Source organism: Caldalkalibacillus salinus, assembly GCF_016745835.1.
Classification (GTDB): Bacteria; Bacillota; Bacilli; order Caldalkalibacillales; family JCM-10596; genus Caldalkalibacillus_A; species Caldalkalibacillus_A salinus.
Genome location: NZ_JAERVL010000024.1, coordinates 1 through 57,671, shown reverse-complemented (window position 1 = coordinate 57,671; position 57,671 = coordinate 1). Strand labels below are relative to the sequence as shown.

At 43.4% G+C, this 57,671-nt stretch carries 50 protein-coding genes and 1 riboswitch (1 of these 51 running past the window's edge); of the genes, 5 read left to right on the top strand and 45 right to left on the bottom strand.

The window, feature by feature from the left end:
- Window positions 1–260: the 5' portion of a bactofilin family protein gene (locus tag JKM87_RS13700; RefSeq protein WP_202080937.1), read on the bottom strand. It extends 163 nt beyond the left edge of the window; only the first 260 of its 423 coding nucleotides appear in the window; it begins with the start codon at window positions 258–260; its stop codon lies off the left edge, out of view.
- 260 nt (window positions 261–520) lie between these two features.
- Here JKM87_RS13700 and JKM87_RS13695 point away from each other — a divergent pair, with 260 nt between their 5' ends.
- Entirely contained in the window at window positions 521–979 is a 459-nt protein-coding gene (locus JKM87_RS13695; RefSeq protein WP_202080936.1) for a Dps family protein, read from the top strand.
- Window positions 980–1,117: 138 nt separating this feature from the next.
- Here the strand turns inward: JKM87_RS13695 and JKM87_RS13690 are convergent, their stop codons facing one another.
- The 16 genes from JKM87_RS13690 to JKM87_RS13615 all read right to left on the bottom strand — a co-directional run bounded on the left by JKM87_RS13690 (window position 1,118) and on the right by JKM87_RS13615 (window position 18,632).
- Complete coding sequence (locus JKM87_RS13690; RefSeq protein WP_202080997.1) at window positions 1,118–2,089, bottom strand: siderophore ABC transporter substrate-binding protein; 972 nt, start codon at window positions 2,087–2,089, stop codon at window positions 1,118–1,120.
- Between the two features lie 47 nt (window positions 2,090–2,136).
- Window positions 2,137–2,895, bottom strand: coding sequence for an iron ABC transporter ATP-binding protein (locus JKM87_RS13685; protein ID WP_202080935.1), 759 nt, complete (start codon window positions 2,893–2,895; stop codon window positions 2,137–2,139).
- A complete protein-coding gene (locus JKM87_RS13680) occupies window positions 2,886–3,839 on the bottom strand; it encodes an iron chelate uptake ABC transporter family permease subunit (RefSeq protein ID WP_202080934.1) in 954 nt (317 codons plus the stop codon). Before JKM87_RS13680 ends, JKM87_RS13685 begins: the two co-directional genes overlap by 10 nt.
- On the bottom strand, window positions 3,829–4,782 hold the full coding sequence (locus JKM87_RS13675; protein ID WP_202080933.1) for an ABC transporter permease: 954 nt from the start codon (window positions 4,780–4,782) through the stop codon (window positions 3,829–3,831). Before JKM87_RS13675 ends, JKM87_RS13680 begins: the two co-directional genes overlap by 11 nt.
- Before the next feature lie 502 nt (window positions 4,783–5,284).
- A complete protein-coding gene (locus JKM87_RS13670) occupies window positions 5,285–6,289 on the bottom strand; it encodes a DUF3231 family protein (RefSeq protein WP_202080932.1) in 1,005 nt (334 codons plus the stop codon).
- A 163-nt stretch (window positions 6,290–6,452) separates the two neighbouring features.
- The gene (gene rlmD / locus JKM87_RS13665; protein ID WP_202080931.1) at window positions 6,453–7,928 is read right to left on the bottom strand and encodes a 23S rRNA (uracil(1939)-C(5))-methyltransferase RlmD; all 1,476 of its coding nucleotides are present in this window, start codon (window positions 7,926–7,928) and stop codon (window positions 6,453–6,455) included.
- A 330-nt stretch (window positions 7,929–8,258) separates the two neighbouring features.
- Window positions 8,259–9,131: a hypothetical protein gene (locus JKM87_RS13660; RefSeq protein WP_202080930.1), complete on the bottom strand. Its 873-nt coding sequence runs from the start codon at window positions 9,129–9,131 to the stop codon at window positions 8,259–8,261.
- Window positions 9,131–9,667 carry a sigma-70 family RNA polymerase sigma factor gene (locus JKM87_RS13655; protein ID WP_202080929.1) on the bottom strand — a complete coding sequence of 179 codons (537 nt, stop codon included), beginning with the start codon at window positions 9,665–9,667 and terminating at the stop codon, window positions 9,131–9,133. Before JKM87_RS13655 ends, JKM87_RS13660 begins: the two co-directional genes overlap by 1 nt.
- Window positions 9,668–9,836: 169 nt before the next feature.
- Window positions 9,837–10,760 carry a DUF1002 domain-containing protein gene (locus tag JKM87_RS13650; protein WP_202080928.1) on the bottom strand — a complete coding sequence of 308 codons (924 nt, stop codon included), beginning with the start codon at window positions 10,758–10,760 and terminating at the stop codon, window positions 9,837–9,839.
- A 139-nt stretch (window positions 10,761–10,899) separates the two neighbouring features.
- Complete coding sequence (locus JKM87_RS13645; RefSeq protein WP_202080996.1) at window positions 10,900–11,817, bottom strand: diacylglycerol kinase; 918 nt, start codon at window positions 11,815–11,817, stop codon at window positions 10,900–10,902.
- 142 nt (window positions 11,818–11,959) lie between these two features.
- Window positions 11,960–13,477 (bottom strand): alpha-amylase, encoded by a 1,518-nt coding sequence (gene amyS, locus JKM87_RS13640; protein WP_202080927.1) that lies wholly within the window; start codon window positions 13,475–13,477, stop codon window positions 11,960–11,962.
- A 413-nt stretch (window positions 13,478–13,890) separates the two neighbouring features.
- Window positions 13,891–15,324 (bottom strand): Asp-tRNA(Asn)/Glu-tRNA(Gln) amidotransferase subunit GatB, encoded by a 1,434-nt coding sequence (gene gatB, locus JKM87_RS13635; RefSeq protein WP_202080926.1) that lies wholly within the window; start codon window positions 15,322–15,324, stop codon window positions 13,891–13,893.
- The gene (gatA, locus tag JKM87_RS13630; protein WP_202080925.1) at window positions 15,321–16,796 is read right to left on the bottom strand and encodes an Asp-tRNA(Asn)/Glu-tRNA(Gln) amidotransferase subunit GatA; all 1,476 of its coding nucleotides are present in this window, start codon (window positions 16,794–16,796) and stop codon (window positions 15,321–15,323) included. The genes gatB and gatA overlap by 4 nt, the downstream gene beginning before the upstream one ends.
- Window positions 16,797–16,808: 12 nt before the next feature.
- Entirely contained in the window at window positions 16,809–17,099 is a 291-nt protein-coding gene (gene gatC / locus JKM87_RS13625) for an Asp-tRNA(Asn)/Glu-tRNA(Gln) amidotransferase subunit GatC (RefSeq protein WP_236838832.1), read from the bottom strand.
- 212 nt (window positions 17,100–17,311) lie between these two features.
- Window positions 17,312–18,274 (bottom strand): MraY family glycosyltransferase, encoded by a 963-nt coding sequence (locus tag JKM87_RS13620; protein WP_202080924.1) that lies wholly within the window; start codon window positions 18,272–18,274, stop codon window positions 17,312–17,314.
- Between the two features lie 37 nt (window positions 18,275–18,311).
- A complete protein-coding gene (locus tag JKM87_RS13615) occupies window positions 18,312–18,632 on the bottom strand; it encodes a hypothetical protein (protein ID WP_202080923.1) in 321 nt (106 codons plus the stop codon).
- Between the two features lie 139 nt (window positions 18,633–18,771).
- On the opposite strand from JKM87_RS13615, the gene JKM87_RS13610 reads away from it, so the two are divergent.
- Window positions 18,772–19,599, top strand: a complete 828-nt coding sequence (locus JKM87_RS13610; RefSeq protein WP_202080922.1) for a hypothetical protein — start codon at window positions 18,772–18,774, stop codon at window positions 19,597–19,599.
- A gap of 160 nt (window positions 19,600–19,759) precedes the next feature.
- Here JKM87_RS13610 and JKM87_RS13605 read toward each other — a convergent pair whose 3' ends face one another.
- From JKM87_RS13605 to ilvB, 7 genes are all read right to left on the bottom strand, one after another.
- Window positions 19,760–20,899, bottom strand: coding sequence for a CamS family sex pheromone protein (locus JKM87_RS13605; RefSeq protein WP_202080921.1), 1,140 nt, complete (start codon window positions 20,897–20,899; stop codon window positions 19,760–19,762).
- Window positions 20,900–21,089: 190 nt separating this feature from the next.
- On the bottom strand, window positions 21,090–21,998 hold the full coding sequence (ilvE, locus tag JKM87_RS13600; RefSeq protein WP_202080920.1) for a branched-chain-amino-acid transaminase: 909 nt from the start codon (window positions 21,996–21,998) through the stop codon (window positions 21,090–21,092).
- Between the two features lie 12 nt (window positions 21,999–22,010).
- Window positions 22,011–23,129: a 3-isopropylmalate dehydrogenase gene (gene leuB, locus JKM87_RS13595; protein ID WP_202080919.1), complete on the bottom strand. Its 1,119-nt coding sequence runs from the start codon at window positions 23,127–23,129 to the stop codon at window positions 22,011–22,013.
- A 72-nt stretch (window positions 23,130–23,201) separates the two neighbouring features.
- A complete protein-coding gene (locus JKM87_RS13590; RefSeq protein ID WP_202080918.1) occupies window positions 23,202–24,779 on the bottom strand; it encodes a 2-isopropylmalate synthase in 1,578 nt (525 codons plus the stop codon).
- Between the two features lie 4 nt (window positions 24,780–24,783).
- Window positions 24,784–25,797 carry a ketol-acid reductoisomerase gene (gene ilvC / locus JKM87_RS13585; protein ID WP_202080917.1) on the bottom strand — a complete coding sequence of 338 codons (1,014 nt, stop codon included), beginning with the start codon at window positions 25,795–25,797 and terminating at the stop codon, window positions 24,784–24,786.
- A 58-nt stretch (window positions 25,798–25,855) separates the two neighbouring features.
- Window positions 25,856–26,365: an acetolactate synthase small subunit gene (gene ilvN, locus JKM87_RS13580; RefSeq protein WP_202080916.1), complete on the bottom strand. Its 510-nt coding sequence runs from the start codon at window positions 26,363–26,365 to the stop codon at window positions 25,856–25,858.
- Window positions 26,365–28,110, bottom strand: a complete 1,746-nt coding sequence (gene ilvB / locus JKM87_RS13575; protein ID WP_202080915.1) for a biosynthetic-type acetolactate synthase large subunit — start codon at window positions 28,108–28,110, stop codon at window positions 26,365–26,367. Before ilvB ends, ilvN begins: the two co-directional genes overlap by 1 nt.
- 677 nt (window positions 28,111–28,787) lie before the next feature.
- Between ilvB and leuC the strand changes: the two genes are divergently transcribed.
- Together leuC and leuD are read left to right on the top strand one after the other, a co-directional pair.
- Window positions 28,788–30,239, top strand: coding sequence for a 3-isopropylmalate dehydratase large subunit (leuC, locus tag JKM87_RS13570; protein WP_202080914.1), 1,452 nt, complete (start codon window positions 28,788–28,790; stop codon window positions 30,237–30,239).
- Between the two features lie 105 nt (window positions 30,240–30,344).
- Entirely contained in the window at window positions 30,345–30,938 is a 594-nt protein-coding gene (gene leuD, locus JKM87_RS13565; protein ID WP_202080913.1) for a 3-isopropylmalate dehydratase small subunit, read from the top strand.
- A gap of 64 nt (window positions 30,939–31,002) precedes the next feature.
- Here the strand turns inward: leuD and JKM87_RS13560 are convergent, their stop codons facing one another.
- The 5 genes from JKM87_RS13560 to pcrB all read right to left on the bottom strand — a co-directional run bounded on the left by JKM87_RS13560 (window position 31,003) and on the right by pcrB (window position 38,620).
- A complete protein-coding gene (locus tag JKM87_RS13560; protein WP_202080912.1) occupies window positions 31,003–32,406 on the bottom strand; it encodes a sodium-dependent transporter in 1,404 nt (467 codons plus the stop codon).
- A gap of 160 nt (window positions 32,407–32,566) precedes the next feature.
- Window positions 32,567–33,382 carry a cobalamin-binding protein gene (locus JKM87_RS13555; RefSeq protein WP_202080911.1) on the bottom strand — a complete coding sequence of 272 codons (816 nt, stop codon included), beginning with the start codon at window positions 33,380–33,382 and terminating at the stop codon, window positions 32,567–32,569.
- Window positions 33,383–33,534: 152 nt separating this feature from the next.
- On the bottom strand, window positions 33,535–35,550 hold the full coding sequence (ligA, locus tag JKM87_RS13550; RefSeq protein WP_202080910.1) for an NAD-dependent DNA ligase LigA: 2,016 nt from the start codon (window positions 35,548–35,550) through the stop codon (window positions 33,535–33,537).
- Window positions 35,551–35,684: 134 nt separating this feature from the next.
- Window positions 35,685–37,925 carry a DNA helicase PcrA gene (gene pcrA / locus JKM87_RS13545; RefSeq protein ID WP_202080909.1) on the bottom strand — a complete coding sequence of 747 codons (2,241 nt, stop codon included), beginning with the start codon at window positions 37,923–37,925 and terminating at the stop codon, window positions 35,685–35,687.
- Entirely contained in the window at window positions 37,922–38,620 is a 699-nt protein-coding gene (gene pcrB / locus JKM87_RS13540) for a heptaprenylglyceryl phosphate synthase (RefSeq protein ID WP_202080908.1), read from the bottom strand. Before pcrB ends, pcrA begins: the two co-directional genes overlap by 4 nt.
- A gap of 173 nt (window positions 38,621–38,793) precedes the next feature.
- Here pcrB and JKM87_RS13535 point away from each other — a divergent pair, with 173 nt between their 5' ends.
- Window positions 38,794–40,038, top strand: a complete 1,245-nt coding sequence (locus JKM87_RS13535; protein ID WP_202080907.1) for an aminopeptidase — start codon at window positions 38,794–38,796, stop codon at window positions 40,036–40,038.
- Window positions 40,039–40,141: 103 nt separating this feature from the next.
- On the opposite strand, the gene JKM87_RS13530 is transcribed toward JKM87_RS13535, so the two are convergent.
- From JKM87_RS13530 to purE, 16 genes are all read right to left on the bottom strand, one after another.
- The gene (locus JKM87_RS13530; RefSeq protein ID WP_202080906.1) at window positions 40,142–40,450 is read right to left on the bottom strand and encodes a YerC/YecD family TrpR-related protein; all 309 of its coding nucleotides are present in this window, start codon (window positions 40,448–40,450) and stop codon (window positions 40,142–40,144) included.
- Between the two features lie 32 nt (window positions 40,451–40,482).
- Window positions 40,483–41,574, bottom strand: coding sequence for a DUF3048 domain-containing protein (locus tag JKM87_RS13525; protein ID WP_202080905.1), 1,092 nt, complete (start codon window positions 41,572–41,574; stop codon window positions 40,483–40,485).
- A gap of 78 nt (window positions 41,575–41,652) precedes the next feature.
- A complete protein-coding gene (locus JKM87_RS13520) occupies window positions 41,653–43,389 on the bottom strand; it encodes an adenine deaminase C-terminal domain-containing protein (RefSeq protein WP_202080904.1) in 1,737 nt (578 codons plus the stop codon).
- A 5-nt stretch (window positions 43,390–43,394) separates the two neighbouring features.
- Window positions 43,395–43,673 carry a YokU family protein gene (locus JKM87_RS13515; RefSeq protein WP_202080903.1) on the bottom strand — a complete coding sequence of 93 codons (279 nt, stop codon included), beginning with the start codon at window positions 43,671–43,673 and terminating at the stop codon, window positions 43,395–43,397.
- Window positions 43,674–43,878: 205 nt separating this feature from the next.
- Window positions 43,879–45,153 (bottom strand): phosphoribosylamine--glycine ligase, encoded by a 1,275-nt coding sequence (purD, locus tag JKM87_RS13510; RefSeq protein WP_202080902.1) that lies wholly within the window; start codon window positions 45,151–45,153, stop codon window positions 43,879–43,881.
- 33 nt (window positions 45,154–45,186) lie between these two features.
- Window positions 45,187–46,731: a bifunctional phosphoribosylaminoimidazolecarboxamide formyltransferase/IMP cyclohydrolase gene (purH, locus tag JKM87_RS13505; RefSeq protein WP_202080901.1), complete on the bottom strand. Its 1,545-nt coding sequence runs from the start codon at window positions 46,729–46,731 to the stop codon at window positions 45,187–45,189.
- Entirely contained in the window at window positions 46,719–47,321 is a 603-nt protein-coding gene (purN, locus tag JKM87_RS13500; protein ID WP_202080900.1) for a phosphoribosylglycinamide formyltransferase, read from the bottom strand. Before purN ends, purH begins: the two co-directional genes overlap by 13 nt.
- A gap of 79 nt (window positions 47,322–47,400) precedes the next feature.
- Window positions 47,401–48,492 (bottom strand): phosphoribosylformylglycinamidine cyclo-ligase, encoded by a 1,092-nt coding sequence (gene purM / locus JKM87_RS13495; protein ID WP_202080899.1) that lies wholly within the window; start codon window positions 48,490–48,492, stop codon window positions 47,401–47,403.
- A gap of 15 nt (window positions 48,493–48,507) precedes the next feature.
- A complete protein-coding gene (gene purF / locus JKM87_RS13490) occupies window positions 48,508–49,911 on the bottom strand; it encodes an amidophosphoribosyltransferase (protein ID WP_419761866.1) in 1,404 nt (467 codons plus the stop codon).
- Window positions 49,912–50,060: 149 nt separating this feature from the next.
- Window positions 50,061–52,298, bottom strand: coding sequence for a phosphoribosylformylglycinamidine synthase subunit PurL (gene purL / locus JKM87_RS13485; protein WP_202080898.1), 2,238 nt, complete (start codon window positions 52,296–52,298; stop codon window positions 50,061–50,063).
- Window positions 52,282–52,965, bottom strand: coding sequence for a phosphoribosylformylglycinamidine synthase subunit PurQ (gene purQ / locus JKM87_RS13480; protein WP_202080897.1), 684 nt, complete (start codon window positions 52,963–52,965; stop codon window positions 52,282–52,284). Before purQ ends, purL begins: the two co-directional genes overlap by 17 nt.
- Before the next feature lie 4 nt (window positions 52,966–52,969).
- Window positions 52,970–53,239 (bottom strand): phosphoribosylformylglycinamidine synthase subunit PurS, encoded by a 270-nt coding sequence (gene purS, locus JKM87_RS13475; protein WP_202080896.1) that lies wholly within the window; start codon window positions 53,237–53,239, stop codon window positions 52,970–52,972.
- A complete protein-coding gene (purC, locus tag JKM87_RS13470) occupies window positions 53,232–53,951 on the bottom strand; it encodes a phosphoribosylaminoimidazolesuccinocarboxamide synthase (protein WP_202080993.1) in 720 nt (239 codons plus the stop codon). The genes purS and purC overlap by 8 nt, the downstream gene beginning before the upstream one ends.
- A 64-nt stretch (window positions 53,952–54,015) precedes the next feature.
- Window positions 54,016–55,311, bottom strand: coding sequence for an adenylosuccinate lyase (gene purB / locus JKM87_RS13465; RefSeq protein WP_202080895.1), 1,296 nt, complete (start codon window positions 55,309–55,311; stop codon window positions 54,016–54,018).
- A gap of 190 nt (window positions 55,312–55,501) precedes the next feature.
- Window positions 55,502–56,719 (bottom strand): 5-(carboxyamino)imidazole ribonucleotide synthase, encoded by a 1,218-nt coding sequence (purK, locus tag JKM87_RS13460; RefSeq protein WP_202080894.1) that lies wholly within the window; start codon window positions 56,717–56,719, stop codon window positions 55,502–55,504.
- A gap of 25 nt (window positions 56,720–56,744) precedes the next feature.
- Complete coding sequence (gene purE / locus JKM87_RS13455) at window positions 56,745–57,248, bottom strand: 5-(carboxyamino)imidazole ribonucleotide mutase (RefSeq protein WP_202080893.1); 504 nt, start codon at window positions 57,246–57,248, stop codon at window positions 56,745–56,747.
- Between the two features lie 179 nt (window positions 57,249–57,427).
- Window positions 57,428–57,529, bottom strand: a riboswitch (purine riboswitch).
- Window positions 57,530–57,671: the final 142 nt, after the last annotated feature.

The following is a 57,671-nucleotide window of genomic DNA, read 5'->3' as shown; positions in this document are numbered from 1 at the left end:
GAATGAATGGTTAATTTACCTTTCGTTTTCACATTTCCATCCACTTTCCCAGCGACAAAAGCGTCCTGTGCCATCACTTCAGAGTGAACGATACCTTTCTCTCCTACGTAAATCTGCCCTACGCCTTCAATAGTGCCTTCTGTTTCACCGTGCACATGCATACTCGCTTGTGAGACAATTTTCCCCTCAATATGGGTCCCTTCACCAATTACGGTATCCACCTTCATAGGGTCTATCCCCTTTTTTCTTTTAAAAAGCATGACTACCCCTCCATCCACAATAAACGTTTTATTACATTATTCGACATCTTCCACCCTTTTCCTTCATAGGGTTCTTAGCCTTTAGAAGATGCAGCTCATATTGGTTGATCTTATGTCTCAAACCAATCACTTCAAATTTGGGATTGACTTTTATTTATAATAATTATAATATAATAATAAGTTTAAATTAGGTGTGTTTAAAAACATGCTTCCAGGGGAAAATACCCTATAACAAAAATCAATGAGAGGTGTTTTGAATCATGGCACAAAATACAACGACCATTACCTTAACAGACGTCCTCAATAAGCAAATCGCTAACTTCAGTGTCCTCTTCGTGAAATTACACAATTACCACTGGTTTGTAAGTGGGGAGAATTTTTATGAGTTACACGTTAAATTTGAAGAATTCTATAATGAATCTCAAGGATACATTGATGACCTAGCTGAACGTTTACTCGCGATTAAAGGAAAGCCTGTCGCAACGATGCGCGACTTTTTACAGACGGCAACGGTGACAGAGGCAACTGGACAAGAGACATCAACTCAAATGGTTGAAACGATCGCCAAAGATTTTGAAACCATCGTATCTGAACTGAAAGAGGGCATCAAAGTGGCTGAAGAACACGAAGATGACCCCACAGCAGATATGTTGATTCATATCCGTACAAATCTAGAAAAGCACGTGTGGATGTTACACGCTTTTCTTAACAAATCTTAAAATAAGGCCTCGTTAAAAACATATAGACACTTCGTTACTCACACAACAATCCAGATTGGCAATCGTTATAGTCTTGCTTGTGAATAAACAAAGGCTTAGGGTGTTACAAGCCCTAAGCCTACTCTAAAGTAAAAAGTATTATTCTATAGCTGTATCGATTGCCTCAATCATTTTAGTCACGGAGACCAATCCGCCACCTGATAAGTACCAGTAATTCGGATCTAAGTATATGATGTTATTATTCTTATAAGCTTGTGTGGTTTGAACGAGTTCATTTTCGATCGCTTGCTCCGCACTTGCACTCTCAGTGACCACAGCGTTACGGTCAATAACAAATAAGTATTGTGGGTCACGCTCTAGAATATATTCATATGACACGTTCATCCCATGCGTGGATACATCAATATTTTCATCCACTGGCGATATCCCCAGTACGTCATGGATGAGCCCAAATCGTGAACCTGGGCCATATGCGTTGATGTTCCCTTCATTAGCTAATACAACTAACCCATTCGTCTTTTGCGTAGTGGCTTTTTCTTTGACTTGATCAACTAAGGTGTCGATGGCGTCCAGTTCTTCTGCCATTTCATCTTTTTTGTCAAAAATTTGTCCTAGTTTTTCCATATTATCTTTGAACGATGACATATAATCCTCAGTGTCTAATCCCATGTATATGGTAGGACTGATCTTGTTCAACTCATCTGCTAATTCTAACTGACGTCCGGAGATAATAATCAGGTCTGGGTCCATTGTCGCAATGGCTTCAAAGTCAGGTTCTTTTAGACTGCCGACGTTGACGTATTCATCACTCTCATACTGCTCCAAATAAGGTGGGATATTCGCTTGCGGGACACCAGCAACTGAGATTCCTAGTTTATCTAATGAATCGAGAATACCGAAGTCAAATACCACCACTTTTTCTGGTTTCACGGGTACGACCGTTTCACCTAATTGGTCTACAATCGTCACCTCTTGTACAACTTCAGTCCCCTGCGCATCAACTTGATTTTTTTCACTTAGGGTGTTGTCCCCTTCAACCGTTGTATCAGTACCACATGCCACTAACAAGACGACCATCGCCAATCCAATGAAAAAAAGTGCCTTCTTCATCTTTCTCATGTTCCTCCCTCTTTTACATTCCGTTATGTTTTTCATACTTACGTGAAATAAACACAGATGCGTTGTTTGTTAATCTTTTCAATGTGGATGTCCATATCGTAGATCTCTTTCAGCACGGTTGGATTAATGATTTCAGGTGTTGTGCCTTCCTTCACGATTTGGCCATTTTTTAATGCGACGATATGATCTGAGTAACAAGAAGCGAAGTTAATATCATGAAGGACAATGACAACCGTCTTGCCTAACTCATCGACTAAACGTCTAAGCACCTGCATAATCTGAACAGAATGTTTCATATCTAAGTTGTTTAACGGTTCATCTAATAAAACATAGTCCGTATCCTGGGCGATCACCATCGCTATAAATGCGCGTTGTCTTTGGCCTCCACTGAGTTGATTAAGGTATTGGTCTTGCATCTCTTCAAGCCCCATATACTGAATGGCCTCATCCACATGCTGCCAGTCTTCTTTCGTTAACCTACCTTGAGAGTATGGAAAGCGGCCAAATGAAACCAGATCTTTTACCGTCAACCTCATGTTTAAATGATTAGATTGCTTTAGAATGGACACCTTTTTAGCTAACTCACTGCTCTTACTTTCACTCACCTCCTCGTTCTCAATAAAAATTTGACCTTCATCCTTGGAGATGAGCCGGCTCACCATGGATAGTAAGGTACTCTTACCAGCCCCATTAGGTCCGATAAACGACGTGATGGTCCCTTTTTTAACTTGCAAAGACACATGATCCACCACTTGTTTCTCTCCATATCTTTTCGTTACATCCTGGACTAAGACCATGATTTGTTCCCCCTTAGTAAAAGGTAAATAAAGTACACACCACCGATGAAGTTAATGATCACATTGATGGTTGTCGAAAAAGTGAATACTCTTTCAACCAGAAACTGTCCGCCAATTAAACTAATCACGCTGATAAACATAGCGCCCCATAATAAGTAAGCATGCTTATATGTCCTAAGAAACTCATAGGTGACATTGGCCACGAGTAATCCTAAAAATGTTATCGGTCCAACGAGCGCTGTCGCTATGGAAATGAGGATGGCGATTAACACGAGAAGCCGCTTGACGATATACTCGTAGTCCACACCAAGGTTGACTGCTTCATCCCTACCCAACGCTAAAACATCGAGGTACTTTAAGAACTTCCAAAAATACGCCGCAACACCGATAAACATCATCATTGAGAACAGTAGAATGTCCGTGTTCACGTTGTTAAAGCTCGCGAACATGCGGTCTTGTACCACAAAAAACTCATTCGGGTCAATTAAGACCTGCATAAAGGTAGAGATACTCCCAAATAACGTGCCGAGTACAATCCCGACAAGCAGTAAAAAGTAGATATTTCGCCCCTCGTTGCCGAAAAGAAGCTTGTAGAAAAGCCCCGCAAAGAGAATCATGAGCGTCACAGATAGCGCAAAATTAATATTTTGATCGGAGACAACAACACTGGCGGAACCGAACACAAAGATAAAGAACGTTTGAATTAACACATATAAAGAATCGAGACCAATGATACTCGGCGTTAGGATTCGGTTATTGGTAATCGTTTGAAATACCACAGTCGAACAAGCGATAGCAGCCCCTGTAACGACGATGGCTAAAACTTTCATCCCTCGTCTAGGAAGAATGTAACCCCAATTGCCTCCTAGGTTATAAAAAACAAACAGCGCACTGAGCAACACTGCAAGGCTGGCTAAAATGATGAGTTTTGTTCTATTGTTCATACACTTTTCTCCCTAACAACAAGTATAGGAATACGCCACTACCGATCACGCCTACGCTCATGCCAATCGGGATCTCATACGGATAAATCACGAGACGCCCCACTATATCGCAGATTAAAAGAAACACAGCCCCCAGCAAAGCAGTGTGTGATAGATTTTTCTTTAGATGGTCACCGTTATAAATACTCACGATATTGGGGATAATCAGGCCTAAAAATGGAATCATCCCAACGGTTAACAGGACAATGGAGGCCACAGCGGCTACAATGATCAACCCTAAGCGGACGACAGCCCTGTAATTGAGCCCTAAATTCTGAGAAAAATCTTCGCCCATGCCTGCCACTGTAAACTTATTGGCAAAAATGTAAGCCACAATGACAAGAGGAATACTTATGTACAAAAGTTCATACCTTCCTTTAATCATTAAAGAAAAATTACCCTGCAACCAGGATGACATATTCTGAATGAGATCGTACTTCAATGCAAAGAAAGTGGTAATCGAACCGATTATTCCGCCAAACATTAAACCGACCAATGGAATAAAGACAGGATCCTTGTATTTCACCTGATCTAATATTTTCATAAAGATAATGGTCCCCGCTAGAGCAAAAAGAAAAGCAACGAACATTTTCACGAATGCACTAGCAGAAGCAAAAAGCAACAGTGACACCAATACACCTAACCTCGCTGCGTCCATTGTCCCTGCTGTTGTAGGAGATACAAATTTGTTTCGTGTCAGTTGTTGCATGATTAAGCCACAGATACTCAAGCTCACACCGGCAATGACAATGCTAGCTAGCCTAGGAATACGACTGACAAGCAAGATTTGCCATTGGTCATGACTTAGTTGAAAAACATCCAATGGAGAAATATCTGAAACCCCAACAAATAGTGATGTGATGGATAGTACGACTAATGCGATTAAGAGATATCTCTTTTTCAACTCCTCCTACCTACTCTCCTCTTTTCATTTTGATCCAGCATGGTACTAATGATAATCATTCTCACTAATAAGGTAAAAAACGAACGGGTTGAACCCGCTCTAGTGATAACGATTCTCATTAATCGTTATTATATTGCTAATGATAATCATTGTCAATTATATTTGTGGCTTTTATGGATTTTTTTGGTACATCTTTTCTTCATTTATATATATTTTGCGCCGTATTTCTAAAACATTTGCTTTTAGTCACGACTGACTCACATGTGTATCAATAACATTCATATCTATCCTATTCCAAAAAAAAGCTATGGGTATAACTGACTGTTATATCCATAGCTCAGATTGTAGAAAAACCTCTTCTGAACCAGCAGACTAATCTCTATTAAGATGACCGGGAGTCTAATGGACTAAATTCTTACCTGGTTGTATAGGAGTATCTACATAGAACATTATGGTGATTTATGGTCGAAAATATAATACCCTCGATGAAGGCATTTAGATATTACTTATCTTTGGCTATCTCTTTCCTATCAGGAGCCAACGGTGGTTCCTCTAACCACTTATTTTTGGTCATTAGGTTGAACCATTCTTTTGTAATCATTAAATTTTTTAATATGATTTTCTCATAGGTCGTGACAATGTCTATTCGCATGGCGGATGCAAGACCTGACCCATGATAAGCTTGTGCAGATTGTAATAAAAATCCGACATGATATAGCATTAACTTATCTGAAAAAGGAGCATCCTGAGAAGTTGAAACCTCTGATTCCCAAGACATTGGTACGGGTAAATTATCTCCTTTAAGGATTTTACTTAATGATTGTATTTGTTGGTCTGATGCGGTTGACGCACTCTCTAGAAATGTCCTTATTTCTTTTGATTCTGTTACTTGACTAAATCCAATAGAGAGTGACTTCTCCATAATCTTCTTTTTTAAATTAAGCGAAAGAGCTATAACTTCTGTTGACGCTAAAGGCCGTTTGTCCCCAAAAAAACCATTGATAAATTTCTGTCCTGAAACAAACGCTTGATTCTCTTCAGGGTAAAAATAAGGGTCCCTTTGAAAATGTCCCTTTTCCAACAATAAATCAGTTGTTCGATGGTACATACTCATGCCCTCTTGAGTACCTGATTCATAAAAGTGTCTTAAATCTTTCCTCACAGATGAACTGAGAGATGTGGAATGCCCTAATAAACCATGAAGGGTCATTATATGTAAATAATGTAGGCAGAAGATGTCAGAAAATAACCTTTTGGCATCCTTATTAAGGTCAGTTTCATTAAAACCAACAGGAACGGGGAACCCTTCGTTTACAATGAATCGTTTTATTTGATGTTTTTGTTTATCAAATATCTTTAATGCGTCCTCGAAAAGTAATTTTATTTTCTCATCTTCTATAATAGACAACATATATTTATTGACAATATCAACAGCGGTTCCATTTACATATTCTAACCACAATGTTCCTATTTCTGAAGATGTAAGTTTTAGTTGATCTTTATCCATAAAATCACCTCAACCCAATTTTTCCCTAACATCAACATTTTATTAAGTTTTTTTACTTAAGGTAGGTTTTTCAAAGCTAAAATATGATAAGAGCAACACATGATGACTTATATGGTACAAGATAAACTTCAACTATGAGGGTTTGAAAAAGAAAAGAGCCCCTTTAATCATCCTTTAAGACGATCTGCGAGACGCACTCCACATGGCTTGTGTGCGGGAACATATCCACAGGCTGAACCTCCTTGGTTTCAAATCCTCCCTCTTCAAGCACTTTGAGATCACGGGCGAGTGTAGCGGGATTACAGGATACATAGACAACTTTCTGAGGTTTCATGTCTGTGATCGTCTGAAGTAAGGCCTCGTCACACCCTTTGCGTGGGGGATCAACAACGATAACGTCTGCATGAACCCCTTGTGCTTGCCACCATGGTATCACTTTTTCCGCTTCCCCTACAGCAAAATCAGTATTCTCTAAATGATTGAGGCGAGCGTTCCTTTTTGCATCAGAGATAGCCTCTGGAACCACCTCAACGCCTAACACACGCTTAGCCTGCTGTGCTAGAAACAGAGAGATCGTTCCGATTCCACAATACGCATCTATGACCGTTTCGTTTCCCTGTAAATCGGCGTATTCCAACGCTTTGGCGTATAAAACTTCCGTTTGCTGCGGGTTGACCTGGTAAAATGAACGGGCAGAAATAGCGAATTTAATATCACCAATGTAATCATAGATGTACGTCTCTCCCCAAAGGACACGTGTGACATCACCAAATATCACGTTTGTACGTGTTGTGTTCACATTTTGAACGATACTTTTTAACTGAGGGAGCTTGGCTTTAAGCGCATTAATCAGTTCATCCTGGTGTGGAAGCTGGTCGCCATTGGTGATGAGGACAACCATGAGCTCGTCCGTTTTGAAGCCATACTTAGTGACCACATGGCGAAGTAACCCTTGATGCGTGTTTTCGTTGTAGGCTGTTATGCCTAGCTTTTCCGCTGTATCTTTAACTTGCTGGACCAAGCTATCATTCTGCTCATGTTGGATTAAACATTCATTCATATCTATGATATCGTGTGTGCCCTGACGATAGAATCCCCCGATCAGGCCGCCTTCATGTTCACCGATCGGCACTTGGGCTTTATTGCGGTATCGCCATGGGTCCTCCATGCCTAATGTGGGATGGACACTCACTTTGTCTAGGTCTAAATGTGCCATCCTCTGGAGTTGACTTTGTACTTGTCGTTGTTTCTGCCTCAATTGTTCTTCGTACTGCAGGTGCTGCAACTGACAGCCCCCACACTGATCAAAAATAGGACATAGTGGTGTCACACGTGCTGTACTGGATTCGTATCTTTCAAGTAGCTTTGCGTAGCCGAAGCGTTTTTTCGTTTTTAACACTTTCGCTTTGATGCTTTCTCCAGGCAAGGCATGCTTTACAAATAATGTATACCCCTGATACTTTCCAACACCCATTCCTTCATGATTCAGATCATCTATCGTCAAATCGATGATATCGTTTTTTTCTACGACCGGTGTAAAGCCAGGGCTTGCTGCTTGTTTTTTGGCTTGCTTACGCTTTTTTTGAGTTGTTTGCTTGGTTTCAGTTGTTTGCTTCGTTTGCTTTTTTCGCTTGGCCATGATCGTCACTCTTTCTGTTCTATATATGCCTAACAGCCCATTGAACTGCGATTGGCATTGTTAACTTCATTTGAGTCCTTTTGATTTTATTTGGTTGATTCCTTTTGATTTTATTTGGTTGAGTCCTTCTGAAATTTATTCGGGTGAGTGCTTTTGAATATATCTGATGGCATTGTACCACACTGCTTACCCTTTTCCAAAAAAGAGACCGCCCCACATCAGCCTGCAGGGCGATCTTTTAAAAGCTTGTTGTTTGCATTGTGGTATTGTCAATTTTTTATATTGGCTTCTTGGCAAAATGCCATTTTAGGTGGTTGGCACCCTATCGTTCTATTCTTGCGGCTCCCCTCGAACCACTTGAAATTCTCGAAGCATGTGGAACATTCGTGCCCCATGACCTTCTGCTGCTTCTAAAAAGTATTGTTGTTTGATAATGAAACTACCTTCCAACTCATTACTGACCACGTAATATACAACAACTTCACTATCCCATTCTTGACCTCCTAGAGCCCTTACACTGTAACCACTCACGGGGTCCTCCACTTGTTCAATGTCTCTTACAACGGGATACGTGTCTAACAACGTGTCGTGTATCTCATTAATGGCATCTTGAGGGTCGATCGATGTGTTTTGGGTGATCTCCATATAAACGTCAGGATAATCAGCCGGTATATCCGCCTCAATACGAAAAACGTCATCGTTCTCTATCACTTCATACCGCTCTTCATCAACATAGATGATAAAGTCTGCTTCTTCTTCGCTCTTGGACTCGCCCTCATGCAGATTAACATCCGTCTCTTCTGGCATACCTTCTAGCTCCTGTTCAATTTCTTTTTCTGGTTCAAACCACTGCCTGATTTGAGAGATGAACGCCTGCCCCTGCTCCGTTGCAGTGGCAAACATCGTTGCTAATAACAGACCTGCAGCTGTGGCTGTGATTATAACCCACTTTTTACTTTTAGCCGTACGTGTCTTCTTCATGTTGTTTTTTCCCCTCTCTAACTGTTGTTTCCCCATATCATGGACGTGTGGAGCCGCTTCGTGAGTTGATGGTAACTTGTGAACGTTGCTGTCTTTGGCTTCACTATCGAGCTGATCAAGACGGTTCTCGATGGCAGACCAAATCTTCTCTTTTTGTTCCACGGAAGGATCTGTCCCTTTTTCCAGACTTTCCTTGATTAATTTGTCTTTATGATTGCCCATCAAGATCCCTCCTTTGCCTCTTCTTGTTCTAAGGCCTTTCTCAAAAGTTGCCTTGCTTTAAATAGCCTAGATTTGACGGTGTTATGCTTTATATTTAACGCTTCGGCAATATCGAGTTCTGACAAATCATGCAAGTACTTTAATATGAGAGGTATACGATATAAGCCCTTTAGATTGGTAATGGCTTGGTATAAGTCACCGTACTGTTCGAAGGTGTATTCATCCTGTTTGGCTAGTGACTGATCATTATCCCACTCTTGATCTAAGGGCACTAGTTTGCCTGAGCGTTCGAGAATACGTCTACACTCATTGAGTAAAATACGATAAAACCATGGTTTGAAAGGCTTATTTTCGTCATACTGGTCCAGATGTTGGTAGACGCGTATGAATGTTTCTTGTACGGCGTCTGCTGCTAGACTCTCATCTTTCGTGACAGCCGTGGCCACTCTTATGGCATAATGAGCATATTTGTCGTATAAGACTCGGAATGCAGCGCGATCGCCTTCTTTTATCTGTTTGATTGTGTCATTGTCCACACGCCAAACCTCCTTTCATATTAACTACCTGCTATACGAACAAAAAGTTCTTTTTTATATCAATTTTTATATATTAAATTTGCATTCTTTTTTTACAAGTAAAAAGGCATGACTGTATTAAGCCACGCCTTCGTATAGTATATATGCTTTTTTATCCATTCATACGGGGTCACCCCTCTTCATTACTTTGTCCCTGACCGAACATGTCTTTTATCTGTTCCACTAATTCGATGAGGAAGTTTAGTATGCTTTGAATCAAGTTCTCTGTTTCCTCTCGTTGTAATATATCTCCCAGATTATCTCTAATATGTCTCAGCTGCTGCCCAACTTGGTCCCAGTTGATGTTGAGGTCTTTAATCCTTTTCAGAAGGTGAACCAATGACTCAACATCTTTTTCTGTAAGTTCTATATTTAATTCAGCTGCTACTCTATTGATTAACTCACGGTAGTCTTCATCCGTGTTTAACTCTTGCTCACCTAAAGCCTCTTTCAAGCGCATCACGAGCTCAGCGGCTTCTTCGGCTCCAATTCTTTCGGCTAGTTCTCGCGTACGCACCATTTCCTCATTAGCCACTTCTTTTTGTTCTTCACTAATATCTGTATCTGCTGCCACTTCAAACGCTTTTAACACACCTGTCAAGGCCGCCGTTCCTGAGACACCTGTTGGTGCGGTGACATACACTTCTGCGTCCTGAATCCCTGCTGTGACGAGTGCATTGGTGTACATTTCGGGGGTGATAGAGGTAATGTTATTCGTTTTGACCTCAATCCCAGACCCTTCCTCCGTCAGTGTAATACGCACGGATGAGATCGCATTAGAACCAATCTCGGAAGCACTATAGTAATCTCCGAGATAATGATACTCTTCTTCATTTGTAACATAAAGGATATCAACATCCTCTTCAACAACATCCATTTCTTCTAAGAGCTGTTGTTGCTGGTCATCAGACAAATCATTGCCAAGTGAGACCACCGTTTTCCCTACTTCACCTTGTGCCTCGTCTGCTAAAACTTGAAATGGAAAGATGAGGCACACCATAGCAGCAATCGAAAGAATGAGCCATACTTTTGAACGACGATGAAAGGGTGACATTGACAAATCCTCCTTTTTACCATGAATTTGGTAATGTATTGTGAATATAGACCCATGACTTTTGCATCACTTTATAAACATTCGAAAATGCCCTGTCATTTCTGTCCTTCACTCAGCCATTTGGACTATACAATGGGACTTATTTCGTTTCCGTTATTTGTTTATTTTTTGGTCTCAAAGGAACAAAAACATGTAAATGCTCGTGCAGCACTTTAAAATGGGCAGGAAGGTGTCCACCAAACTCCCCGTCTAGATTCATTTGTACGTTATTTTTCGAGGTCACTTTCAGCTCACGCGTTCGAAAATAGATGACTCTAGGGTCCTTAAAGTGTTCACCTCTTAAGGCTAACGTCACAATCTTAATAAATTCTGGTATGCTTGTCTTTTTTACAACAAGCACATCAAAGAGACCGTCTTGTAAATTTGCCTCCGGTGCAATTTTGTTTAGTCCCCCTATCGATTGGCTGTTAGCGACAAGAAACATCATGATTTCTTCATCTATAAACGTATCTTTTGTCTTTAAGTGCACCCTTGTAGGCTTTAATAAGGCGAGCTTTTCGACCCCTTTAGCGTAATAGGCTAGTTGTCCTAACATTGTTTTCCACTTACTAGGCACTTCATACGTCAGTTCGGTTAACGTGCCGCCTCCAGCGACGTTTATAAAATATTGGTCGTTTATTTTACCTATGTCTGTCGGTTGCGTGTGACCTGCCACAATAATGTTACACGCCTCATCCAAATCTCTCGGTATACCTAGAGCACGGGCAAAATCATTCGTTGTCCCTGCGGGGAGAATGCCTAACTGGGGGCGATGCTCCTGTTCAGCTAAACCATTAATCACTTCATAAACTGTGCCGTCACCACCGGCCGCCACAACAAGATCGACACCTCTACGAATAGTATCTTGTGCTGCACGGGTGGCATCACCCTCTCCAGTGGTGGCATGAGCCGACGTTTCATACCCCGCTTGTTCTAATGTGACCAAGATATCGGGTAATTTTTTCTTTACAAGTTCCCTACCAGATGTGGGATTATAAATAATTCTCGCTTTTTGCATATTATCACCTATTCTCATCATACATCTTCTTCCAATGCTTGTCATCTTCATTCTATGCTAGTCGTTTGAGGATTATATCTCCAAAGAAAAAAGACCCTGTTACGGGTCCCTAAAATGAAGCTGATACACAATTATATTCGCTTTATTGATTAACCCAAATTGAAACGGAGCCTCCATTCACATGAAACTGCCCCCATCCGTCTCCATTAATCGTCACTGAATCGGATCGGTTACCTGTTAGATCGTGCCACACCTGCCCCGCTTTATCCTGACCGACATACATCCACTTAGACCCGCCATCACTATCTGACATGATCGTGGCTAAGCCAGAATTAGGGTGGTCAACGTCACCCTCTCTCGTCCAACCTATCACATTCTCGTGATTAAGATAGTCATGTTGCTTCCCGTAGGCGTAGTCTTTTCTCGCTTCTAATATTGGATCGATCTGATCTTTCATCGGTGATATACCATGGCTCGGTATACCATAGTAATCCCCGTAGAAGACACTAGGATAACCATCCTGGCGTGTCAAAGTAAGAGCATAGGCCAAGGGCTTAAACCATTCTTGGACATAAGATTCTAATGATTCGCCCGGTTGTGTATCGTGATTATCAACGAACGTCACGGCATGTTGCGGGTGCTTTTGTACTAAGGTGTGATCAAAAATGGTCCTCATATCATATTGACCATGACTATTGGAGGCTTGATATAAATTAAAATGAAGGGGCACATCAAACAGACTGTGATTCCAATCAGTTTTTTGTAGATAATTTTCTAGCTTGGCGATATCATTAGCCCAAAACTCAGCTACTGCAAACAGGTCTTTCCCTGTATTTTGTCTGATGTGATTGAGCCAGTCTCTTGTAAAATCGAACTTCATATGCTTGACTGCATCTAAGCGAAAACCGTTCAAATCTAAAGCGTTCGTATACCATGCTCCCCAATGTCTAAGCTCGTTAACAACGTCAGGGTGTTCCATATCTAAATCCGCGTACATAAGGTAATCGTAATTTCCATTTTCGTTATCAACCTCCCAGTCCCAGCCTTTATAATCACCTCTAAATTTGTATACCTTTCCTTCCTGCTGACTGTTCTCATCCCAGTCTGTCCCGTCAAAATGATACCAACGCCATTTAAAGTCTGAGTATGTCTCTCCTCTACCAGGGAAGTCAAATCCTGTCCAAGCTTCGATCTGGTATGTGCTTGAAATTTCTTCATTACGGTTATACGGATTGACTTCTACAGCGTCGACCCTTTCTGTAAAATCTGCCCCGCCTTTGTGGTTCATGACCACGTCACCATAAACATCAACACCGTTCTGTTTAAGTGCATCAATCGCCGCGAGCAGTTGTTGCTTCGTCCCATACTTTGTACGCACCGTTCCTTGTTGATTAAATTCACCTAGGTCATAAAGATCATACACACCGTAGCCCACATCATCTTGACTCGTTCCCTTATAAGCAGGTGGCAACCACACAGCCGTGATACCTACATCACTCAATTCTGAGGCATAATTTTGTAAGCGGTTCCAATGTTCTCCATCGTTAGGTACATACCATTCAAAGAACTGCATTATTGTTCCGTTGGTCCCCGTGTGCTGAGCTCGTGCTTCCTGTGCCTGAAAGCCCTGTAGTAAAAAGCCAAACAATAAGACAAACATGGTAGCTAAAAGAGTGAACACCCTCAAAGTCAATCTTACCTTCAAATCAATCTCTCCCCTCAAGCTGATTATCGGAATGATTCAGCGGATGCCCCTTCCGATTTTGGGAAAACGGTTGCATATAGTGACAAAAAAAATGAATTGACCTACATCAATTTTTCCTCTAAAAAAGGTGCAATCGGTTGCATTAAAAAGGCTGAATTTCCCGTACTTTTACTTTAACGGGGTACACTTCAGTCTGTCAATGACGGTACGAGTATTTAGGTATTTTTTACCATGCACTTCTTTTGTTATTTTAACTCTAGAATGACAGAATGACTTCGAATATAAAAAAGAAGAGGGACATATTATCCCCCCTTCAATTATTTCAATGTCCGTATTATTAACCCTCTACTGAAGTACCCAGTCAAAGGTTATCTTTTTTCAATCTCTTGAATAATAAGCTTATTAGCCATTTGAGGGTTCGCTTTTCCTTTAGTCTTCTTCATAATTTGACCTACTAGGAAACCGACGGCCTGCTTCTTGCCGGCTTTGTAATCATCGATTGACTGTTGATTCTGATCAAGAACTTCTTGTACATACTGTGTCAACTCGCTTTCATCACTGATCTGGACAAGGCCTTTGTCCTGTACAATCTGTTCTGGGTCTCCCCCTTCTTCCATTAGTTCTTTAAAGACGGTTTTAGCTATCTTCCCACTGATCGTCCCTTTTTCAATCAAGCCAATTAAACTGCCGAGTGCCTTCGGTGAGAGAGAGACATCCTCTATCTCCTTATCATTCGCATTGAGATAGCCTAGCACTTCCCCCATCATCCAGTTTGCTACCTGCTTAGGATCTTCACAGTATTGGTTAGCTTCATCAAAGAAGTCAGCTAGATTCTTAGATGCTGTAATGACCCCGGCGTCATAGCTAGATAAGCCATAATCTTGCATATACCGCGTTTTACGGGCATCAGGTAGCTCCGGGATTGTCTCTCTAATCTGATCGAGCATGGCGTCACTTATTTTCATCTTTACGAGGTCTGGGTCCGGGAAGTAGCGATAATCATGGGCTTCTTCTTTGCCACGCATAAGGACTGTTTCCTGTTTGGCATCGTCCCAACGCCGCGTTTCTTGCTCGACTTCTCCACCAGAAGTGAGTACCTTTTCTTGACGTTTTTCCTCGTACTCTAAACCTTTTTGTACCCCTTTAAAGGAGTTCATATTCTTCAGTTCGGTCCGTGTTCCGAAAGCCTCCTGTCCTTTTGGGCGAATGGAAATATTAGCGTCACAGCGGAGGGAGCCTTCCTCCATTTTACAATCAGAGACCTCAGTATACTGAAGGATGGCTTTCAATTTTTCCAGATAAGCGTAACCTTCTTCTGGTGATCGAATGTCCGGCTCGGACACAATCTCAACTAAAGGTGTGCCTACTCTGTTAAAGTCGACGAGAGAGTGGTTGGCACCATCGACATGCGTCAGTTTACCCGCATCTTCCTCTAGGTGCAGACGCGTAATCCCTATTTTCTTTTTCTCTCCACCGACCTCAATCTCAATCCAGCCGTTCTTTCCTATAGGCTGGTCGTATTGTGAGATCTGATACGCCTTAGGCGAATCGGGATAAAAATAATTTTTACGATCAAACTTACTATCCTTAGAAATCTCACAATTCAAGGCCAGCGCCGCCTTGATGGCGTATTCTAACGCTTTTTGGTTAAGGACAGGCAACACACCAGGATGTCCAAGACAAACGGGACACGTGTGTGAGTTCGGAGGCGCTCCAAATGTTGTTGAACAGTGACAGAAGATTTTTGTTTCTGTTGATAGTTCTGCGTGTACTTCTAAACCTATGACCGTTTCATAACTCATGACTGCTTGCCCCCTAGCGCTGGAACTGCGCGATGATGATCTGTGTGCTGCTCGTAAGCGTGTGCCACCCTTAATACAGTGGACTCATCAAATGCTTTGCCTATAATCTGTAGTCCGACCGGTAATCCCTCTTGGGAGAAGCCGCACGGAACACTCATCGCTGGCACCCCAGCCAAATTAACAGGTATGGTTAAAATATCTTCTACGTACATGGTTAATGGATCGTCGACCTTTTCCCCTACCTTAAACGCTGTTGTCGGTGTAGTCGGCCCTACGATGACATCATAGCGTTCAAGTATATTCTCAAAGTCTTGCTTGATCAAAGTACGTACTTTCTGTGCTTTTTTATAGTAAGCGTCGTAATAGCCCGAACTAAGCGCGTAGGTCCCTAGCATAACCCTTCTTTTAACCTCGTCCCCAAAGCCTTCGCTTCTCGTTTTCTTGTATAAATCTAGTAGGTTTTCCGCTCCTTGTGCGCGTTTACCGTAACGCACACCATCAAATCGCGCGAGGTTAGAGGAAGCTTCGGATGAAGCGATAATATAGTAACTCGGTACAGCGTATTCAGAATGAGGTAAGGATACCTCTTCCCATGTTGCACCCATCGATACTAATGTTTTCAAAGCGGCTAAGACTTTTTCTCTCACTTCAGGGTCAATGCCTTCTCCGATATATTCCTTAGGAACGGCAATACGTAATCCTTTCACGTCGCCCGTTAAAGCTGACATATAATCTGGTACGTCTACATCGGCAGACGTTGAATCCTTGGCATCATGGCCAGCAATAGATTGCAACACGTATGCGGCGTCTTCAACCGTTTTGGTTAATGGGCCTATCTGATCTAGTGATGAAGCGAAAGCGACTAGTCCAAATCTAGACACGAGACCGTACGTCGGTTTTAAACCGACAATACCGCAGAAAGCAGCAGGCTGTCTGATAGAACCCCCTGTATCTGAACCTAAAGCAAAGTATACTTCTCTCGCAGCTACAGCTGCCGCTGCACCCCCACTAGAGCCTCCTGGTACATAATCCGTATGCCATGGGTTCCGGCTCGCTGTATATCCTGAGTTTTCGTTAGAAGATCCCATGGCAAATTCATCCATATTCAGCTTTCCAAGCATCACGGATTGTGCCTCTTCTAGCTTTTGGACCACTGTTGCGTTATAGACAGGGACAAAGTTGTCTAACAGTTTACTCGCGCATGTGGTACGTACATCCTTCGTTGAAATATTATCCTTGATACCCGCTGGCAATCCAAACAATAAGCCCCGATTTCCTTCGGTATCCGCCTGCTTGTCCAGTTCAGTCGCTTTTTGTTTGGCCCCTTGTTCATCTACTGTTATAAACGCTTGTATCTCCCCATCGACGTCTTCGATACGCTGAAGCGCTTCTTCGACAAGTTGCTTGACGGTCAGCTCTTTGTTATGCAGTTGCGTATGTATGTCTTTCAGTGATTGATTTAAATATGACATGTTTTCCCCTCCTTATCCGCCTAGTACACTCGGCACTTTGACTTGCTGATTTTCTTTTTCCTCGGTGTTTCTCAAGGCATCCTCGGCTGACAAAGAAGGTTTAACCTCGTCTTCACGCGTCACATTTTTCAAATCGAGCACATGGCTAGTGGGTTCCACATTCGCTGTATCTAATTCATCCATCTTGGCCACGAATGTTAAGATATCATCTAAGTGCTTCGTGAACATGTTTGCTTCTTCATCGCTTAACTCTAAACGAGCCAAGTGCGCCACATGCTCAACGTCTTTTTTTGAAATAGTCATGATCTTCCCTCCACTCTCAATATAATTTAAAAACTTATATGAAATGCTCAAAAGCAATTATGCACATATACCATTTGTTGCCTCGTGAACTCTTTCACACAGGGTCCTACCCTAAGATAAAGCAAATATTTTTCTACATTAAATTGATAATATCAAAGTTAAAAAGGCGATTCAATACTTCACTAGCCAGTCGGACTGCTATCGTTTCTCAATTATCCAAAAATGAAAAACAATAACACAGACGTGATAGACAACCCTATACCGATTAAATACAATATGACGATGACTTGTCTCTGATTCAACCCCAAAGACAACAAACGATGGTGAAGATGAGAGCGGTCCGCGACGTATATCGGCCTTCCCTCCTTTAGCCGCGTTAAAATCACCTGTAAAGTGTCAAAAACAGGGACGCCCATAGCTAATATAAGGACGACAAAGGTAATTAAAGTAGCCCCTTTCATCGCTCCTTCTACTGATAAGAAGGCAACAGAAAACCCTAAGAAGAGGGCTCCTGCATCCCCTAAGAAAATACTAGCCGGATGAAAATTATGCCTTAAGAAAGCTAAAATACCTCCTGTTAGAATCATAGCGCATAATGCGATGGTGAGTTCTCCCTTCAGAAAAGAAATAAAAAAAAGGGTTAGGGTCACAAAGATACTGACACCCGCTGCCAAACCATCCATACCATCTATAAAGTTAAACATGTTCATAATGCCAACGATCCACAAACAGGTTGCTAGAAAAGCCAACCAATGAGGGAATAGCCAAAAATTCTCCTCCCCACCCGATCCAAACCAATGAGTCACACCAACAATCCTGGTGCCTCCCCAATATACCAACGTTGCTGTTAAAAACTGTACGAGGAGCTTAGGCCAAGGGGATAGCTCTTTTTGCCGCCCTTTGTACCAATCATCAAGCACCCCTACACCCACAACGAGTAAACTTCCAATAAAAAATAGCCATGTCATACGGTGAAAACCTAAGAATATAAATAACAAAAAATTCACACCTAAAAAGATGGCTATCCCCCCAGTCAAGGGTATCGTATCTTTATGCTGTTTTCTCTTTGTGGGCTCATCGACAATATGGTATTGATTGGCCCAACGCTTTACGATAGGAATTAATACGTATACACACAAATAAGATATGACTAAAGGTAATACATAGCGAAACATTTTGGTCACCTCAATACGTCTATATCAATAGTGTGACTTAAATGAATGATTTTAAAAAAGCGATAGAATACTGTGGGTGTATACGTCTAAGGTTCTTCCCTACAACCTCAATATGTTGACCTTCAGGGATGTTGGAGTAGATAAAATGACGCCCATTGGTACTGATTGAATAGGGCTTACCTTTTAGGCACGTAGGTTTTTTAACTTGCATGAGTATCTTAACTCTAGCAACCCATAATCGATACGATTTTACTCCTTTTAACTGAACCAGATAAGTCCCTTGACTGACTGTATGAAATTCAAACGTCTCGTTAATCTGCCTTCTGGCCTCATGAATGGAAAGGTAAGATCGACCCATGACAAAACGCCCCCTTTACCCAAATATTGGACAGTTAAGGGGCGAATTATACTAAACTATTGTCAATTCTTGTCCATATTTTCTTGTTCCAAAAAAATACATATTTGTTTATAATAGATTTATAGAGAGGGGGGTGTTTATGGTTTCAAAACCATTATCCCATCTGTTCATTTATATGGTTTTAATCATTTTATTGTCTTCATGTGCTTTGTTTGATACGGGGCATACCACAACGCCTGTGGACCCGGAAAAGCAGACTGGGAGCGAAACAAACAACGATAACACTCAAACAAGCGCTGAGCCTCCCGTTAGTGAATATCCCACGCTCGAGCAATCCGTCTGGGAAGTATTGAGTGGTACTTATTTTTACAATCACGGCTTTGTTTTTGAGCAGGAAGATGGATACCAGCCTGTACATGCGATTGGGTTAGGTAAATATGAGATTGACGCTCACCCCGAGGATACAATTGATGTTCGCACGGTGGAGGGGGCTTTACAACTCACGATTCCTAAACCTGAAGACTATCTTCACTTAACACAAGCTTTTTTATCACCCGATAGAGAAATGATCGTCTTGTCCGTCACCACTGAGTCACAGTCTACCACGTACTATCTTAATCCAACTGAAGGCCTTGTTAGTGCGATTGGCGAGGGGGACCATATAGAACACCCCACCTGGGCACCAGATGGCCATTGTATCGCGTTCGCATACGGTACAGAACAGGGGGAAACGATTGCCATCTATGATCTTGAAAACAGTGTTATCACACCTTTAACTGAGGAGAGCTTTAACAATATTGTTGGGGTAAAGTGGAGCGAAGACGGATCTTTCATAGACTTTGTGATTAAGCAAGAAGACAATCATTATCCTTACTGTATGGTCAGATATGAGCTAGAAAATGAAGCTTTGGACATACAATATGCACTTTCTAATACTGAATTTGCGGATTGGATCTATATATATTGATAGGTGATACATATAAAAAAGGCGCTTGGACAAGGTCCAAGCGCTTACTTTTGTTTTATACAGTTAAGGGAGTTGGTTTTAACATCTGTTTCTAATCTTTATCGTTTCCCAATCTTCGTCGTTCCTTTCGTCTCTGTCGTTCTCTAATCTCTATTGCTCTCTATTCTCTGTAAATATGCATACTCGGTTCTCCTCCCGGAGGTCGTATAAAGATAGACTGTGGTTCATTAACAGACTCGGTGTAGATATTGAGGCGGACATGTTCAGGAAAAGTGTCAATCGCTGTTGCGCCCAAAAACTGCGTTAACTGAATGACTTCAGTTTTGGATTGATATTCTGTATTGGCATTAATCGTTAACTCCACTAGCTGCTCGTCGATGAATCTTCCTTTTCCAACGATACCGACGTAATTGGGATAAAATTCCTCCACATCCCGCCGATACTCTCTAAAGTCATCTGCGTAATTTGTTTCGCGTGCTTCATCAAAGTCATTTAGTGCTCCTGATGGGAAAAACAAGTACGTTTCATTGATCGTTTGCCAGTCAAGCTGAGTGTCTTGTGGACCTACCGTACCAACGGAAAGGAAATTTCCTGGTACCTGTGAGCTGCTATCTTCCAAACGATATAAGGCAATAATAATCGGTGTATCAGTATGTCGCTCATCTAAGCGATTAATCTTAGACCTCACTCTCGAAGCCACTTCATTAGCAATATCAAAGCCAATAGTACGTAATTCTTCTTCGGTCTCATAATCGGGCTGTGTCGTTATCGTGCCATCTTCATTTTCAACTTCCTTGGTATAGTATGGGGATAATGAAAGTCCAATAACCACCCCGTTCAAGGCGTCCCCTTTAAGGTTAAAATAATTGTGTTCGAGTATATGCACGAGAGTACGCTCATTACGGTCACTAGGATTAAGCCCCATGGGGTTATCTTCACTCTCTTTGCGTAGCCAACTGCTCAATTCTGATTGCGTAATCAGCTGGCCCTCTCTGAATAAATGCTCCTCAGTAGAGTAATAATCCTGAGCAATCTCTAATAGGCCCAACTCTAAGCGACCGGAATCTAAACGAAAGTTAGGCAAATAGGTCTCTAAAGATCCCCTCGTTTCGCTGGCCACAAATGGGTTTAACCCTCTATAATACTTCTCTTCGACTTGTACTGAAGGTGCCACAAATTGAGGGGCGTCATCCAAATCAAGGGTTTCTTCAGCCTCATCTCCTGGCAAGCATCCCGATAATGCTAGCGTTAAGCATGCTACCAGTACACCTACGTGCCATCTGGACTTTTTTATGTTCAAAGTATTCCTCTCCTCTATGTCTCGTCCCGTATTAATTTCCTTCATTATAGCACGATCAAAAGCCTATTCAAATGACCGTTTTGTGACTCACACGGACTTGAATAGGCTTTAAAAATTTCTTATATGATAACAAAACTAACACTTCTCTTACCAACTGTTTACTGCAATGTTGTATGTCGCTGTGATTATTTTAGGAAGCGGAAACATTGACTTTTTTCTCAGGGTAAACGTGTCTGCCTAGACGTGTCACCGCTTGACGGAAGGCTTGGATCATTTCTTTTGTAACTTCACCCGGTGTTCCATCGTTAATTTTACGGCTATCCACTGAAACAACTGGGATGACTTCAGCTGCTGTACCTGTGAGGAAGGCTTCATCCGCCACGTAGACGTCATGTCTCGTAAACGGTTCTTCCTTCACGACATAGCCTTTTTCTTCCGCAATATCGATGACGGTCTGTCTGGTAATCCCTTCTAAAGCTCCAAGGTATCCAGGAGGTGTGATGAGCTTTCCACGCTTCACGAGAAAAATATTGTCCCCGCTTCCCTCACATACATAACCGTCATGGTTCAACATAAGGGCCTCTAGTACGCCAGCACGTTTTGCTTCAATTTTAACGAGCACGTTATTTAAATAGTTAAGTGATTTAATCTTAGGATTCAACGCATCTGGTGTATTTCTTCTGGTGGGTACTGTCACGATATCTAAGCCTTCCTCATAAAGTTCATCCGGGAATAAACGAACTTGATCTGCGATGATGATGATCTCAGGTTCTGGACAGTTAAACGGGTCGATGCCCAGGTCTCCTTTCCCTCTAGAGACCACTAATCTGATATAGGCGTTCTCCAATTCATTTACACGTACCGTTTCCGCTACAAGGTCTTCTAGTTCATCAATGCTTAGTGGAATATCTAACATGATCGACTTCGCTGATTCATATAAACGTACGAGATGCTCACGGCACTTAAATATGTTACCTTCATAGACACGTAACCCTTCAAAAATGCCATCGCCATATAGAAAACCATGATCGAACACAGATACCTTTGCCTCGGAAAAAGGCACGTATTTACCTGACATATATATTAAACGTTCCCCCATTACTGTCCCCTCCTATTTAACTTTCTCCGTTTGTGTGATGGACTGATCTAAACGACTGATGACAGCGTCGGTCATGTCCGTTGTTCCTAATACCTGAGTCTCACCAACTGTCTCACCTTGGCCGATATCTAGTGTACGGTAACCATCTTTAATCACTTGTTTAACTGCCTTCTCAATGAGTTGTGCTTCCGGGTTTAAGTCGAATGAATGACGCAGTAACATCGCAACTGATAAAATCGTGGCCAATGGATTCGCTTTTTCCTGCCCTGCAATATCTGGTGCGCTCCCATGCACCGATTCGTATAAGCCTAGACCTGCTGAAGCAGATAAGCTAGCAGATGGCATTAATCCTATCGATCCTGCTAAAACGGACGCTTCATCACTGAGGATGTCTCCAAACATATTTTCTGTTACGACAACATCAAATTGTTTCGGTGAGCGAATGAGCTGCATGGCCGCGTTATCCACTAGCATGTGTTCTAGTTCAACATCGGGATATTCAGTATGCACACGCTCTACAGTGGCACGCCATAATCGGCTAGACTCTAAAACGTTAGCTTTATCAACGGATGTCACTTTATTTCTTCTCTTTCTTGCCGTCTGGAAAGCAACATGTGCAATTCTCTCTACTTCATGTTCACTATAAATAAGTTCGTCAACAGCCCAATTTTCACCACCTGGTGTCTGGCCCTGTTCTTTTTTACCGAAATACAAACCACCTGTCAGTTCCCTTACAACAAGGAGATCAACGTCAGCTACGATCTCTTTTTTTAACGGGGAGGCAGTCGCTAACGGGGCCAAAACTTCTACTGGACGTAGATTTGCGAATAGGCCTAGTTCTTTTCTTAACTTTAATAGGGCTTTCTCTGGCCTTAACTCCCCGGGATTTTGATCCCATTTTGGCCCCCCTACGGCCCCTAACAGGACGGCGTCTGCGTCCTTACACTGCTGTAGCACTTCATCTGTTAACGGTTCGCCATATGTGTCCAGTGAGTGGCCACCAATGAGACCTTCATTTATTTCAAATGAGTGACCAAAGTGCCGACCCACATGTTCTAATACCCTACGTCCTTCCTGTGCAACTTCTGGTCCGATCCCATCTCCGGGTAAAATCATGATCTTTTTTTTCATTTTCCGTTCCATTCTCCTCTCCACTCCTGTATATCTCAAAATGCAACTTTTGTATCTTTTTTAAAGCCATTCTTAATTAAATGAATCTAGAACACAGTGAGTGGTCTCCTCTTCCTCTTTATCTTCCATAAACTGTTTAGGTTTACTCATTTTTCTTAATCTATTGATACTATCGACAAAGGCTTTGGTACTAGCGCCAAGTACATCGTGGTCCACACCTTTTCCTGTTCCTGTCATTCCTTCATATGATACGGTCACTTGCACTTCCGCTAGTGCATCTCGCCCTTTAGAAAGAGAGCGTATCTTGTAATCTAACAAATGGATATTCATACTCACCATGCGCTCGATCGTGTTATATATTGCCTCAACACTTCCTGAGCCAATGGCCGCTTCCTCTACACTGACACCCTCAGGTGTTTGTAACTTAATCGTCGCTGTGGCAATCGAGTTCATGTATGAGACGTGAATATACTCTAGTGCGTACTGATCTTGATCCTGTGATCGAGTACTTTCACGGAGCAGGGCGATAATATCTTCATCCAATACTTGTTTCTTTTTATCTGCCAGCCCTTTGAATTTCTTAAACACTTCTTTTAGGTGTTCCTCACTCACCGAGTAGCCCAAGAATTCTAGGCGCTCCTTCAGAGCATGACGTCCGGAGTGCTTGCCAAGAACGAGCTGTGTCGCATCATATCCCACCATTTGAGGTGAAATGATTTCGTATGTTGTACGCTCTTTGAGCATGCCATCTTGATGGATACCCGCTTCATGAGCAAAGGCATTGGCTCCGACCACCGCTTTATTTCGAGGAACCTCGAAGTCCGTTAAGCTAGACACAACCTTGCTTGTTCTCGCTAGTTGTTCAAGCGTTAATGTCGTCTGTGCTTCGTAAAAATCTTTTCTAATTTGGAGCGCCACAGCAATTTCTTCAAGTGCGGCGTTACCCGCTCTTTCTCCAATGCCGTTGATCGTGCCTTCCACCTGGTCTGCCCCATTTTGGACAGCCGCTAAGCTGTTAGCCACTGCCATCCCAAGGTCATCATGACAGTGAGCACTTAGCACCGCTTGATCTATATTGGGTACATTCTCTTTCAAATAACGAAAGACGTTCCCATACTCTTCAGGTGTCATATACCCCACTGTATCAGGGACGTTGACAACTTTGGCCCCTGCTTCAATCACAGCTGTGAAAACATCTCGCAAGAAGGGCAGCTCAGTTCTCCCTGCATCTTCTGCACTGAACTCTATATCTTTGAAGTAACGTGAGGCGTATTTCACACAATCTACGGCTTTCTCTATGACTTGGTCCTGGCTCATTTGCAGCTTGTGCTCGCGGTGGATAGGAGAGGTCGCCAAGAACAGATGCAACCTCGGTTTCACGCCGTCTTTCAACGCTTCCCACGCCGCGTCTATGTCCTTGTGATTGGCGCGTGCTAGCCCTGCGACACTCGTATTTTTCAATGCGTGAGCAACTGCCTTTGTCGATTCTAGGTCTCCGGGGGAAGCTGCCGGAAACCCAGCTTCTATCACGTCCACCCCTAACCTTTCTAGTTGTTGGGCAATCTCTAGTTTCTCTTCCAAATTTAAGTTGACGCCTGGTGACTGCTCTCCGTCTCGGAGGGTCGTGTCAAAGACAGCAATTTGTCTCATGGTGTTATTTCACCTCCTGAGGGACTTTTTTATCCTTAATCCAACTCATCATGTCCCTTAGTTCTTTTCCGACCTTTTCAATGTCATGTTGTTCTTCCTTCGCTTGGATTGCTTTAAATACCGGGCGATTCGCTTGATTCTCTAGTATCCAACTCTTCGCAAATTGCCCGTCCTGAATCTCCTGTAGAACCTTTTTCATTTCTTGCTTCGTTTCTTCTGTCACGATACGGTCACCGACCATAAAATCTCCGTACTGCGCTGTATCTGAGATTGAGTATCTCATGTACGACAGACCACCTTCATAGAGTAAATCAACGATCAGTTTCATCTCGTGTAAACACTCAAAATAGGCAACTTCAGGCTGATATCCTGCTTCCGTTAACGTTTCAAAACCTGATTTAATAAGGGCCGTCACACCGCCACATAGCACGGCCTGCTCTCCAAACAAATCAGTTTCAGTCTCTTCCTTAAACGTCGTTTCAATGACGCCAGCCCTCGTACAGCCAATCCCTTTTGCATACGCCAATGCAAGTTCTTTAGCCTTTCCGCTCTCATCTTGATAAACACCCACTAATCCGGGAACACCACCACCCGCTTCGAAAACCCTACGGACCAAATGACCTGGGCTTTTCGGTGCAATTAAAGCGACGTCAACACCTTGTGGCGGGACGATTTGTGAGAAGTGAATGTTGAAGCCGTGGGAGAATAGTAGTGCTTTCCCCGGTACTAATTCACTTTGCAATTCTTGAGCGTATACTTTTGCCTGTACTTCATCCGGCAGTAAGACCATGATGACGTCAGCTTGTGCTGCTGCTTCCTTTGGTGACGCAACCACAAAGCCATCTTCAACCGCCTGGTCCCAAGACCGTCCTTCTCTGAGTCCGACTACGACCGAGATACCACTGTCGCGTAGGTTCTGTGCCTGAGCGTGCCCTTGACTCCCATAACCGACAACTGCTACCGTTTTTCCTTCTAGCACACTCAATGAAACTTGATCGTCATAATACATTTTTGCCATTGTGACTCTCTCCTTTTTATTTGATGTTGATGTTGAAGATCACTTTTATTTCAAAACATTAAGTCAATAGTTGCTGCACCGGATGAACTTTCTGCTGGCTTCTCGCCATTGCAGTCACACCCGTTCTTGCTAGTTCCTTAATTCCAAAGGGTCGAAGCAAATCTATTAACGCCTCGTTTTTTTCTATATCACCTGTGGTCTGAACAGTGATTGACTCCCTTCCAACGTCGACTACTGACGCTCGGAATGGTTCAATGAGATGGTTAATTTCTTGTCTCGTTTGATGATTAACGGTGACTTTAATTAACATTAATTCCCGCGCCATCATTTTCTCTTCTGTGAGGTCGGTTACTTTCAGTACGTCCACTAATTTATATAACTGCTTAATCACTTGTTCCGTTGTCGCAACGTCTCCGTGTACGACAAGGGTCACCCTCGAGAGTGTTGGATCCTCGGTCGTCCCTACCGTTAAGCTCTCGATGTTAAAACTTCGTCGAGCGAATAAGCCAGATAATCGCGCCAGTACGCCCGAAGAATTGTTAACAATGACAGATACGACTCTTCGCATTACATTCCCCCCTTCGAAATACCAACCATCTCATGTAAAGCAGTCCCAGGAGACACCATCGGGAATACATTTTCACCAGGTGTAATGGCGACATCAATCACCATGGGGCCATCATAGTTCAAACTGTGGGTAATGGCTTCTTCAAATTCTTTTATCGTTGTCACGCGCAAACCTTTGACGCCGAACGATTCAGACACTTTTGCAAAGTCAGGATTCTGGTTCAGCATTGATTCAGAGTAGCGTTTCTCGTAAAAAACCTCTTGCCATTGTCGGACCATCCCTAGGGACCCGTTATTTAAAACAATGGTTTTGACAGGTATGTTGTAATCCTTTACTGTTGCTAGCTCTTGAATGTTCATCTGGAACCCTCCATCACCTACGACAGCGTAAACGGGATGGTCAGGCTGTGACAATGCCGCTCCTATAGCAGAAGGGAAACCAAAACCCATGGTGCCAAGCCCGCCTGAACTGACCCAGCGATTAGGCTGCTTAAACTGATAGTATTGCGCGACCCACATCTGATGCTGTCCTACGTCTGTGGTGACAATCGCTTCTCCATCTGTCAGCTCACTGAATGTCTCTAAAACTTTCTGTGGTTTAAGTGTCGCTTCATCGTCTTCGTACCACAGAGGATAAGTTTCCTGCCACTTGTTTAACTGTTTCATCCATTCAGAAGACTGTGCCGATACCACGTCCTCCTCTAACAACATGGATAGCGTTTGCTTCGCATCCCCTACAATAGGTATTTCAGTAGGGACATTTTTACCGATCTCAGCTGGATCTACATCAATGTGAATGACCTTCGCGTGAGGAGCGAATTGATCAAGTCTCCCCGTTACTCTATCGTCAAACCTTGCCCCAATAGATATCAGCAGATCGGCCTCCTGTATAGCCATGTTGGCGGTATAAGTTCCATGCATGCCACACATGCCTAGAAACTGTGGATGACCTGCCGGCATCGCGCCCAATCCTAGTAACGTGTGAGTGACGGGTACCTGTGCTTGCTCAGCGTAGGTCACCAGTTCTTGGTGGCCCTTGGCGTGTAAAACGCCTGCCCCGGCTAAAATCAGAGGTTTTTTAGCTTGTGCCACGGCCTCTTTCATTCGACGAACTTGTAATATGTTTGGGACAGTGGTCGGTTTAAATCCTCTTAGAGAGACTTTTTCAGGATACTCGTATGACGCCTCACCACCGGATATATCCTTCGGTATATCAATGAGTACCGGTCCTTTTCGGCCGTTTGTGGCAATATAGAACGCTTCTTTTATCATACGAGGCAAATCGTTTAAATCTCTAACCTGCATGTTATGTTTGGTGATGGGCATGGTAATTCCTAGGACATCCGCCTCTTGAAAAGCATCCGTCCCAATGGCGCCACTCGCCACCTGACCCGTTAGGACCACAAGGGGGAGTGAGTCCATATAAGCGTCTGCTAAGCCTGTTACTAAGTTCGTTGCCCCTGGTCCGGACGTCGCAATGACGACACCGGGTTGACCTGTCACTCTGGCGTACCCCTCTGCCATATGGATAGCGCCCTGCTCATGACGAGCTAAAATATGTTTCATGTTCGTTTGGTAAAGGGCATCATAGATATGCAGTGCGGCTCCACCTGGATAGCCAAAGATAACCTCTACCTTCTCTCTTTCCAAACTCTCAAAAATCATTTCTGCTCCACGTATGGGTTTAGACTTGAGAGATCCATGTGTCTCCTCACTCATCGTTCTCGTTTTTACCTTGGTTGTCATTGTAGCCTCCCCCTGTACTTTGATCTGGTTGTTTTCCTTTTCGTGTAAGAAAATCGAACAAAAAAAGTACAAAAAAATACCCCTAGAAGATTTGAAAACCCATTCCTACCTCGGATTGAGTAAACGAAACCTTCCGCAGAGGCTTTTTTCCTCACGGTGTAGCCATCGCTTGGCTTGTTGACGCTTGGACCGAGCCTTCCAACGCAACGTATACAATGTGCTGTGTGCTTCACCTATCATAATGTCACCCAACACCGTGTAAACAGCTTTGAAAGTGGAACCCTAGTCAACCTTTCGTTTAACCGTTATAGACAAGTTGAAGGTTAAAGTTTGACTTAAATAACCTTCATTCATTTCAACGTGTTATCAGAAAATTCTAAACAGAAAATAATTTTATTGCTGATAATCATACACGAGCCTCAAAAGCTTTTCAACCCCCTTTATTAAGCCATTTTTACTGTAATCGCTTTCAGCAAAAATGATTGTTAAAATTTTTTAAGCGTTTACATATGCGTGATTCCGCCATTCTTATTGTTTGTTTTATTATAATTTTCTGACTATTAGGCTTCAAAAAAATTTTTTTTGTGCTAGAATAAATTATTAAAATTTAATTGTCTGAAAATTTGACACAAACAATTGATCCGGCATGTTAATGTGCAATGGGGAGGAGAAGTTCGATGAGCACCGATAAGAAAACACTATTTGAAAAGATATGGGATAGACATGTGGTTGTAGAGGAGCCAAACCAACCTAGTATTCTTTATATCGATTTACATCTCATTCATGAAGTCACTTCGCCACAGGCATTCGAAGGGCTCCGACTCAATAACAGGAAGGTGCGCCGTCCAGATCTCACTTATGCCACCATGGACCACAACGTACCGACTAAAGGTTTACCTACAGTCAAAGATCCGGTCTCTAAAAAACAAATGAGCACGTTAGAAAAGAACTGTCAGGAGTTTGACATTCCTTTGTTTGACCTCGATCACCCTGATCAAGGGATTGTTCACGTTATTGGACCTGAGCTAGGTTTAACCTGGCCTGGTAAGACAATCGTGTGTGGAGACAGCCATACATCTACACACGGTGCCTTTGGTGCACTCTCATTTGGTATAGGCACTAGCGAAGTTGAACATGTCTTAGCGACACAATGTTTACCTCAGTCTAAGCCTAAAACGATGGAGGTTCACTTTAAGGGAGACAGACCAAACGGGATCAGTGCAAAGGATATGATACTCGGCCTCATCGCCAAATATGGTACAGACTTTGCCACTGGTTGTGTCATTGAGTACACAGGCGCTGTCCTATCCGATTTATCAATGGAAGAACGCATGACCATCTGTAATATGTCTATCGAGGGGGGCGCTCGAGCAGGATTGATGGCCCCTGACGAAACGACCTATTCTTATCTCAAAGGAAGACGATACGCCCCAGCTGCAGATGTTTTTGAGAAAGCTGTTGAAAGTTGGGAAGCATTGAAGACGGACCCAGGTGCCCAATATGATGACCGGGTAGAGCTAGATCTATCAACACTAGCGCCACAAGTCACTTGGGGCACCAGTCCAGGACTCGGTACGGGAGTTAATGAAAACGTACCGTCCCCTACAGACTATGACAACCCTACAGAACAAAAAGCTGTCGAATTAGCCCTTGAGTATATGGATCTTAAACCAGGCACACCGATGTCAGAGATTAACATTGATCGTGTCTTTATTGGCTCATGTACAAATGGGCGTATAGAGGATCTTCGTGCAGCAGCCAAAATTGTCCAAGGGTATACCGTATCAGAACACGTTCAAGCAATGGTTGTCCCGGGTTCTAAAACAGTTAAAATGTTAGCGGAAGAAGAAGGGCTTGATAAAGTCTTTACAAAGGCTGGATTTGAGTGGAGAGATGCTGGATGTAGCATGTGCCTGGCTATGAATGATGACGTTTTGCAGCCGGGTGAGCGCTGTGCTTCAACGTCTAACCGTAACTTTGAAGGAAGACAAGGTAAGGGCGGTCGTACACACCTAGTCAGCCCTATGATGGCAGCAGCAGCTGCTATTAAGGGCCATTTCGTGGATGTGAGACAGTGGAACTTCAAAACCCAAACTGTTCAAGAGACCAATGGTGTGGAAACGCAGTAGCAAAACAGAGTCTTGGTTTTGGTATTAAGCTCTGTGTCGTTTTAACTCTTATCCTGCAAAATATCCTACACAAAATATCAACTTTTAACTTTTAAGGAGGAACTTATGGAACCTTTTATAGTACACACTGGCAAAGCAGTGCCACTTGATCGAGCAAATGTGGATACGGATGCCATTATACCGAAGCAATTTCTAAAACGTATTGAACGCACAGGTTTTGGTCAATTTCTGTTTTATGATTGGCGCTACAAAAGTGACAACGTCATAAACGACGATTTTATCTTAAATCACCCTCAATACGATGGCGCCACAGTATTAATAGCACGACAAAACTTCGGTTGTGGTTCTTCTAGGGAACACGCACCTTGGGCCTTACTCGATTACGGCTTTCGCGTGATTATCGCACCAAGCTTTGCTGATATCTTTTATAATAATTGTTTTAAAAATGGTATACTTCCGATTGTCCTGACAGAAAAGGAAGTGGACACGCTGTTCACATTAGCACAACAAGAAAACGGTCAACTCACCATTGACCTCGAGGCGCAAACAGTAAATGATCAGCAAGACTTTCATGCTCAATTTGATATCGATGAGCATCGTAAAACTTCACTACTGAAAGGTTTGGATGATATAGGACGTACATTACTGTACGCAGATGAAATAGAAGCATTTGAACAAAAAAGAGAGCAGCTGATCTAAGGATCAGCTGCCCTTTTTTTAGCTTGCTACGAGATCGTGCACCGTTTACTATATTTGACCTCGATTATAGTTCAAAACCTAGTATTTTCAATATTCCACTAGATTGTAGGAAAATAACAAAGATGACAATCGGCGCAACATATCTAAGAACAAATATCCACGCGTTTCCGAGGAACGTATCTCCGAAGTCAGACTCTTTGAGTGCCTCAGTCTTATTCCATCCCCAACCCGCAAACAAGGCGATAATTAAACCACCTAGAGGTAAAAAGATATTAGACGCAATGAAGTCCATGCTATCTAGGAAATCTCTTTCACCAATATAAGTGAATTGGTCCATAACACCTAGCCCTAGAGATGATGGAATACCGAGTAAAAAGATAATGCCACCGATAAGAATACTTGTTTTCTGTCGAGTCCAGTTAAAGCGACGCATGAAGTAAGCCACTGCAACCTCTAATAGCGATACTGCTGAAGATAATGCTGCAGCTGCTATAAGGAAGAAGAAAGCGAGACCGACAATCGTCCCCACGAACCCTAAACTTCCGAAAATTTCAGGCAAAACTACAAATACGAGTCCAGGACCTTCCGCTGGATCAATACCAAAAGCGAATACCGCAGGGAAAATCATGAGTCCTGCAAGAATTGCAAATGTCGTATCCAGTGAGGCGACACCGAGTGCTGCGCCCGGTAGCTTCTCGTTCTTGGACAGATAGCTTCCATATGTAATGAGAGCCCCCATCCCTAAGCTAAGTGAGAAAAAGGCTTGTCCTAAAGCTGCTAAGTAAACCTCTGTATTGTCTAGAGGGTTTGTAAAAATGCTCCAATCCGGAGAAAACAAGAATGCAAATGCTTCTGATGCCCCACCTAAGCTCATTGAGTATAAAGCTAAAATGATGACGAGAACGGCTAAAGTCGGCATCAAGATTTTATTTGTTTTCTCAATCCCTTTTTTAACACCCATATAAACAATACTGATTGTAATGATCATAAAGAGGAATTGCCAAAATATTGGTTCAACGGGACTGGAAATAAACCCACCAAAGAAAGCGCCAACACCTTCTTCGGAAGCAACCGCTGCTCCCATCTGACCTGTTAAGTAACTCACAATGTATTTAAGTGTCCACCCTGCTATGACGCCATAAAATGATAAAATGATAAACGCTGAAGCAACACCCATGAAACCAGCTATTACATAAGGTCTGCCTGGCGCTAATTTCTGAAATGAACCGACGGCATCACTCTTGGCATGTCTCCCAATCGTGAACTCAGCCATCAAAATGGGTATACCTATGAATATGACACAGACTAGATAGAGTAATAGGAAGGCGCCTCCTCCGCTTTCCCCCGCAACGTAGGAAAACCTCCAGATGTTACCTAAACCAACAGCGGAACCCATTGCAGCGAGCATAAAGCCTAAACGCGACGCCCACTGTTCGCGTTGATTGTGCTCTAAACCAGTATTATTCATCAATTTTCCCCCTTTTGTTTGTCATTTCGACCCTTACTAGAATAGGTACCCTGTCCTACACTATAACATTATACCAAAATAAAACGGATAATTCCTACAATTTTTATTAATTTTTTATTTTTCTGAAATTAAGAAAACACTAATTTTTTGTATATTTTTGTCACTGAATGTCTTGCCACTCATCACCCTCTACATAATCAGGGTAAATAGTAGGGTGCAGAAGGGCCGCTAGTTTCATCAGTCCTGTTAGCAGTCTCGGAGATGGACGACAATAAAGAGGTTCGTCCAACACATGAACTTGATTCCTTTTAACAGCCGTTATGTCCTTAAATTCAACCCTTTTATAAACGATTGCTGGTTTCACTCGATTCTGTTGGACCCCTACCCATACTAAGCATATATGGTCCGGATCTCGTTTGGCCACGTCCTCCCAACTGGTCTGCACACTCGCTTGGGGCTCTGTTGCAAAAGCGTTTCGTCCCCCTGCCAGTTCACTTAGATCTGTTAACCAGTTTTTCCTTCCCGGTGTAAATACGGGCTTCGCCCACCATTCCCAGTATAGAAGAGGACGGTGAGTGACCTCTTCAGACTTTGATTTGTATAATTCAATAAAACGCCTGTATTGTTGTCGAATGTTGACAGCTATTTCCTCACGTCCGATACGTTTCCCTAGAGTAAGGAGACTATCACCAATATCTTCTAGACTGTTAGGATTTAGCACGATATAGGAAAGTCCTCTTTCCTTTAGCTGTGTAATGTTCTTCTCCATACCTGGTACACTAAGAGAGGCGACAACTAAATCTGGGTTAAGCTCCTCAACAGCATCCATATCGATATCTAAGTCTGGACCTAAACGTGGAAGATGGTCTATTTCCTTAGGCCAATCCGAAAAATTGTCTACTCCTACAATCTCATGTACCGCACCTAAATAAGCGAGTAACTCAGTATTACTCGGACATATAGATACGATCCTCATCAATCTCCCTCCTTAGAAACAACTAATAGTGAAAAAGAGCATACTGCACGCATGCTCTTTTCTTTTTCATCAAAACTGGCAGCACTTACCGCTGGTCATACTCGTTCTGAACTAAATGCTATTATACTCTCTTCTCTCACACAATACGATAATTACTCAGGAGGTGATAACAGATTTATAAGCTCGTTTTCATCAATGACCCTTACGTTTAGATCATTCGCTTTATCTAGCTTAGACCCGGCATTTTCACCTGCTATGAGCATGTCTGTATTCTTGGATACACTTCCTGTGACTTTTGCTCCTAAGCCTTGAAGTTGTTCTTTCAGCTCATTACGTTTGAAATGTTCTAATGTGCCCGTAATGACCACAGTCTGTCCAGCAAAAGGAGAGTCAACTGCTTCTGCCTCTTGTAGCTTTGGTCCCTTATACGCCATGTTAACACCGGCTACACTTAACCGTTCAACCAAAGCGCATACTTCCGGATTGTCGAAGTACGTGACGATGCTCTCCGCCATCTTAGGCCCCACTTCATTAATAGCTTCTAGCTCTTCTTCTGTCGCATCCATTAAGCGATCCATCGTCTCAAATTGTGCTGCTAAGAGTCTCGCTGCTTTCGCACCAACGAGTCTGATACCGAGTCCAAAAATGAGTTTCTCTAGAGAGTTCTCTTTACTTTGTTCAATGGCATGTAGGAGATTATCGACAGATTTTTCCCCCATACGTTCGAGCTGTAAGAGTTCATCTCGATCAAGATAGTAGAGATCAGCCACCTCTCGGATAAGACCTTGGTCATATAGCTGTATAATGACACGCTCCCCTAGTCCATCAATGTTCATAGCATTTCTAGATACGTAGTGTATCATTCCCTCTTTGATTTGGGCTGGACATTTAGGATTAATACAACGTAAAGCGACCTCTTCTTCAATGCGTACAAGCTCTGCATGGCATTCTGGACAATGCGTCGGCATATGGTACTCTTTTTCTGTCCCGTCCCGACGTTCCTCTACCACGGCAACCACCTCAGGGATAATGTCTCCCGCTTTTTTCACGACCACGTGGTCCCCGATTCGTATATCTTTCTCTCTTATTAAGTCCTCATTGTGCAGGGACGCACGTTTCACCGTTGTCCCAGCTAGACTCACAGGCTCTAAAAGGGCAGTGGGCGTCACAGCCCCTGTTCGTCCTACATTAACTTCAATATCCTTAAGGATCGTGACCGATTCTTCCGCTGGGAATTTATAAGCTGTGGCCCAACGCGGACTTTTAGCGGTAAAGCCGAGTTGCTCTTGGTATTGAATATGATTCACTTTAATGACAATGCCGTCAATTTCATAAGGAAGCTCGGCTCTACGGTCCGTCCAATATTGAATATAGTCTAAGAGTTCATCTACGGAATGGCACACTTTAGTCTCTGGATTCGTCTTCAATCCGATTCTTTCGAGGGCCTCTAGACCCTCAGAGTGGGAGTGAATATCCAACCCTTGGACTTGAGCAATCCCGTATAGAAAAATACTCAAATGACGCTGCGCTACGATTTTAGGATCTAACTGTCTCAAAGACCCTGCCGCTGAATTACGAGGATTAGCAAACAGCTCTTCACCTTTTTCCTCTCTTCTTTGATTCAGCTTTTCAAATTCATGCTTAGGCATATACGCTTCCCCGCGTACTTCAAGTGTGACAGGTTCACGTAGCTTGAGCGGAATCGCACGGATCGTCTTCAAATTCTGCGTGATATCTTCCCCAGTTGTGCCATCTCCACGTGTAGCGCCGCTTACAAATTGACCATCTTCGTAACGTAAGGACACCGCTAATCCGTCTATTTTCAGCTCTGCAACATACTCTATATTTTCCTGGCCGATCCCCTGCCTGACGCGTCGATCAAAATCTCTTAACTCGCTTTCGTCAAAGACGTTCCCTAAGCTCAGCATTGGAATGTCATGTGTGACTTTTTGAAAATGAGGCAAAGGTTCAGCCCCTACTCTCTCTGTTGGCGAATGGGGCGCTTTAAGGTCAGGGTGCTCTGCCTCGAGACGTATGAGATCTTGCATCATGTGATCATACTCTTGGTCTGTGACAATCGGGCGATCTAAAACATAATACTGATAGTTATGTTCTTCGATTTGAGCATATAGTTCTTCCATACGTTTTTGCGCTTGTTCTTTATTCAACGCAATCTCCCTCTTTCTTCATAACATGGAACCAATGAATCTATCGTCTCTCAGACGCTATCTCTACATTTCTATCTTACTGCATATAGTGCACCTTATATACGCTTACATTATACTATGCCTCTACAACGACATTACTCAGCCTTAGATATAGGGGCAAATTTGGCTAAAAGTTTTTTTAATCCGACCGGTTTTTCAAATGCGATCGTGAGTTCAAGGTCGTCACCTTCTCCGTTCATACTCACAACCGTTCCGATGCCCCACTTGTTATGCTGGGCTTTATCCCCAACATTCCAACCAAGGCCTTGAGCACCTGACGATTGTGGACGTGCAGGCGACATGCGTGTCGTCTTCTGGGATGGACGAGTGCCTGCACCATCTCCAAGCTGTTGCGACAAACCGATGGGCCTCGCTTGCTGCGACGCCTCTTCATCGTGAACTTTTTCCATAATGTCCTCTGGTATCTCACGTAAAAATCTAGATTCAGGGTTCAGCTCTCGTTTCCCGTAAATCGTTCTTATTTTAGCGTTTGTCAAGTAGAGCGCTCCTTCAGCACGGGTAATGCCAACGTAAGCGAGACGCCGTTCTTCCTCCATCTCATTCTCATCCATAAGCGAGCGATTATGAGGAAAGATCCCCTCTTCCATACCTGCTAAAAAGACGATCGGGTATTCTAACCCTTTAGCCGCATGCAAGGTCATCAGGATCACTTTGTTGTTCGCGTCCTCCCCTTCATCAACCTGATCAATGTCAGCGACGAGGGCCAGCTCCGTCAAGAAGGCCAGTAATGTTTTGTCCTCGCTCTTCTGTTCAAATTCCATGGTAACGGATATAAACTCGTTGATATTCTCTAGTCTAGAACGGGATTCTATGGAGTTTTCTTTTTTGAGCTCTTCACGATAGCCCGAGCGATTGAGGACTTCTTCAGTAAGCTCCGTGACTGAAAGGTAGTCCACCATTTGAACCCAGTTCTTGAGTAAACCATAAAAATCAGCGAGTTTATTAGTGGCTCTGGCATTCAGTCCGATAAAATCCACTTCACCGAGTGCTTTATACATCGAGATGCCTTTTTCTCCAGCGTAGGCAGATAGCTTATCAACGGTGGTTTGCCCTATTCCTCTCTTCGGGACGTTAATAATCCTTCTCAAGCTCGTATCATCATCGGGATTAGAAATGAGTCTTAAATAAGCCAAGATGTCCTTGATCTCTTTGCGATCGTAGAACTTAATGCCACCCACGATTTGATATGGAATGTTGGATTTTAAGAACACTTCCTCAATCACACGGGATTGCGCGTTCGTGCGATATAATACGGCTACGTCTTTGTAGTTTTTTCCATCTAGCAAGGCATCTTTGATTTTTTGCGTGATAAAATACGCTTCATCATGTTCATTTTCTCCGCGAAAATAAGATAATTTGGGCCCTTCTTCGTTATCTGTCCACAAGTTCTTCTTTTTACGACTGCTGTTATATTTAATAACTTCATTCGCCGCTTTTAAAATTCGTTTTGTGGAGCGATAGTTTTGCTCTAGCTTAATGACTTTGGCATCCGTGTAGTCTTCTTCAAACGATAAAATAATGCTAATGTCCGCCCCACGGAATTGATAAATGGACTGATCACTGTCCCCCACAACACAAATGTTTCTGTGATGATCGGCTAGCATACTCACGAGCATATACTGGGCACGGTTTGTATCTTGATACTCGTCGACGTGAATATACTGGAACTTTCTTTGATAAAATTCTAGTACTTCAGGAACTTCCTTGAACAGTCTGACCGTGACCATAATGAGATCGTCGAAATCTAAAGAGGAATTGGCTTGGAGCATCTTCTGATATCCTTCATACACTTGAGCAACGACCTGGTCATAGTAGTTGCCTACCAGCTGGCTCACTTGCTGGGGTGTCTTTAATTCATTCTTGTATTGTGAAATCGTCCCGCGAATCGTTTTCGGGTCAAATTTTTTCGGATCAATATTAAGTCGTTTCATCGTGTCTTTTATCGCTGAAAGTTGATCCGTACTGTCTAGTATGGTAAAGCTCCGATTATACCCCAGCCGGTTAATGTCCCTTCTAAGAATCCGCACACACATAGAATGGAAAGTAGAAATCCAGATGTCTTCAGCAACTGGGCCAACTAATCCAGCTACACGATCCTTCATCTCCCTCGCCGCTTTATTCGTAAATGTGATGGCTAAGATATTCCAGGGGGTGACTCTTTTCTCAGCTAAGAGGTAGGCGATGCGATGGGTTAAAACCCGCGTCTTCCCACTTCCTGCTCCTGCAATCAAGAGCAATGGACCGTTCGTTTCTTGTACGGCTTTCGCTTGCTGTTCGTTTAGGCCATTTAATAACCTAGTTGTGGTTGGATTCATGTCGTTTTGACCTCCTTCACAGTTTGAATGGCTGCCCTGATGTCTTCATATATGATATTGCCGACCACGACTGTATCAGAAACAGTGACGGCTTGTTGGACTTGATCTGGGTATTTAATTCCTCCACCATACAAAATATGCATATCCCCGTCTTTCTTAAATGATTGATAGGCGTGACGAACCAAATCCATATCACCAAACGTGCCACTGTATTCAATATAAAAGTATGAACAATGTAATAAATGCTGGGCAAAACGTCCATAGGCAATCACGTCTTCAGCATCTAATGATGTACGACTATCTGTCATACGAGCCACTGTCGCCTTCGGGTTAAGGACACAATAACCGACTAGGGATACATCTTGCCAAGGAATGATGGTACCTAGTTCTTTGACCGCCTGAACATGAGGCTCGATGATCCACTCTGGATTCTGCGCGTTAAGCACAAAGGGGATATAATAATGATCAAAACCAGGTACAATCGCCTCCCGATTGGACACCTCTAGCACACACGGAATAGCATAACGCCGTATGCGGCCTAACAAATCTATTGTATTATCAAAGGTCACACCACTGCTGCCACCGACAATAATGCCGTCACTTCCCGATTCACAAATACGCTCCAAATCTTCATCGGATATGTATTTATCGGGGTCTAGCTTAAAGGCGTGTGACCATTTATGTTCATCCATCATTTTGACGCCTCCTCACATACATACATACGAATTATATCAAATTAGGGGAGGAAGCAAAAGGGAAACACAAACGTATGTGCGTGGCTCTTGGCTCATCCTTATGTCCACATTAGTGACACATCCCTGACATATGATAAAATGTTAAAAATGAATGAGACAATGGAGGGTTAATGATGAGTGAATTTGAAAACACATTTGAGACAAATCTACAGAAATACGCTGAACTTGCCGTTAAAGTAGGGGTCAATATTCAACAGGGACAAACCCTCGTGATCAACGCACCGATTGAAGCCTCTGACTTCGTACATAAAGTAACTAAAACGGCTTACCAAGCTGGTGCTAAAAACGTACACGTAGAATGGAACGATGAAACCTTAACACTGTTAAAATTTCAACACGCCCCTGATGAAGCCTTCACAGCATTCCCAACTTGGAAAGCGAAGGGCTTTGAAGAAATGGCTGAAGACGATGCTGCCTTCCTCACGATCCATGCTTCAAATCCTGATTTGTTAAAAGAAGTGGATCCCAAAAAAGTGGCCACGGCAAACAAAACCAGAGCGAAAGCGATGTATACATTTAGTACATACATTAAATCCAGTAAAGTAAGTTGGTCTATCGTATCTGTACCGACAAAAGATTGGGCCAAAAAAATCTTTCCTGATGTTTCAGAGAAGGCGCGTATTGAGAAGCTATGGCAATCTATCTTTAGCATTACCCGAGTTGACCAAGATGACCCCGTACACGCTTGGCACCAACATCTTGAAACCCTGAAGTCAAAAGTAGAATATATGAATGACAAAAAATTTGCTAAGTTACATTACTCAGGACCGGGCACAGACCTGTCAATTGAACTTCCACAAGGACACGTGTGGCTCGGTGGTGGAGAAAAAAGCCAAAACGGCGTCTTTACCGTTCCGAATATGCCCACTGAGGAAATCTTCACGATGCCGCATAAGGACGGTGTCAACGGGACGGTTAAAAGTACAAAGCCTTTAAACTACAGTGGCAATCTCATCGATGAATTCCAACTCACCTTTAAGGACGGAAAAGTCGTAGACTTCGACGCCGAGCAAGGCTATAACATTTTAAAAGACCTACTTGATACTGATGAAGGCGCCCGTAGACTTGGCGAAGTCGCGTTGGTCCCTCACAGTTCACCTATATCACAATCAGGGCTTATTTTTTATAATACCTTATACGACGAAAACGCTTCTTCCCACCTCGCCCTAGGCGCCACTTACCCTAATTGTATAGAAGGTGGCACAAAAATGGATAAGGAGGATTTAGCACAAAAAGGAGGCAACGATAGTCTTATTCACGTCGATTTTATGATGGGATCAGCCGAGATGAATGTGGACGGCGAGACATTAGACGGACAGCGTATAGCACTCATGCGAAATGGCGAATGGGTCATCTAACGCGTTACATACCCCTTCTTTCAGCAAGACACCAACAAAAACAAAAACAGGTCTAGCCCTAGAAGAATGGCTAGACCTGTTACTATTTTTAGGTATATAGATATTATTTCTCCTCTTGATCTCGTTCCTCAAGGCGATCTAATGCTAGCGTATACCCGTCATTGCCGTAATTCAGACAACGTTTCACTCGTGATATCGTAGCTGTACTCGCCCCCGTTTCAGTTTCTATCTTATGGTAGGTGTAACCTTCTCTGAGCATTCTGGCCACCTCTAAGCGTTGAGCAAGAGATTGAATTTCATTCACCGTACAAAGGTCATCAAAAAACACATAACAATCTTCAATATCTTTCAAGGACAGTACTGCTCTAAATAACTGGTCTAATTCTTTTCCTCTCAGCTTGTCTAACTGCACCTCGATTCCTCCTTTCCATAACATAAACTCATTTATTCATGATCTGTAGAAGATGTATCCTCTCGATTATCATTCACATAATGGTCCAATCCTGGACTGTTAGGTACAATGTTAACCCATGTTTTGCCCGGGTACAAACCGATCTCTCGTCCATCAACAAATGGTCGTATGACACCATCGACACGTCTCCACTCACATTCGATTACTTTACCTTTTTGGAAAAGGAGACCTTTCCCTTCACTCATGACATCTACGGCGCGTCGCCCTTCATTATCCAATATCCTATGGCTAGTCTCAATGACAAATACGTTGGTCATCGTCAAAGGTTCTTCCGTTTCTCTATCTAGATGTGGTGTACCTTGAACATGCCGAGTGTACAACTCCGTCTCCTCATCATAGTGATAAGATACCGAGTAAGAGTCAGCGTATAGGATATCTATTTCATCAGCCGATGTCCCTTCCATCTCTTCTTCAGGTTCCTTAAATAGTAAACCTGGGATCTCAGAGTCCTCTCTGAATCCACGATACTCGGCACCTTCTCTTAACAGATCTAGGTTGGTGTACAAATTGTGTGGTGCTTTTCTAAAATCAACTCTGTAAAAGGACCTTTCTGAATTATAAATCTCATCTAAAGAAGGTAAATGTCGTTGCCGAACAATACTAAGGGCCTCTGTGGAGCCCCCTGCGTGAGCAAAAATCGCATCATAGCCATTGACTATATCAATGAAGTACGGTCTTAAACTTCTAACAGGCCCAATGACTTCAGGTGACTGACTATGGTATAAAGCAATCAGTCGCGTAATATACCCTTCAGATAACACCTCGTACACCATATCAGCTTCTCCCAATCCGGTTTGAGGACGCGCTTTACTATGGTTATTAATCATCACGGCCACAATACGTTGATCTAATTCTGTCATAGAGCCTAAACCAGTTAAAGGTGCTGTATAAGGAAAAACAACATCTTCCTCTTCCTCTACTTCTTCTGGTCCACTCTCCTGCATAGAATCTTCCACTGTTTCTTCGTCATCTGGCTCTGTGGACGTTGGTTCTGAGGCTCCACACCCCGCCAGTATGATGATAAAAATAAGCACGATCATATAATGCCATACACTTCTCAGCACGCTTTACACCTCTCTCGCTGTTTAATATTATCCTTTCGTCATTTAACGCGCAAAATCCTTTTTTGACCCTTTTAAATTTTACAGGCGTAAAGAAGACATTAACCATTCTTTATCTTTTATGGCGTACAGTCCTTGTTCGGTTAATCGAATGAATGGAAGATGGGTCGCTGTTAGGAAAAGCAATGTATAGATAGGGTCGTTGAATGGGTGTCCTTCGTGCTGTAATTTTTCGATGAAATCTTGACTCATAGTGATGAGTGTCTCAACAGGTTCAGGGCTCATCCCACCCGCTAGAGGCAAAGGAATGACTTGCTCATTTCCATCCTCAAAAAGCGCGCGTATCCCGCCCCCTTCTTCTATTGTTCTTTTTAGCACGGAGATCATTTTTTCTTTATCTCGTCCTATCAGTATATAATCCTTCGTTACGGTAAACGTGCTCGCAAGTGCTTCTAAATGACGAGCAAAACCTTTTATCCTCGTATTTAAAATATAACGGCCGTCATTCGTCAGTAAGGAAAGGTAACACTCATCTTCTGACAATTCATTATCAGGAGTGTACGTATATGGGCGGGTGATCACTTCATTCACGAGCTCGACCCCAATATCTCCACATATGTGCTCTAACCAAGACACTTCACAATTTATGTTTTGTTGGAGAGGTGAGAAACGATCCTTAATCCATTGTGGTGTTGCCGCCAATGTACGTCGTTTTTTATCTTGTATGACCCATTTTCCATCGACCATAACATGGGTGGGTGTGGGCTCATCTAAGGACTCAAGGACATTGAGATGAGCCAAACGCCCCGGTGCGATGCCACCAAGTAATAAATCTATGCCATAATACGTCGCTGGATTTAAAGTCGCCATGCGATACGCTTCTGCTGGTTCAAATCCTTCGTTTAGAACCATTCTAATCATATTATCACAACCAGAGCCTTCAAGAAAATAAGGCATGGACCCGTCATTCGTTAGCATTAACCGGTTCGTATTAAGCTCAGGATGTTGGCGAATGTCCTTTAATAGTTCTGGTAGATCGGGCCTAATGGACGAATATCTCAGTGTGGCATATAACCCTAAACGTAGACGTTTGACCACATCCTCTCCATTCAAGGATTCATGATCAGCTCCAATGCCCGCGGCCGTTAACGCATTTAGTGTTTCCGCTGAAGCCCCTGGTAAGTGGCCTTCAACTCTTTTTTGATACGTTTGTCTGGTCAAAAGCATCGCCTCTTGGAGTTGCACATCACCTTCTAGAAAAAGAGGCCAAGACGTAAACTCGCCTCCCTGTATTACTAAGCGATGAGATAACCAACGCTGGAGTGAGGATGGTGCAAAACGTGTGCGACTCTTCTCGTCGAACGCCGTCTGTGCGTCAAAACGAGACCACCATAGCCACAGATGATCGCCTTCCGCATCTAAACGCTCGATAAACTGCAACGCCTGATCATCAGTAAGATGCTTAAACAATGACATATTATCATTAATAGAGGTTGTTGTCCCTTGTTTTAAGACATAATCTCCCCAAGTAAAAGGGTTATACCACTGAAACGGGTGGGCGTGTGGCTCAATATAACCGGGTACAATCACTTGGTGAGGTTGTAACTCAATTACCTTTGTTTCTGGTCCGACCACAGGCTCCTTCTCACCGACATAGGCAATTCTGTCTCCGGCTATATGAATATGCACCGTTTCGACCTGACCGGTGTATACATTGAGTACGTTCACCCCTTTCAACCATTGGCTCGGGGACTTTTTTCGTTGAGCTATCAGCATGAAGGACTGGTACTGTTCTAATGTTTGGGGGCGTATACTCATTGGCGTCACTCACTCTCTTGAAAAAGGTCAAAGATACTCTTTCGTGGGGCATTCATGAGGGTACTATAAGTAAAGGTCAGCCCTATTTTATCTAGCTCGACACTATGTAAAGCGGCTTCCACCTCTTCATTCACTTCATCTTCAACATAAACATCCTGACAAGTTGGACAATCGATGGCAGGTACCTCTTTGACTGTCAAAACCTCTTTGCCTGTAGGATCTATCCAAGTACAGTCTTTGACTGTTTTTTTAGCGCTATCCTGCTCACACCATACACATCTCACGCGACATCCCCTCCATTATTTAAGTATGCGTTTTCTTTGTATTCTCTTTCTACTATATCACGGTCAGGAAATGGAAAAAACACATAAGAAAAAACACCAAGGCTTTTTGCCCGGTGTTTCTCTCCTCAATATAGTCGGTATAGTATCAGTATAGTAAATGTGCACAAGACTAACACATGATGCCTATCCAGTTTTATACGATATACTATAGGCGACCTATGGCTTTAGCACCTATATCCTGACGATAATGCATCCCTTCAAAATGAATCTTTTGTACGGCTTCATAGCTCATTTGCCGTGCAGCAGCAATACTTTGTACTTTCGCTGTCACAGCGAGGACTCTGCCTCCAGATGTCACTAATCCGTCCTCAGTCTGAGCGGTTCCCGCGTGAAAAATACGAATCCCCTCTTCATGATGATCCTCATCAATGCCGTGGATTTTACGTCCCTTCGGGTATGACCCAGGATATCCTTCTGAGGCCAAAATGACCGTTACCACAGCATCATCAGACCAATTGACTTTTATGTCATCTAGCCGATGGTCAAGGGAAGCATTGATAATCTCCATTAAGTCTGTTTCCAAACGTGGAAGTACCACCTGTGTCTCCGGGTCACCAAATCTAGCGTTAAACTCAATCACCTTTGGTCCCTGAGGTGTCATCATCAGACCGGCATATAGGATGCCAGTAAAAGGTCGTCCCTCTTGTACCAGCGCCTCAGCTGTCGGTTTAAGAATATTTTCAACGGCTTCGTTCACTCGTTGTCGATTAAATTGTGGGACGGGTGAGTACGCTCCCATCCCTCCTGTGTTAGGCCCTTGGTTACCATCATAAACGGGCTTATGATCTTGAGCGGGAACCATAGGTACGACAACATGGCCATCTACAAAAGCCATCAAAGAGAGTTCTTCTCCTTGGAGATATTCCTCAATAACGACCTGATGGCCGGCAATGCCAAACTTTCCTTCCCCCATCATAGCCTCAATCGCGTCGTTTGCTTCTTGTGACGTTTGGGCAACGACCACCCCTTTACCGGCAGCAAGACCATCCGCTTTGATCACAATAGGGGTTTTCCTTTCAGCCACGTACGCTAGAGCGCCCTCTTTATTATCAAAGACCTCATATTCGGCCGTAGGGATATCATATTTTTTCATGAGATGTTTGGCAAAGGACTTACTTCCTTCGATCATAGCTGCCGCTTTGGTTGGACCGTATACACGTAAGCCCGCTTGCTGAAAATGATCAACAATCCCATCCGTTAGGGGAACCTCAGGACCGACGATGGTCAGGTCTACTTTGTTCTCTTGGGCAAAATTGAGTAAGTCTGTCATTTGGTTTTCTTTGATTGGCACGAGCTCAGCAATTGATCCCATCCCCGCATTACCCGGGGCTACAAATATTTTTGACACGCTTGGGCTTTGAGCTAACTGACAAGCAATCGCATGTTCTCGTCCACCTTGGCCGATGACTAGGACTTTCATAGCATAGCTCTCCTCCTCCGGACAGTATGTTGTTTAGTGTTTAAAGTGACGTACACCCGTGAAGACCATCGCGATCCCATGATTGTTCGCTTCCTTGATGACGTCTTCGTCTTTAATCGAACCACCGGGCTGAATAATCGCTGACACGCCTGATTTGGCTGCTTCTTCAACAGTATCTGGCATAGGGAAGAAAGCGTCTGACGCTAATACAGCCCCTTTGCTCTTCACTCCCGCCTGATCAATCGCGATTTTGGCAGCCCCCACACGATTCATTTGTCCTGCTCCCACACCAACCGTCTGACTATCCTTGGCTAGTACAATTGCATTGGACTTGACGTGCTTGACGATTTTCCAAGAGAAAAGCAATTGCTCGATCTCCTCTTCCGTCGGTTGTCGTTCAGTCACAACTTGTAAGTCATCTGCCTTAATGTCTTTTACGTCCTGGTCTTGGACGAGTAATCCTCCAACAATCGTTTGGTAACGCGGAACTGGTACCTTAAACGGAACAATATCCTTAATTTTTAGTAAGCGAATATTCTTCTTCTGTTGTAAAATGTTAAGTGCTTCCGCTGTAAAGTCGGGTGCAATGATAATCTCTAAAAAGATTTCATGCATGCGTTGAGCCGTACGTTCATCTATAGGCCGGTTGGCTGCGATAATCCCTCCGAAAATAGACACAGGGTCCGCTTCGTACGCTCTATCATAAGCTTCTTCAATCGTTTGAGCCGTCCCTACTCCACAAGGATTCATGTGCTTGACAGCCACCACTGTGGGTTCTGTAAACTCACGCACCATACTGAGTGCAGCATCCGCATCATTGATGTTATTATACGAGAGCGCCTTGCCGTGTAACTGTTCCGCACTGGTGAGAGAACCTGGTACTTTTTGCGCCGTGCGATAAAAACTCGCTTTCTGGTGAGGGTTCTCACCATAGCGTAAGTCTTGTACCTTCTCAAAAGTCACAGATAGTTTCTCCGGCGCTTCCTCCCCTACTTCTTCAGACAAATAAGAAGCGATTAAGCTATCATAAGCAGCCGTGTGACGATATACTTTAGCAGCCAGCGCGCGACGTGTCTCTTCTGTGGTGTTCCCATGTTGTTCAATGTCTGTTAACACTGTTTCATAGTCACTCTGGTCGACAATCACTGTGACATCAGCATGGTTTTTAGCTGCCGCGCGTAACATCGAAGGCCCACCGATATCAATATTTTCAATGGCATCAGCGAAAGTCACATCCGGCTTTGCGATCGTTTCCGAAAACGGGTATAAATTCACAACCACTAAGTCGATTGGCGTGATTTGATGTTCAGCCAATTGCTGTTGATGTGTCTCGCTCCCTCTCATGGCTAAAATACCACTGTGTATACGCGGGTGTAACGTCTTTACTCGCCCATCAAGTATTTCAGGAAAGCCGGTGACCTCAGAAATGTTAATGACATCCACACCTGAATCTTGTAATAAACGACTTGTCCCGCCGGTAGATATGATCTCAACACCTTTGTCTGCTAGTTGTTTAGCAAAAGGTACAATACCTGTTTTATCTGACACACTGATCAGTGCTCTTTTTATCTTTGCCATTGGACTTGTCCCCCCTCTAAAAAGACTTCTTGTTGCACACATTGTTCTACAATTTTAGGATACAAGGCATGTTCCACCTGTTGTATCTTTGCTCCCAAACTTTCATGATTATCTTCAGGTTCAACGTTCACCGCTTGTTGGGCAATGATGGGACCTGTATCCATGCCTTCATCAACAAAATGAATGGTGACGCCAGACACTTTTACGCGGTCCGCCAAGGCCTGCCCGATCGCATCCTTACCCGGAAAAGCAGGGAGTAGAGAAGGGTGGATATTCATGATCTTTCCGCTATATGGACGTAGTAACGTTGATCCGATCAGACGCATGTAACCGGCCAATACAATAAAATCAACCTTATATGATGCACACTGATTCAAAACATCCTCTTCATACGCCTGTTTAGAAGAAAAATCCTTAGGAGAAACGACATGCGTAGGGATACCGAAACGTTCGGCCCTCTTAATCACATAAGCTTGTGGTTGGTCACACACGAGCAAGGCGACTTTTATGTTAGCTTTTTCCTCAAAATATTTGGCTATCGCTTCAAAATTAGATCCGCTGCCCGATGAGAATACGGCGATACGCTTCACTTAGGTTGCCTCCTTTGAGCGACACTGGTGAGGTAGCATAGACTCATAGAATGATAATGCACTTCTCCATTCGCTCTCGTCATGTTGTCCCCCATTGGACCCCAGCTAATGTTACTTCTTGCTGGCCTTTAACGATACGCCCGAGTAGGTAAGCTTCTTCACCCAGCTCTTTAACACGGCGTATGACATCAACAGCTTCTTCGTTAGGGACACACAACACAAAGCCGATCCCCATGTTGAACGTGTTAAACATATCTTGCGCTGTTAAATCTCCTTTATCTTTGAGCAAGGTGAATATATCGGGTACTGGCCAAGAGCCGACATCAATCTCTGCTTGAGCATGCTTAGGTAACATCCTCGGTATATTTTCATAAAATCCACCACCGGTGATATGGGCCATGCCTTTAATATTAAAGGATTCTAATAGTGCTAGCACCTGTTTGACGTAAATCCGAGTGGGGGTGAGCAACGTGTCTCCTAAGGTTGGACGCGGACCATCAATGTCATCTAAAGTATCGACATTTTTACCCGGTTGTGTGACGACAGGTGCTTCTAAATCCATATGATGTGTGTCCAATAAAATTTTCCGTACAAGTGAGTATCCATTACTATGCAATCCGCTTGAGGGTAAGCCTATGAGTAGGTCGCCTGGTTCAATGGAAGACCCATCAATGATATCCTTCTTGTCTACGACACCTACACCAAATCCAGCAATATCATACTCCCCGTCTGGATAGAATCCGGGCATTTCAGCCGTTTCTCCACCTACAAGCGCACAGCCCGCTTGTGCACAGCCATTAGCAATACCCGCAACAATGTCTTCAATTTTTTCAGGGACGAGCTTGCCACAACTGATATAGTCTAGAAAGTAAAGGGGTTCGGCTCCTTGCACGATAATATCATTCACACACATAGCCACTGCATCAATCCCGATGGTATCATGGCGGTCGAGGTCAAAGGCCAGCTTAAGCTTTGTCCCCACACCGTCAGTGCCAGACACTAATACGGGTTGTTCATAACGATCCACTGGTAATTCAAACATGCCCCCAAAGCTCCCTAATCCGCCTAAAACTTCAGGTCTCATCGTTTTCTGTACATGCTTTTTCATCCGTGAGACCGACTCATAGCCCGCGTGGATGTCTACGCCTGCTTGTTTATATGCGTCACTCACTTCAAACGCCCCTTTCTATACTTTCTCGTAAGGCTTTAAGCTATCAGGATAAATTTCAGTCGGATACTTTCCAGTAAAGCAAGCCAGGCAGTGTCCGCGATTCGGGTTGTCATCCTCCCGACCGATGGCTTCAATCATGCCTTCTACACTTAGATACGTCAACGTATCAGCCTCAATATAGTCACGAATGTCATCGACTGATTTTTTAGAGGCGATCAACTCTTCGCGTGTAGACGTATCAATGCCGTAATAACATGAGTTTCTCACGGGGGGTGAGCTTATGAGCACATGAACCTCCGTGGCTCCTGCCTCCCGTAGCATTTTGACGATCCTTCCACTCGTTGTACCGCGTACAATAGAGTCATCGATCATAACCACGCGCTTGCCTTCCACAACCTTGCGTACCGCACTCAGTTTCATACGGACGCCTTGGGAGCGTAATGCTTGATTCGGTTGAATAAAGGTACGCCCAACGTAACGGTTCTTAATCAACCCTAGTTCATAAGGTATACCTGATTCCTCTGCGTAGCCGATAGCAGCTGAGATACTAGAATCGGGTACCCCGGTCACAACGTCAGCGTCCACAGGAAACTCTCGCGCCAGTTGCTTCCCTAACCTTTTGCGACTCGTGTGGACGTTAATGCCATCTAAGTTACTATCCGGACGTGCAAAATAAATATATTCAAAGCTACAAATCGAACGTTGTTGTGTTTGTGGTGTGAAACGTTCCGAACGCAAGCCGTCTTCATCTATGATGACCATTTCTCCCGGTTCAACCTCACGATAGTATTCCGCTCCAGTGACATCAAACGCACATGTCTCAGAGGAAAAGACGTAGTCATCCCCGATTTTACCTATAGATAATGGCCTTAAGCCGTTAGGATCTAAAGCGGCAATACACTTGTTCTCTGTCATTATCAGCAACGCATAGGCACCTTTTATCATACTTAAAGCTTCTTTGATCGCTTCTTCAATCTGGTCGTACCCGGAACGCGCAATCAAGTGAGCAATGACTTCCGTATCGCTTGTCGTTTGGAAAATTGAACCCTGTCGCTCTAAATAGCTTCTTATTTGGGACGCGTTGACCAAGTTCCCGTTGTGCGCGAGGGCAAGGTTACCGTGTTTATATTTAAATATTAGTGGCTGGGCATTCTCTAAACGACTGTCACCCGCTGTCGTATAACGCACGTGACCGATCGCTTTGTTCCCCGTTAATTTGGATAAAGCATTATCTGCGAAAGCCTCTGTGACTAACCCTATGCCCTTGTGATGGGTAAAACTTTCACCATCTGAAGCCACAATCCCCGCACTTTCTTGGCCCCGATGTTGCAGGGCGTGTAAGCCGTAATAGATTAATTCCGGGGCTTGTGGATGTCCGTAGACACCAAATACACCGCACTCTTCATTAAGCTTATCCATGTCCCACTCGTCTTGCTGAAGTATCGACATTTTTGAATGGGCTGAATGGGCGTTGACGATACTACCTGACTGACTAACGTCTCCGGTCTTCACGTCTTCTATTGCCGCAGACTTTATTTCTGACGTCTTAGATGCTGTATTTATGGCCTTTACGTTGTCATGTAACATGGGATCGCTCCCTCCCAAGCTGCTTTTAATTCATCTAAAGAGGCTGTAACGACTGGCTCACCCTGTACGTGGACGTCAATGTGCGGCGTATCGGTTACCTCTCCAATTACGGATGCTTTAACACCATGCGCTTGTGCCTTTTCTATGAATGACGTCACAGCTTCCTCTTTTATGCTTAAGAGAATACGAGACTGACTTTCAGAGAATAACAGGGCGGTTGGATCAAGGTCCGTATCGATGGTAACAGAGGCTCCTTTCTCTCCACTTATCGCACATTCCGCTAACGCTACAGCTAAGCCACCTTCAGCCACATCATGTGCCGAAGATACCCAGTTTGCTTTAATGGCTTCAAGCGTCAGTGCCTGAACAGCTTCCTCACGTTCTAAATTTAGAACAGGCGGACGTCCAGAAATGTCTCCATCCACTTTCTTTTGGATCTCAGAACCGCCAAATTCCGACTGTGTTTCACCGAGTAGGACGATCACATCTCCCGCTTTTTTCCACCCCTGTGTTGTAATGTGGTCAACATCTTCAATTAATCCAACCATACCGACGACAGGTGTGGGGTAAACGGCCATGCCACTACGTTCATTGTATAAGCTAACATTGCCCCCAATCACAGGCGTATCTAGCTTATGACAAGCTGCACTCATACCATCCACCGCTTTTTCAAACTGCCAGAAGATTTCAGGATGTTCCGGGTTTCCAAAGTTTAAGCAGTCTGTAATAGCTAATGGTTGACCACCGGAACAAACAATATTGCGTGCAGCCTCGGCTACGGCTATCGCGCCTCCTACCTCAGGGTCTAAATAAATATATCTGGCATTACAGTCTGTCGTCATCGCTAGTGCTTTGCGTGTATCACGGATACGGAGTACCGCCGCATCAGAGCCTGGTGAGACAACCGTATTTGTCCGTACCATATGATCATACTGTTGATAGACCCATTCTTTACTTGCAATCGTTGGAGAGGCCATGAGATCAAGCCAGCTGTCCTTCAGTGATTCAACCTTTATGGCTGGGGATTCAGACTGTTGGAAGGTCTCATAATAGGTAGGGACTTTTGACGGCTTATGATACACCGGTGCGTCCTCAGCTAAACTATCAACAGGCACATCCGCTACAATTTGGTCTTTATGCTTTAATTGCAATTTGCCTGTGTCGGTCACTCTGCCGACGGTTGCTGAATGCAATCCCCACTTATCGAAGATGGCCTTCACTTCATCCTCTCTTCCTTTTTCGACCACAACGAGCATTCGCTCTTGGGATTCAGAAAGCATCATTTCGTATGCTGACATCCCTTTTTCCCGTTGGGGTACGAGGTCGAGGTCAAGCTCTATACCGTTCCCCGCTTTACTCGCCATTTCAGAGCTGGACGACGCGAGCCCTGCTGCCCCCATGTCTTGAATTCCTTGGACAGCACCAGTATCAATAAGCTCTAAACACGCTTCGATTAGTAGCTTTTCCATAAAAGGGTCTCCGACTTGAACGGCTGGACGTTTACTTTCCGATTGCTCACTCAACTCTTCGGAGGCAAATGTTGCGCCGTGTATCCCGTCGCGGCCAGTGCTCGCCCCGACATACATCACAGGGTTACCAATTCCTTTGGCCACACCCTTTTGGATTTTATCTTGTTCTATAATCCCTACACACATGGCATTCACTAACGGGTTCCCTTCATAGCACGGGTCAAAATAAATTTCTCCACCCACAGTTGGGATACCGATACAGTTGCCATAGCCTGCGATCCCCTCGACCACATGTTCAAAGAGGTAACGGACTTTAGCAGAGTCTAGTTCTCCAAATCGTAATGAGTTTAATAGTGCAATAGGTCTCGCTCCCATAGAAAAAACGTCGCGGATAATGCCGCCCACACCAGTTGCCGCCCCTTGGTAAGGCTCAATTGCGGATGGGTGGTTATGCGACTCTATTTTAAAGACAACGGCCTGCCCGTCTCCAATATCAACGATGCCAGCGCCTTCTCCCGGCCCTTGTAACACTTGCTTTCCTTCAGTTGGGAACTTTCTAAGCACAGGCTTTGAGTTCTTATAGCTACAATGTTCCGACCACATGACACTATAAAGTCCTGTCTCAGTGTAATTGGGCTTTCTACCCAGAAGCTTTATGACTAGCGCATATTCCTCATCCGTTAACCCCATATCAGCGTACATCCGTTTAGCTTCTATTTGTTCTGGTGTTGGTTCATACGTTTGTGACATGACGTTCCCTCCAATTCGCTAAAATGGACGTAAACAATCTTTTACCGTCAGCGGATCCTAGTAATGTTTCTACAGCCCGCTCAGGATGTGGCATCATCCCTAGTACGTTACCTTGTTTATTAATGACACCCGCGATATCGGCTACTGACCCGTTCGGATTTTCTTGATACTTGAACACAATCTGATTGTTTTTCTCTAAGTCTTGTAAAGTAGCTGGGTCACAGTAATAATTCCCGTCTCCATGGGCAATAGGAATAGATATAATCTCACCTTGATCGTACTGAGTAGTGAAGGCCGTTTGATTGTTCACAACCTCTAATGGTGTATGAAAGCATCTAAATTTAAGACTGTCATTACGACGCATGGCTCCAGGTAGTAAACCCGCTTCTAGTAACACCTGGAACCCGTTACACACACCTAGGATGAGTTTTCCTTCCTTCGCTGCTTTCTGGACCTCACCCATAACAGGGGCAAATCTGGCAATAGCACCTGAGCGCAGATAATCTCCATAAGAGAAACCACCGGGCAAGAGGATACCGTCATAAGCACTCAAGTCCGTTTGATGGTGCCAAACGTAATCGACGTCCATTTGTAAACCGTCTTTGATAGCATGGTACATATCAACATCACAGTTCGAACCGGGGAAGACAAGAACAGCAAATTTCATGGTTTTATCCTCCTGTCACTTGTTGTGGACATTCTTGTATCTGAATCTCGTAGTCTTCTATTACAGGATTAGATAGCAGTTTCTCGCACATCTCTGTGACACGTGCTCTCGCTGCTTGTTCACTATCCGCTTGAATATCTAACTCCATATATTTACCTATACGCACGTCCTGCACCTCTTCGTACTGCATCGTGTGTAAAGACTTTTTCACCGCACTCCCTTGCGGATCAAGAACACTTTCCTTGAGCGTGACATGAACCATGACTTTAAACATTCTCGTACCCTCCAAGTCTCGTTAGGATTTCTTCATAAGCCTCTTCTACATCTCCTAAATCACGTCTAAACCGATCTTTATCTAGTTTCTTCTGAGTGTGTACATCCCAAAAGCGACAGGTATCAGGGGAGATTTCATCTGCGAGAATCACATCATTATATGACGTTAGCCCAAACTCAAGCTTGAAATCTATTAACTCAATATCTTTTTGTAATAAAAAGTCCTGTAGATGACGATTAATCTGTAAAGCATCCTCTTTCATCTTCTGAAGTTGGTCCTCAGTCGCTAACCCCAAAACGTGAACGTGCGCTTCCGTTATCAAAGGATCACCTAGTGCATCATCTTTGTAGTAGTATTCAACAATTGGAAAAGGTAGCTGAGTCCCTTCTTCAAGGCCTAATCGTTTGGCCATACTCCCAGCCGCTCTATTGCGTACAACGACCTCGACGGGAATAATCTCTACTTTTTGTACTAATTGCTCTCGTTCTGACAACTGTTGCACAAAATGTGTAGAGATACCTTTTTCCTGCAAGTATTTAAAAAATAAGCCACTAATACGATTATTTAAAACACCTTTCTCTTTAATGGCCCCTTTTTTATCTCCGTTAAAAGCGGTAGCATCGTCCTTATACTCAACCCAGACGATAGATGCTTCGTCAGTTTGATAAATACGTTTGGCTTTCCCCTCATATAATAATGGCCCTCTGTTCAATCTCCACTCCCCCTTGTTTAAGATTCTCTGATCACCTTTTACACAATATTGTTCAGCTGCTCTTTTATTCAAGTCCCACTCTCTTAAAGATGGTATCGACACGCTGCATGTGGTGATGATAATCAAAACATTCATCAAGCTCTTCAGGACTCAAAGTGTCTGTAATCTTATCTTCTTTTTCTAGTAGCCCTCTGAATGATGTCTGATTCTCCCACGCTTCCATCGCCTTCGATTGCACTAAATCGTACGCTTCCTCACGTTTTAAACCTTTGTTAATCAGTGTTAGTAATACACGTTGAGAGTAGATGAGCCCAAACGTTCGATCCATGTTACGCTCCATATTTTCAGGGAAAACTGTCAACTCATCCACGATTTTGGCGAAGCGATTAAGCATGTAATTTAAAAGTATGGTTGTATCGGGTAGGATAATGCGTTCAACTGAGGAATGAGAAATATCACGCTCATGCCATAAAGGAACATTTTCATACGCTGACACCATATGCCCTCGAACCACGCGCGCTAACCCTGTGATATTCTCTGAACCGACAGGATTACGTTTGTGTGGCATTGCTGATGAACCTTTTTGACCTTTACCAAAACGCTCTTCGACTTCTCTCGTTTCGCTCTTTTGTAAACCTCTAATTTCGGTAGCAAACTTCTCGAGTGAAGTGGCGATCAGCGCTAGCGTGCTAAGATAATGAGCATGACGATCCCGTTGTAAGGTTTGAGTAGAAACGGGGGCAGGTTGAAGTTCAAGCTTTTCACACACGTATTCTTCTATAAAAGGGTCAATGTTTGCAAAAGTACCTACAGCGCCAGACATTTTACCGAACGTTACCCCTTGTGCAGCGTCTTTAAAGCGCGCTACATTACGCTTCATCTCTTCATACCAAAGGGCCATCTTCACACCAAAGGTCGTAGGCTCAGCGTGCACACCATGTGTTCTTCCCATCATGACCGTGTATTTGTGCTCAAGAGCCTTATTTTTTAGCACCTCGACAAACTGTTCCAAATCTTTAAATAGAATGTCATTCGCCTGTTTGAGTATATAACCCAAGGCCGTGTCCACCACGTCTGTAGAGGTTAAACCGTAATGCACCCACTTAGACTCTGGGCCTAGTGTTTCAGCCACTCCTCGAGTGAAAGCAACCACGTCATGTCTTGTTTCCTCTTCTATTTCTAAAATGCGGTCTACGTTAATACGTGCATTTTCTCTAATTAATTTGACATCTTCTTTGGGAATGTGCCCTAGCTCAGACCATGCTTCACAGGCTAGTATTTCAACCTCTAACCATGCTTTAAATTTATTTTCTTCCGTCCAGATGGCTTTCATCTCTGGTCGTGTATAACGTTCAATCATGTTAAAAAACCTCCCGTTACATACTCGTTTCATTTTTATATTACTTTTTAAAGTTCCATGGCTTAACCATTATTTTAGACTACATGTATTATTGTCAGCTACATGTATTATTTTAGACTACAGTTGGACTACGGGTATAATTTTTGGACTATTATTTTTCTATATTTTTAAAGTAAGCTTAGTGTTAGTGTTACTCTATAGGGTCCCAAATCTGAAGATGATTTATTTGAGAAAATGCCTCTTCAATCGTATTAGCAGTGACGTTTAAATGCCCCATTTTCCTCTTAGGCTTTGCGTCCTTTTTACCATAAAGGTGCACTTTCATGTGACTAGACATCTGTGTGAGTTGACCAACAGCATCGTCTAGATGTTCGCCAAGTATATTTACCATTACTGTCGGTGTGTGAAGATCTGTCGCCCCTAAAGGCAGATTGCAAACGGCACGCACGTGTTGTTCAAACTGTGAAGTCATACACCCCTGTTGAGTATAGTGTCCTGAATTATGCGGCCTTGGCGCTAATTCATTTACAAGAACTTCTCCCGTTGGCAACACAAACATCTCTATTGCTAACAGTCCCACCAATTCAAACGTCTGTGCTAACTTTCTTGCCACACTGAGCGCTTGTTTTTGAACAGACTCACTAATTCTTGCCGGGGCAATTGTTGCGTGCAATATATTTTCTCTGTGTATGTTCTCGCCCACAGGAAAGGTCGCAACTTCGCCATTAGGGTTACGAGCGATAACGACAGATATTTCTTTTTCAAATGCTACCCATTGTTCTAATACTAATGGTTGTTTACTTTGACGTACCATATCTATGGCGTGCAACAAGTCTTCCTCAGCACGTATGACCAATTGTCCTTTTCCGTCGTAACCACCTTCAGTTGTTTTTAAAACAGCCGGATAATCTAATTGTTCTAGGCCTTCGTGTAAATCGGCCTCATCTTGTATTTTGTAATATGGGGCGACTTTCACTCCAGCCTTTTCTATCGCCTGTTTTTCTCGTATCCGATTCTGAGTGGCATATAACAATCGATACCCTTGTGGCATATGACTCGTTTTCTCAAGATGGTGGGCGACTTCTGCGCTTATATTTTCAAATTCATAAGTGATGATATCTGCTTGTTCTGCTAGCTCTATTGCTCCTTCAACACTGTTAAAGGGTTTTTGTACATGCGAGTCAGCAACCTGAGCACACGGACTGTCAAACGTAGGATCAAGCGTCATAATCCGATATCCCATCTCACGCGCTTCAAGCGCCATCATTCTACCAAGCTGCCCACCTCCCAATATACCGATTGTGGCAGGAGGTAGTGTCCTTTTACTGGCATTGTGCTTATCATCTTGGTCCTTCGTTGCGATGTTATCAGACGTTTCTATTTGACTTTTTGGTTCAAATACTTGCATACTTTTGTCACTCACAGTCCTATCATTAGAGGTTAATCTCATAGTTAGCGAGCTCAGCCTCATCCAACACACGTTGTCTGATCTGGTCTCTTCTCTCCTTTAATCTTGTTAATAGATCTGAATCGTTTGCGCCAAGCATGCTTGCAGCTAAAAGTCCTGCATTGATGGCTCCTGCTTTACCTATCGACACGGTTGCAACAGGAACCCCACCCGGCATTTGCACAATAGATAGCAAAGAATCCAGCCCGTTTAGAGAAGAAGACTTCACCGGGACTCCTATGACGGGTAGGGGAGTTTTTGCAGCGACCATACCAGGTAAATGTGCAGCACCTCCTGCACCTGCAATTACAACTTTTATCCCTCTCTCTTCGGCTTGCTCAGCATACTGGAACATTTCATCAGGAGTACGATGAGCAGAAACAACTCTCTTTTCATAAGAAATATCCAGTTCCTCTAAGATCTGACATGCATGTTGCATTGTCTCCCAATCTGAGGTGCTTCCCATAATGACACCCACAACAGCACTCATTGTTTCACCTCTCTCAACTTGTACTATAATTTGGCATTAAAAAAGACGGGTAGATCTCATTACAAGAGAAACCTACCCGCCTGGGCTTTTATCCCTTCGGTGTCATATGCTTAATCGCATACTTGAATCGCTTGGACCATACAATCTCATCCTCATCGAATAAAGAGAGATCATGGAACCCTAGATTCTCTTTCCCTCGTAGTCCAAAAATTTACGGTCTTTGGGTAGAAACTTTCGAGCCCTATTCTCGACGATATACGAGGTATACATTTTATAGTAGAATTTTGTTTAATCTTGTCAGAACATCTTACACCTAAAGTGTAACAAAGGGGGCGTATACAGTCAACCCGATTTCCGAACAATTAATTACAACTCATCCTTTTTATTCGTATTTAGCAAAGGAACCTTAATTGTATGGCTATA

What these genes read in the sequence shown, in the direction of transcription:
- JKM87_RS13695 (WP_202080936.1), top strand. Translation starts at nt 521, where the DNA reads ATGGCACAAAATACAACGACCATTACCTTAACAGACGTCCTCAATAAG.
- JKM87_RS13690 (WP_202080997.1), bottom strand. Translation starts at nt 2,089, where the DNA reads ATGAAGAAGGCACTTTTTTTCATTGGATTGGCGATGGTCGTCTTGTTA.
- JKM87_RS13685 (WP_202080935.1), bottom strand. Translation starts at nt 2,895, where the DNA reads ATGGTCTTAGTCCAGGATGTAACGAAAAGATATGGAGAGAAACAAGTG.
- JKM87_RS13680 (WP_202080934.1), bottom strand. Translation starts at nt 3,839, where the DNA reads ATGAACAATAGAACAAAACTCATCATTTTAGCCAGCCTTGCAGTGTTG.
- JKM87_RS13670 (WP_202080932.1), bottom strand. Translation starts at nt 6,289, where the DNA reads ATGGATAAAGATCAACTAAAACTTACATCTTCAGAAATAGGAACATTG.
- rlmD (WP_202080931.1), bottom strand. Translation starts at nt 7,928, where the DNA reads ATGGCCAAGCGAAAAAAGCAAACGAAGCAAACAACTGAAACCAAGCAA.
- JKM87_RS13660 (WP_202080930.1), bottom strand. Translation starts at nt 9,131, where the DNA reads ATGGGCAATCATAAAGACAAATTAATCAAGGAAAGTCTGGAAAAAGGG.
- JKM87_RS13650 (WP_202080928.1), bottom strand. Translation starts at nt 10,760, where the DNA reads ATGTCACCCTTTCATCGTCGTTCAAAAGTATGGCTCATTCTTTCGATT.
- JKM87_RS13645 (WP_202080996.1), bottom strand. Translation starts at nt 11,817, where the DNA reads ATGCAAAAAGCGAGAATTATTTATAATCCCACATCTGGTAGGGAACTT.
- amyS (WP_202080927.1), bottom strand. Translation starts at nt 13,477, where the DNA reads ATGTTTGTCTTATTGTTTGGCTTTTTACTACAGGGCTTTCAGGCACAG.
- gatB (WP_202080926.1), bottom strand. Translation starts at nt 15,324, where the DNA reads ATGAGTTATGAAACGGTCATAGGTTTAGAAGTACACGCAGAACTATCA.
- gatA (WP_202080925.1), bottom strand. Translation starts at nt 16,796, where the DNA reads ATGTCATATTTAAATCAATCACTGAAAGACATACATACGCAACTGCAT.
- gatC (WP_236838832.1), bottom strand. Translation starts at nt 17,099, where the DNA reads ATGACTATTTCAAAAAAAGACGTTGAGCATGTGGCGCACTTGGCTCGT.
- JKM87_RS13620 (WP_202080924.1), bottom strand. Translation starts at nt 18,274, where the DNA reads ATGTTTCGCTATGTATTACCTTTAGTCATATCTTATTTGTGTGTATAC.
- JKM87_RS13615 (WP_202080923.1), bottom strand. Translation starts at nt 18,632, where the DNA reads ATGGGTCGATCTTACCTTTCCATTCATGAGGCCAGAAGGCAGATTAAC.
- JKM87_RS13610 (WP_202080922.1), top strand. Translation starts at nt 18,772, where the DNA reads ATGGTTTCAAAACCATTATCCCATCTGTTCATTTATATGGTTTTAATC.
- ilvE (WP_202080920.1), bottom strand. Translation starts at nt 21,998, where the DNA reads ATGGGGGAACGTTTAATATATATGTCAGGTAAATACGTGCCTTTTTCC.
- leuB (WP_202080919.1), bottom strand. Translation starts at nt 23,129, where the DNA reads ATGAAAAAAAAGATCATGATTTTACCCGGAGATGGGATCGGACCAGAA.
- JKM87_RS13590 (WP_202080918.1), bottom strand. Translation starts at nt 24,779, where the DNA reads ATGAGACAAATTGCTGTCTTTGACACGACCCTCCGAGACGGAGAGCAG.
- ilvC (WP_202080917.1), bottom strand. Translation starts at nt 25,797, where the DNA reads ATGGCAAAAATGTATTATGACGATCAAGTTTCATTGAGTGTGCTAGAA.
- ilvN (WP_202080916.1), bottom strand. Translation starts at nt 26,365, where the DNA reads ATGCGAAGAGTCGTATCTGTCATTGTTAACAATTCTTCGGGCGTACTG.
- ilvB (WP_202080915.1), bottom strand. Translation starts at nt 28,110, where the DNA reads ATGACAACCAAGGTAAAAACGAGAACGATGAGTGAGGAGACACATGGA.
- leuC (WP_202080914.1), top strand. Translation starts at nt 28,788, where the DNA reads ATGAGCACCGATAAGAAAACACTATTTGAAAAGATATGGGATAGACAT.
- leuD (WP_202080913.1), top strand. Translation starts at nt 30,345, where the DNA reads ATGGAACCTTTTATAGTACACACTGGCAAAGCAGTGCCACTTGATCGA.
- JKM87_RS13560 (WP_202080912.1), bottom strand. Translation starts at nt 32,406, where the DNA reads ATGAATAATACTGGTTTAGAGCACAATCAACGCGAACAGTGGGCGTCG.
- JKM87_RS13555 (WP_202080911.1), bottom strand. Translation starts at nt 33,382, where the DNA reads ATGAGGATCGTATCTATATGTCCGAGTAATACTGAGTTACTCGCTTAT.
- pcrA (WP_202080909.1), bottom strand. Translation starts at nt 37,925, where the DNA reads ATGAATCCAACCACAACTAGGTTATTAAATGGCCTAAACGAACAGCAA.
- pcrB (WP_202080908.1), bottom strand. Translation starts at nt 38,620, where the DNA reads ATGATGGATGAACATAAATGGTCACACGCCTTTAAGCTAGACCCCGAT.
- JKM87_RS13535 (WP_202080907.1), top strand. Translation starts at nt 38,794, where the DNA reads ATGAGTGAATTTGAAAACACATTTGAGACAAATCTACAGAAATACGCT.
- JKM87_RS13520 (WP_202080904.1), bottom strand. Translation starts at nt 43,389, where the DNA reads ATGAGTATACGCCCCCAAACATTAGAACAGTACCAGTCCTTCATGCTG.
- purD (WP_202080902.1), bottom strand. Translation starts at nt 45,153, where the DNA reads ATGAAAGTCCTAGTCATCGGCCAAGGTGGACGAGAACATGCGATTGCT.
- purH (WP_202080901.1), bottom strand. Translation starts at nt 46,731, where the DNA reads ATGGCAAAGATAAAAAGAGCACTGATCAGTGTGTCAGATAAAACAGGT.
- purF (WP_419761866.1), bottom strand. Translation starts at nt 49,911, where the DNA reads ATGGATAAGCTTAATGAAGAGTGCGGTGTATTTGGTGTCTACGGACAT.
- purL (WP_202080898.1), bottom strand. Translation starts at nt 52,298, where the DNA reads ATGTCACAAACGTATGAACCAACACCAGAACAAATAGAAGCTAAACGG.
- purQ (WP_202080897.1), bottom strand. Translation starts at nt 52,965, where the DNA reads ATGAAATTTGCTGTTCTTGTCTTCCCCGGTTCGAACTGTGATGTTGAT.
- purS (WP_202080896.1), bottom strand. Translation starts at nt 53,239, where the DNA reads ATGTTTAAAGTCATGGTTCATGTCACGCTCAAGGAAAGTGTTCTTGAT.
- purB (WP_202080895.1), bottom strand. Translation starts at nt 55,311, where the DNA reads ATGATTGAACGTTATACACGACCAGAGATGAAAGCCATCTGGACGGAA.
- purK (WP_202080894.1), bottom strand. Translation starts at nt 56,719, where the DNA reads ATGCAAGTATTTGAACCAAAAAGTCAAATAGAAACGTCTGATAACATC.
- purE (WP_202080893.1), bottom strand. Translation starts at nt 57,248, where the DNA reads ATGAGTGCTGTTGTGGGTGTCATTATGGGAAGCACCTCAGATTGGGAG.